Origin of the sequence: Paenibacillus nanchangensis (genome assembly GCF_046543445.1) — a bacterium.
Classification (GTDB): Bacteria; Bacillota; Bacilli; order Paenibacillales; family Paenibacillaceae; genus Paenibacillus_AQ; species Paenibacillus_AQ nanchangensis.
The window spans coordinates 56,911-114,581 of sequence record NZ_JBHOFD010000005.1 but is presented as its reverse complement, the minus strand read 5'-3'; the positions used below and the strand labels follow the sequence as shown (position 1 = coordinate 114,581).

Below are 57,671 nucleotides of genomic sequence, written 5' to 3'. Positions count from 1 at the left end.
GGCCGGAAATCGGTCTGATTCTCGGCTCCGGTCTCGGCGTGCTGGCCGATCTTATTACCGAAGAAGTAAGAATCGCCTATCATGACATCCCCCATTTTCCGGTATCCACGGTGGAGGGACACGAAGGCGAACTCCTGCTTGGCGTAATTGAAGGGCGCCGGGTTGTGATGATGAAGGGCCGCTTCCATATGTACGAAGGCTATGGACCCGAAACAACGGCATTTCCGGTACGGGTGATGAAGGAGCTGGGTGTAACCAGCCTGCTTGTTACCAACGCGGCGGGCGGCGTTAACACGGACTTTTCGGCCGGCGATTTGATGCTGATTACCGATCATTTGAATCTGACCGGACGAAATCCGCTGATTGGACCCAACGATCCGGAGCTTGGCGTACGGTTCCCCGATATGTCGTCCGCTTACAGCCGCAGACTGCTCGACGCGGCGCGCGAAACCGCTGCTTCCCAAGACTATACGTTCAGAGAAGGCGTGTATGCGGGTCTGCTGGGGCCAAACTATGAGACGCCGGCCGAAATCGTTATGCTGCGCCGCCTTGGCGCGGATGCCGTAGGCATGTCCACCGTCTCCGAGACGATTGTAGCTCGCCATGCGGGCATTGAAGTGCTGGGCATTTCCTGCATTACGAACATGGGCGCAGGCATTTTGGACCAGCCGCTGTCCCATGACGAAGTGATGGAGACGGCCGAGCTGGTGCGTGAACGGTTCCTGCGTCTCGTGCTGGCGCTGATTCCGAAGATGTAACTGCAATACATTCGTAGACTACTCACAGTTCAGGAGGATTCCATTATGACCCAACCGACTGCAGCCGCCGCATACGGCGCCCAAGTCAAAGAAGCGGCAGAATACATCAAAGGCAAGCTGGGGGCATATTCACCCGTCATCGGGCTGATCCTTGGCTCCGGCCTCGGCGATCTGGGCGACCAGATTGAAGACGCCGTTTACCTTCCTTACGAGGAAATTCCGCATTTTCCGCGTTCCACCGTGGAAGGCCATGCGGGCCGTTTTGTCATCGGCAAGCTGGAAGGCAAAGACGTGATGATTATGCAGGGCCGCTTCCATTATTACGAAGGTTATTCGATGCGCAAAGTGGTTCTTCCCGTCTACGTGATGGCCAAACTGGGCATCCGGACGCTGGTAATTACTAACGCCGGCGGCGGTATGAACCGCGGGTTCAAGGCAGGAGATCTGATGCTGATCACCGATCACCTCAACATGACCGGCGACAACCCGCTGATCGGGCCTAACGATCCGGAGCTGGGCGTCCGCTTCCCGGACATGTCCCAGGCTTACGACAAGGAATACATCGCGCTGGCCAAGCGGCTTGCGGAAGGAATTACCGGCGTTACCGGCGAGAAGCTGTCGCTGCAGGAAGGCGTGTATGCAGGCATTACAGGCCCAACGTACGAGACTCCGGCGGAGCTGAAGATGTTGGCCGCGCTTGGCGGAGACGCTGTAGGCATGTCCACGGTTCCCGAAGTGATCGTCGCCAGCCACAGCCGCCTGCGTGTATTGGGCATCACCTGTATTACGGACATGGCGATCGGCGACGAGCTGGAGCCGCTGACTCATGAGCAGGTCGTTAAGGTCGCTAACGAAACCAAACCGAAATTTATCGGTCTGGTCCGGGCGTTTGTCCGCGAAGTCCAGGCGTAATAAAGCATAATCTCACGTAAAACAGCCGGATGACCGCGCCCTTGTACCGTATTTTTGCGGTCAAGCGCGCGGTCGTTCGTGATTACAGCAGGAATAGAGGAGGCGAAAACGCATGAGAATGGTTGATATCATCCACAAAAAACGCGAAGGCGAAGCTCTGTCGAAGGCCGAAATCGATTTTATGATCTCGGGTTATGTGCAGGGAGAGATCCCGGATTATCAGATGTCCGCGTTCACGATGGCGGTGTGCTTTAACGGGATGGAGGACGAAGAAGTGTCCCATCTGACGCATGCGATGGCTTATTCGGGCGACACGGTGGATTTGTCGGCGATTAAGGGCCGGAAGGTAGACAAACACTCCTCAGGCGGCGTAGGCGACAAAACCAGTCTGATCGTGCTCCCGCTGGTCGCCTCTATCGGCATTCCCGTAGCAAAAATGTCCGGCCGCGGTCTCGGGCACACAGGCGGAACGGTCGACAAGCTCGAGTCTATCCCCGGCTTCCGGGTTGAGCTGCCAAACGAAACGTTCATCGACAATGTCAACCGGATCGGGATGGCGCTGGTCGGACAGACCGCCAACCTTGTTCCGGCGGACAAAAAGCTGTATGCGCTTCGGGATGCATCGGGAACGGTTGAATCCATACCGCTGATCGCCAGCTCGATTATGAGCAAAAAAATCGCTTCCGGTGCGGATGCGATTGTATTGGACGTAAAGGTGGGCTCGGGCGCGTTTATGAAAAACCTCGCCGATGCCAAACGGCTGGCTCAAATTATGGTCAGCATTGGAAACAACTTGGACCGCCGGACGGTGGCGGTGCTCAGCAACATGAACGAGCCGCTTGGCTACGAGGTCGGCAACGCCAACGAGATCATGGAAGTGGTCGAGGTGCTGAAGGGCAGAGGGGAAGCGAAGTTGACCGAGCTGTGTGTTGAGCTTGCCACCCAAATGGCAGTGCTGGGCGGAGAGTTCGGCAGCAGAGAGGAAGCGGCGGCCCGTCTGAAGGAAGCCATCGCATCCGGTGAAGGGCTGCGGAAATTCGCTGAATTTGTGGCTGCGCAGGGCGGCGCAACGGAGTTCATCGACGACTATGCACACCTGCCCCAAGCGGCGGAGCATATTGAAGTGCGCAGCACGGCGACAGGTTACGTGGCCGGCATTGACGCGGAAGAAATCGGTGTGGCGGCGATGCTGCTTGGCGCCGGGCGCAAGACCAAAGCCGATCCGATTGATTACGCCGTCGGCGTGACGCTGAAGAAAAAATGCGGGGATGCCGTGGCCGAAGGCGAAGTGATTGCTATCGTGCACAGCAACGGCGGCCATGAGGCGTCCGTGGGCAAGATTGTGGATGCGTTCCAAATCGCACCGGTTCGGGCTGCGGCCGCACCAATCGTGTACGAGGTTGTGGAATAATCGGTTAACCCGGCGAAATCCCGCACAGGCAGCGATGCCCGAGCGGGATTTTTTTTGTTGGGGTTTAAGCAATGTACCGGGAGAGCGGATCCCAAGCGAGCGCTTAGGCTGCGTGCTCCAAACATCATGCTCCAAACATCATGCTCCTGGCACGCTTGCCCTGACAGCAGATTGCAGACAGCGGGCTGAGAACCTTTAGCTAATATATAACTTCTTGCTGACGTTATCCCAGGTAACCTTGTGGCCGAGCTGCCGCAGCACATCAATCGGCACATAATTCTGATTGTCTTTCAGCAGACCTTCGTACACACTGTTATCTTTAGTCAGCACATTTTTTACGGTTTCCACGTTTTTTTCCTCCTTCGATTGATCCGCAGGGACCGCTGGGGGTTTTGCACCCGGTGCTTTCAATCTTTCCAGCTCCGCTTGAACGGCTGGCAGGAAACCTTTTTTTGCTGCCGCAACCGTATTTCCGTCTCCCCAAAACCGGGTTCCCGGGCAGGTCTTGGACGATTTACCCGGCGTATAGTCGGCCAGTCTCGAACCATCCGGCGTAAACCAGGCATGATACACAATATGGTCGGTATCTACCGGCAGTTTAAGCTTCAAGGCAAGACAAGCGTATAGGTGCGCCGTGGCTGCACGCTGGGCTTCCGTCATCCGGTCGCCGCCTTCGTCGAAGTTGCCAATAATTTCGATGGTAACCGCGCCGGTATTGGCGCCTTTGATCCCTGCGGGGGTCTTATTCAAATCCCGGTCCAGACTGATGCCGTATTGGCCGGTCTCCAGCACCGAAATATGCTGCCCCGTAGCGGACCAGCCGTTCCCCAAATGGGCGGTGCGCATGCCTTCCAGACAGCGGAAGCCGTCCTGGTTTTTACGTGTCGTATAGTTTGGGCTCCAGGTGTGATGCACCTGCAGCATCGTTATGCGGCGGGTGATGGTTTGCCGGTCAAGCCAATCCATAAATTCGCTTGGTTCAAGCAGAAGAAAATTTCCTTTTTGCTGCAAAGCGTATCTCTCCTTGTCCTATAAATCCGGGTATGCACCCGTCTGATTCGTGGCACGCCCGCTTTGAGAACGGACGCCGTCTGTTTTGAATGCTTAATGAACGGGCAGTTTCCTTTTCCTTCCTTCTCCCGCCGTAACTATATCAAATTTTTCTAAATGCGGAGAAGGATGAAATTTTTTAATCGTCACTGCTACTTAAGAGGGGGAGGGATTTCCTATTCACGAAAAAAAATTGTCGAATAGCGCGGACAGTCTGCCTACAAATGAAGTCTTTTTATAGGTGTGATTCATTATCTTGATGCCAAACGTGCACAAATCTGCGTTTTTGCCTTGTAATGCTTATCCGCCTTCTCTACACTGAACGTAACCAAAAAGCATAGAAAATAGGAGGAGGATGGGAAAAATGTCGGAAAAACAGCGCGAGCTGTGGATCGATGTCGCCAAAGGCTTCAGCATTTTGTTTGTGGTGATGGGGCATTCGGGCGATGTGACAGCGAACCACTACTTGTCCTGGTTCCGGATGCCGCTGTTCTTTCTGTTAAGCGGGCTTGTGTTCAAGCCCGTTGATCCTGTCCGCTTCGGCGGATGGGCGATTCGCAGAACAAAAGGACTGATGACGCCTTATTTTGCGTATGGGCTGCTGATTGCCGTGATTCTTGCGGGAGCTACGCTTGATGTGCGAGGTTTGGCCGAGTCGGTTGCGAGGCTGCTGTATGGAGGTTTGGCGCTGACCGGACCGTTTGGGGTGTTCTGGTTCATCACCTGCCTGCTTGTCACGCAGCTGGTCTTCGGTTACTTGACCCGTTTTGCCCTGCGGACGCAGCTTATCGTTGTAGCCGCCTGCTACATAGTGGCCCAAGTCATCGCGATGAGCCCGCTTCAGTCGGTAAACATGCCCTGGAATGCGGACGTCGCGCTGCTGGCAATGGCCTATTACGCGATGGGCTATTACGGCAAACGCTGGATTCCTCTGATTATCCGGCGCCTGGATGTGCTGCCGCTGCTGATCCTGATTAGCGCCGCGGTGTTTTATGCCGATTATTCGGGCGTCTATAGTTACACCCTAAACATGAAATATAAGGATTACAGCGGTCTGCTGCCGGATTTGGCGATTCCTGCCGTTCTGTCGCTGACCGTGTGCGCACTCGTCTACTGGGCTGTAAAAATCCTTCCCCTGCGGCTTATGGCCGACCTCGGACGCAACACAATCGCAATTATGTATCTGCATCTTCCGGTGAACTACGGCCTAAAGGCGGTGCTCGGGACAGACTACGGCATCTTTTGGTTTACGCTGGCGGGCGTACTGCTGCCGCTGTTCGCAGCTGCGGGGCTCAGACGCAGTCCGCTATTGGCCAAACTGTATTTGGGGCACAGCAGCGGCGGACCCAAACCTGCGTTATATCGTGATCAGGCGAGCGGCGCGGCATCTGCGGGCAAATAACGCTGTTTTTGCTTCTTTCTGAAAAATGGAATATTTTACTCCCTTTCTGACGAAACTGGAACACAGCACCTGGAATTCCAAGGTTAACGTTCAGGAGGGGAAAATAGTGAAAAAGAAGCGCACAGCACTGAAGCTGCTGCTAGGACTTGGATTGGTTTTGCCATTATGCGTTCCTGCGCCAGCTGCGTATGCCGAGGAGCCGGCAGGCCAGGCGAAAGCCGCCGAGCCGGTACTGGCGCCCGGAGCCCGCTCGGCCATCCTGCTGGATGCCGGCACCGGCACCGTCATTTACGAGAAAAACAGCCATGACAAGCTTCCGCCTGCAAGCATCACAAAAATCATGACGATGCTGCTAACTGTGGAAGCGCTGGATGCGGGTACGCTTAAGCTGACGGACAAAGTCCGGGCGAGTGAATACGCGGCTTCGATGGGCGGATCGCAGATTTTTCTGGAGCCCGGCGAGGAAATGACCGTTGATGAAATGCTGAAGGGAATTGCAATGGCTTCCGGCAATGATGCTTCGGTGGCGATGGCTGAGCGGATTGCGGGCTCGGAGAGCGCATTCGTTGATTTGATGAACAAACGTGCGCAGGAGCTCGGCATGAAGGACACGCATTTTGCCAACTGTAACGGTCTTCCCGCTGAAAATCATTATTCTTCCGCACACGACATCGCCGTGATGAGCCGGGAGCTGCTGAAGCACAGCCAGATCGTCAAGTATACCGGAGCTTACCAGGATTACCTGCGCAAAGATTCGCAGAAGCCGTTTTGGCTGGTCAACACGAATAAGCTGGTCCGCTTTTACACCGGCGCGGACGGACTGAAGACCGGCTACACCGCGGAAGCGAAGTTCTGCTTGTCCGCCACGGCGTCCCGTGACGGCCTGCGGGCGGTTGCCGTCGTGCTCGGCGAGCCGAATACCAAAACCCGCAACAGTGAAGTCGCGGGGATGTTCGATTATTTGTTCTCCCACTACAAGGTGCACACGATTCACAAAGCGGGCGAGCAGATGGGCACCCTGAAGATTGAAAAAGGCGTCAAAGCCGAGCTGCCTCTGACCGCAAAGGAAAACTACAGCGTGCTGCTGAAAAAGGGCGTGGCCCAGGAAGGCATCCGGCATGAGCTGGTCCTGCCGAAAAACGTTAAAGCGCCAATTGCGAAGGACCAGACGGTCGGAAAACTTGTTGTATATCAAGGCGAAGCCGTGCTGAAGGAATATGAAATCAAGGCAGGCGAAGCGGTCGGCAAAGCGGGCTGGTGGCAGCTGTTCAAGCGGACGGCGGGCTCGATGTTCTCCAGAGACTAAGCGGCAATAACGCTTAGGCTGCGTCCTTTGTTGAAAGTTGCATGTTTTCTTCTAGTTTTGTCGGCAGGCAGGATTCCCCTTTTCCGCTGTAGAAAACCTTGTCCTTGGAGATTGCGGGCGATTCCCGCTCTCCATGCGGGTATGGACCGGAGGGTTTTCGAACTACGAAGAGGAGAGTGGCAAGCATGAATTCCAATGTGCAGATGGAACACCGCCGGGGGGTGCTGATCGTCCGGCTGACGGGGGAACTCGATCATCACGCGGCGGATGAAGTCCGGATGGCGCTTGACGAAGCGATCCTGCGCCGGCAGGTGGAGCATTTGGTGCTCAGCCTGGCCGATCTGCAGTTTATGGACAGCTCCGGCCTTGGCGTCATTTTGGGCCGTTACAAGCTGATTCGGGCCAAAGGCGGCAAAATGGCGGTCTGCGGCGTAACGCCGCCGGTTCACCGGCTGTTTGAAATGTCGGGTTTATTCAAAATTATGCCCGTTTACGACGACGAGGGAGCGGCGCTCTCGGATTTGGAGGTAGCGTTATGACAAACGAACAAGCCCGAAATTTCATGCACGTCCAGTTTGCGGCCCTGTCCGAAAACGAGTCGTTTGCCCGGGTCGTTGTGGCGGCGTTTGTCTCCCGGCTTGATCCGACGCTCGACGAGCTAAACGATCTGAAGACCGTCGTGTCCGAAGCGGTCACGAACAGCATCATTCACGGATATGACAGCAACCCGGAGGGGGTTGTGCGCATTTCGGCTGCGATCGAAAACGAGACCGTCTTCCTGACGATCGAAGATGAGGGACAGGGAATTGACGATCTGGAACTGGCGAAGCAGCCGCTGTATACTTCCAAACCGGAGCTGGAGCGCTCAGGGATGGGCTTTACGATTATGGAGAATTTTATGGACGAGTTCGAAGTGACCAGCGAGCCGGGACGGGGAACCGTCATCCGGATGAAGAAGACGATCGTGTCGAAAAAAGCCTTATACAATTAGGGGTTGGAGCCATGGAAGCAGGATCGAAACAAGCTCCGCCGACCTATCTGGACGATGCGGAGGTCAAACGTCTTATCGCGCTGAGCCAGGCGGGCGACTCGGTAGCCCGCGACACGCTCGTCAGTTGCAATATCCGGCTTGTATGGTCGGTTGTGCAGCGGTTTATGAACCGGGGGTACGAACCGGACGATTTGTTCCAGATCGGGTGCATCGGACTGCTCAAGTCCGTTGACAAGTTCGATCTGAGCTACGACGTCAAGTTCTCCACCTATGCCGTGCCGATGATCATCGGCGAAATCCAGCGTTTTTTGCGCGACGACGGCACGCTGAAAGTCAGCCGTTCCCTGAAGGAGATGGCGAACAAGGTCCGCAAAACAAAAGACGAGCTGTCCAAAACGATCGGACGGCTGCCGACGATCGGCGAGGTCGCGGAGGAGCTGGGCGTAAGCCCGGAGGAAATTGTGTTTGCACAAGAGGCAAACAAACCGCCGACCTCCATTCACGAAACTGTGTTCGAGAACGACGGCGACCCGATTACCTTAATCGATCAGATTGCCGACGACTCCCAGGAGCGCTGGTTCGACAAGCTGGCGCTAAACGAAGCGATCGGGACGCTGAGCGAACGCGAGCGCCTGATCGTCTATCTCCGGTACTACCGTGACCAGACCCAATCGGAGGTGGCCAGCCGTCTTGGAATTTCACAGGTTCAGGTATCACGGCTGGAGAAAAAAATCCTCCAGAGCATACGGGAGCAGATCGCTCAGTAACTCGGCAGCCGTAAGTGAAAATGCCTATAACAACGAATAACTGTTGATTATTGACGAAAGCCGTCCGAAAGGGCGGTTTTTGGCGTTTCGGTATGAAACGTGGCGAAAGGCGCATAGAAATTTATTGTTTTTTAAAGAGGGTAGAGAGATTGGCGGGAATGTGGTATTTTGGATCACGAATGGAAAAATCAACCTTATGGCTTCATACGAAGCGGAAGGGGAGGAAACGATGAACTACGGACCCGACAAAACGAAGCTGTACCCCAACGATCAAATCCGCACCGTCTGTTATATCCGCAATTTGCCGGCCCGGCCGAATGTGGAAATCGGCGATTATACGTATTACAGCGATAATACGCATTCACCCGAGCTATTTTACGATCATATCCAGCATCATTACGAGTTTTTGGGCGACCGCCTGATTATCGGCAAGTTCTGCGCCATCGCTGAAGGCATTACCTTTATCATGAACGGCGCCAATCACCGGATGGACGGGCTCAGCACGTATCCGTTTAATATTTTTGGCGGGGGCTGGGAAAAAGTGCAGCCAACGCTCGATCAGCTGCCGTTCAGAGGCGACACAGTAATCGGCAATGATGTATGGCTCGGCCAAAACGTCACCATTATGCCCGGCGTCCATATCGGCAACGGTGCGATTGTCGCAACGAATTCCACAGTCGTCAAGGATGTGGAGCCTTATACCATTGTGGGCGGCAATCCGGCCCGGCCCATCCGTAAACGGTTCAGCGATGAAATGATTGCCCTGTTACAGGAACTGAAATGGTGGGATTGGGAGGAACAGCATTTATTCGAGCATCTGGAGCAGATTGTATCGGCCAATACGCCGGAAGCAGTGCGGACCTTGATGAACAAAGCATGAGCCGGTTTTCCGCGCATCAGCTCATGCCGTACATCAAGGTCCGCATACGGCGGTTCCAACAGGTTAACTAAGCTACAGATAATGTAAAATCAGACTTCATACCCGGCAGGTGGTTCGGAGGATCGTTTTGTGTGGAATTGGCTCATTCGCATCTTCAAGAACATCACCACCACGATCGCAATCGCGACTCCAACCATCGCAGCCCATGTAACCGATGACAGGGACACCCGGTCGACCATGATTCCTCCGATCCCTGCGCCCGCTGCCATTGACAACTGCATCATGGATTGATTTAGACTCAGCATAATTCCAGAATAATTCGGCTCAATCTGTACCAGATTGTATTGCTGCGTTGGACCGGAGGACCAGGCTGCAAACGACCACAAGATCAGGAAGGCAACAATCGGCAGCCATGAGTGCGTATAGGTAACGGTAAGAGAGAGGAGAAGCAGCGCTGCGACGTGCAAGAGCATTCCCCCGGACAAGGTCGGGAATACCCCCCATTTATCCGCGCTGAAACCGCCGAATTTGGATCCGGCCAGGCTAGCGATGCCAAACGCCAACAGTACTCCGCTCAGCATACTGTCTTGCAAGCCTGCAACATCAAGCAGATAGGGTGAAATGTAGGTGTAGGCAATCGAATACCCGGTCATCCAAAAAAAGGTGATGGCAAGACCAAGCGCTACTTTTCCATTTTTCAGGAAGGCAAGTTGCTTGGACAACGGAACCGGTTTATCTCCTGGAACCCGAGGGATGACGGTATAAAGAACGAACATAGCCGCCAGACCTGCCAAAGCCAAAATACCGAAAATGGACTTCCACCCAAAGTGTGCTGTAACGATACGTCCAAGCGGCACGCCGATAATCAAGGAAGCCGTAAAGCCCATAACCACGGTTGCAATTGCGCTTGCTTGTTTACCTGTGGCAGCGATTTTTGCGGCAATGTCCAAGGCGGTTACCACGACCATTCCCGCGCCTAAGGCCATAATGACGCGGGCTGCGACAAACAGTGAATAGCCAGGCAAAGCGAATGACAATACATTCCCAATTACGAAGATACCTAGCGCCCAAACCAGCAATTTTTGTCTTTCCGCCTTTGCTGTCAATGCCATGAGAACCGGGGTGCTGATGGCGTACACGAAGGAAAAAATCGTGACCAGCTGCCCCGCAGAGGTAACGGAGATGCCCATCGTATTCGAGATCTTATCCAAGATGCCGGAAATAACGTATTCAGATGTGCCCACTAAAAAAGTAACCAAAGCCAAGAAATAGACTTTCCACGAATTAGACAATGCATTCACTTCCCTTTCTTTGTTGTTTAATAGTTATCTATAAAATATACATATCGCGATATGTCGATTTAAAGGGCAAATAAAAACTGAATACTGGTGAGGTATTCAGTTCCGGTTAAAGCTTCTGTTTCAAATAGGCAGCCAGCTCGCTTATCTTCTCTTCATCTCGTTTGTAGTAGGTGTATTTGCCGATCCGCTCGGTTCGAATCAGTCCGGCCCGCTGCAGAATGGACAAATACTGCGAAGCCGTTGACTGCGTCATATTCAACTTATCCGTCACTTGACTGACGCATACCCCGATTGCCCTCATATCCACTCCTTCATGGGGCACAAAATGTTTTTCGGGCTCCTTGAGCCACTGTAGAATCTGCAGCCTCGACTCATTAGACAATGCCTTGAACACTTCAATTGGATCCATAGCTCATATTATATCTACATTTTCCGATATGTCAATAATTCGTCGCGGTCAAAAAGCCATTTTCTTACCGTCTTAACACTTATAGGGCGGCTCATTCTCACAGCATCCTGTTTTTTTCATCGCCAACCCGGGCTGTCCGTCCTGAGTCAAAATGAAACCGGCCGCGGCTCTATCTTGAGGAGAAAACGTTAGACCTGTGTGATTTTGATCAGGTTGGTCGTGCCCGCCTGCCAAATCGGAATGCCCGCACAGAACACCACGGTATCGCCGGACTTCACGACACCTGTTTTCAGCGCATGGCTGGCCGCCGACGCAAATAATTCATCCGTGCTTTCAGCACGTTCGCCGAGCACAGGAATAACCCCGGACAGCAAACAAATTTTTGAAAGCACCTCTTTGTGCGGCGTCACGGCGATGATGGGAGCGGCCGGCCGGTGCTTGGAGATCATCCGGGCGGTAAAGCCGCTCTCCGTCGCGGCAATAATCGCTTGGGCGCCAAGAACAAGGGAGGAATTTACGGCGCTTTGGCTGACGACCTCGGTGACGCTGTCCCGTTTCCAGCCCATTTTGCGGTTGAATTCGGCCGCATAGTCGATCATTTGCTCCGCTTTGCGCGCCACGGCAGCCATGGTTTCCACGGACTGGACCGGGTATTTGCCTGCAGCGGATTCGCCGGACAGCATGACCACATCGGCACCCTGCAGCACCGCGTTCGCAACGTCGCTGACCTCGGAACGTGTCGGCCGGGGATTGACCTGCATCGACTCCAGCATGTGGGTGGCGACGATGACAGGTTTGCCGGCGCGGTTGCATTTTTCAATCATTTCCCGCTGCAGCATCGGCACGTCCCCGATCGGCACCTCTACGCCTAAATCACCCCGCGCGACCATTATGCCGTCGGACGCTTCGATAATATCGTCGAGGTTATCCATGCCTTCACCGTTTTCGATTTTGGAGTAAATCTGCACATGCCCCGCTCCGTTACTCTCCAAAATGCCGCGGATTTCCCGGATGTCATCGCCCCGCCGGACAAAGGAGGCGGCAATCATCTCGATATTTTCCGAAAGGCCGAAATGAATGTGTTTGATATCCCGCTCGGTCACGCCCGGGAGTGTCGTATGGATGCCTGGGAGGTTAACGCCTTTTCGCGGCTTAAGCGTTCCGCCGCTAATAATCGTACAGCGAATGTCGGGACCGCTGACCTCTTGGACCGTCAAGTCGATCAGTCCGTCGTCGATCAGAATCCGGTGCCCCGGCTTCACCACCGTGTTCATTTCCGGATAGTTGACGGAAATCCGCGAGGCGTCGCCCAAGATCTCCTCCGTTGTGAGCACAAGCTCCTCGCCCGTTTTCAGCTGCACGGATTCTTCCTTCAGCTTGCCAATCCGCACTTCTGGACCCTTTATGTCCAGCATGACCGGAACCTGGGTTCCAAGCTCGGACGCGGCTTGCCTGATTTTCCGGATACGCGCCGAATGCTCTTCGAGTTCTCCATGCGCCATGTTCAGACGGGCAACGGTCATCCCGGCCTGAATCATTTGTTTCAGGATGTCTAGGTGTTCCGAAGCGGGTCCGATCGTACAGATCATTTTTGTTCTAAGCATTCCCCAGTCCTCCTCGATTGTGGTCCTGTCGGTCTTACAAGCGTACACCCTAATAGTATACCCAACCTGCTCTTCCATAAAAAGGAGGGGCTGGCCTGAACGCTCTGAATGTCTGAACGCCAAAACGTTCTGAATGCCGAAAAGCCTCAACGCTCAGCCTGCTTCGCGCCGGATAACAGGAAATCACCTTTCCTTTCAGGTTACGGCTTGCGGTCTGCCTGTCCATCCGGTATAAACTATAGGGAAGAAGAGACAGGAGGGGCTGCAAGTGACAACCTGGAATTTGCAAGGTACCCGGCATCATGTGCTGGTCTGCGGCGGCAGCAGCTGCAATAAACGCGGAGGCGACGCGATCGAAGCGGCTGTTGAATCGGAAATTGAAGCGCTTGGCGCGGAGGCGCTCATTCATGTTACCCGGACAAAATGCAACGGCAGATGCGGCGATGCCTGCGTTGTGATCGCATATCCGGACGGAATCTGGTACCGCGGGCTGACGCCCCAAGGAGGCCGGGAACTGGTAGGCGCGCTGCTGCGCGGGGAACCGCCGCTGGAGCAGGCGTCTTATGTTTTTGGAGAAGACGGGATGCAGCCTGTGCACGGAAAATCAAAAGGCAAAATGAAACGGGGCAAAGTCGGCGAATTTGAGGCCCGTGTTAAAAAAGAGAAACAGCTAAATAAGGAAGCGGACAAGAAGGAGAAGAAAGAGAAGAGGGAAAAGAGAGGCAAGAAAGAGAAGTCAGCAGCAAAAAAAGAGGGCAAAAAAGAGAAGAAGCAGGGGGAAAAAAGAAGTGAGGACAAGGAAGTAAGGATAAGGAAGTAAGGATAAGGAACAAAGGACAAGGAACTAAGAATAAGGAACTAAGGATCAGGAACTAAGGGTCTATGCGGCCGGGTTCCAATTTATGTTAGGATAAAATAAACAGACAGGAAGGCGGGATAACGATGGGATCATGGGGAGTAACCTCGCTGGAAAGCGATGAAGGATTGGATGTTCTACATGCCTTAACTGAATATGTGAAGGACCGCAAGACCGTTCAGGTAAGGGAGCTTTTAACACACTTCAGAGAGCTGGGATTTCTTTCGGAGGATCCTGAGGAGGAAGATTTTCTATACGATAATACAGCCATTGCGCTTGCCGAAATTGTGTGCGCGTATATTCAATCCGGCAAGACGCAATATGAAGGATTGGAAGGGCTGACGGAGATTGTCTGGGATTCGGAAGACCTGTCTGATCTCAGGCAATTGGTACAGCAGATACGTGACAATAAAGGCGGAGAACGTGAGCTTTATGAACTGCGAGGCGACAGCCCTGATTGGATTGCACATCTGGAACAAATCATCCGTGTGCTGTCGGAACGGCTTTAACTTGCCGAATTCACTGCTTAGTGCGTCCTTATTATATTCTATGTTAAATGCATTGCATTGCGATGAAAGAACCTTGTTGTCGAGGTTCTTTTTTTCTTGTGATGCGGAAAGGGCATTGCCAAACGGAAGGTTTTTCTATAGAATCATTAATTGAGAATGATTATTAATATCACATAAAGGTGAGCACAGCTTCCCTATACAGTCACCAGTACAATCACCAGAAACGCACTTTACGGCTTCAGTCATCTCACAAACTGCTGTTATAGTCAGTCATCGACGGATACGACCGGCACCTCATTAGCCGGCTTGCGGTTACATACAAATCTAGAAGCGGAGGCGAACACACATGGAAACGCTTGAGCTGTACGACATTACGATTATCGGCGGAGGACCGGCGGGAATGTACGCCGCTTTTTACAGCGGCATGCGCGATATGAAAACCAAGGTCATTGAAGCCAAGGAGGAGCTTGGCGGCAAGATGCTGCTGTACCCCGAAAAAATGATCTGGGATGTGGGCGGCGTCGGGCCAATTCCGTGCCGGAAGCTGATCGACCAGCTGAAGGAGCAGGCGGCGACCTTTGATCCGACCTTTGTCTTCGGGCAGCACATTACCGGCTGTGAACGGCTGGCGGATGGAACCTACCTGCTGATCTCCTCGGAAGGCCACCGTCATTGGACACGGACGATCCTTGTGGCGGCGGGATACGGGATTCTGAAGATGGCCAAGCTGGAGATCGAAGGGGCAGACCGGTATGAGGTTACGAATTTGCACTATACCGTGCAGGAGCTGGAGCCGTTCCGGAATAAACGGGTTCTTATCTCGGGGGGAGGCAATTCCGCGGTGGATTGGGCGAACGAGCTGGCGCCCTTGACGGCTGAACTGACCGTGGTCCACCGGCGTGACAAGTTTGGCGGGCATGAAAAAAATGTGGCCCGGATGCACGAATGCGCGACACGGGTGCTTACGCCATACGCTGTAAATGCTCTGCACAGTGCAAACGGATGCGATATCCATAAGGTTACGCTGACCCATATGGAAGCGGGCGGCACAATGGAGATTGAAGTTGATGCCGTGATCGTGAATCACGGACTGACCAGCGATTTTGGCCCGCTACGCAAATGGGGGCTGGATTTTGGCGAATGGAATCTGAATGTAAGCGAGCGGCTGGCCACGAACCTGCCGGGCATCTTCTCCGCTGGAGATTCCGCGAACTACGGCAGCAAAATCCGGCTGATCGCCGGAGCGTTCACCGACGCGGCGCTTGCGGTTAACAGCGCAAAGCTGTACCTCGACCCGGAAGCGCCGGCTGCGGCGTACGTGTCGTCCCACAACGACCGGTTTAAAGAAAAAAACCGGCAGCTGGGCGTAGCAGAGTCCGTGTAGAGTTACGGCTTCCATGTAGAATTACGGTAAAGTTAAATAAATAAACGCAAGCCGCACAGTCAGCCGTTACCCGGCCCTGTGCGGCTGTTTTATGTGCGCCGGTTTGGGCAACATGTCAAATTAAGCGTCAAGATGATCAAAATACCGTCAAAGGGCTGGCGGTGTTTTTTTTATAATGAGAACAGCTGCAAACGATTACATTGAAACCAAAACGAGGTGTTACTTATGGCGCAATCTGTTCAACCGGTGACGGCCCGGCAGGCCAAGCCCGAAGGAGGCCGGCGGTACGGCACGCTCCAGCGCGGCGAGACGATGTGGGGGCTGCTGTTTGTCAGTCCGATGCTGATCGGCGTGTCGATTCTTGTTCTGCTGCCGATTATCGCAACGCTAGTCCTCGGCTTCGCGGACTGGAATTTCGTCCAGGGCTGGGACGGCATCCGCTGGGTAGGGCTGGATAATTTCCGCAACCTGCTGCAGGACGAAATGTTTCTCCGTTCGGTGCGCAACAACCTGATTTTTTTGCTGACGGTACCGGTGTATATGTTGATCTCGATGGTATTAGCAATCGTCATTGACCGTCACGTCTACGCCAAGGGGTACTTCAAGGTCGCTTACTTCATGCCTTATATCTCCAGTGTCGTCGCGGTGGCGGTGGTATGGCAGGTGCTGTTTCAGCCTTCCTACGGTCCGATTAATGAAGTGCTGCGTACCATCGGTATCGGCAACCCGCCGAAATGGATCGCCGATCCGAATTTCGCATTGATTTCCATCATGATGATCTCTGTCTGGATTTCGATTGGATTCAACCTGATCATTTACATTGCCGGCCTGCAGTCGATTCCGAAGGACCTGTATGAAGCGGCCGAAATTGACGGCGCCAACGGTTGGACCCAATTTGCACGGATTACGTTTCCGCTGCTGTCGCCAACCTCCTTTTTTCTCCTGGTAACAGGGATTATCTCTACCTTCAAAGTATTCGATATAATCGCTGTCATGACGCAAGGCGGGCCGATCGGTTCCACTACTATGATGGTTTGGTATCTGTATGACACGGCATTCGTCAATCTGAAGGTGGGTTATGCGTCGTCCATCGCTTCCGTGCTGTTTGGTTTTGTCATGCTGATTACGTTCGGCCAATGGATCGCGCAGAAAAAATGGGTCAACTACTAGGGAAAGGAGAGATCCCCATGCCTGCAAAAACCGCCATCGACTGGCGCAAAGCCGTCATAACGGCGATTATGTTCGCCATCAGTATCCTGTTTCTGCTGCCTTTTGTCTGGATGCTGGTCACTTCGTTTAAAGTGGAAAGCGACGTGTTTGTTTATCCGATCCAGTGGATTCCGCGCACCTGGAACGCGATTGAGAACTACAAGGACGTCTGGTTTGGCGAATACCCGTTTTACATTTATTATTGGAACTCCATCAAGGTCAGCGTCATCACAACGCTTACATCCTGCACGGTGTCGGCATTGGCCGCGTACGGGTTTTCAAAAATTCATTTTAAGGGCAGCTCGGCTTTGTTCCTGATCGTACTGATCACCTATATGATCCCGGGACAGGCGATCCTGATTCCGCAGTTCATTTTGTACCGCAACATCGGGCTGTTCGACAGCCATCTCGGCCTCATCGTGCTCGGCAGCTTCAGCGTATTGGGAACGTTTATGCTGCGGCAGTTCTTTATGGGCATTCATCAGGAGTTTATCGAGTCAGCCAAAATTGACGGCGCCAGCCATCCGCGGATTTTTTGGTCGGTGGCGCTTCCGCTGGTCAAACCGGCGGTGGCGACTTACGCCATCCTGCGTTTTATCTGGACCTGGAACGATTATCAGAACCCGCTGATTTTCCTGCGGAGCGACCGGTTGTTTACGATCCAACTCGGCATGCAGAAGTTTACCTCCATGAGCGGCGAGTTTTATTCGCTGATTATGGCGGCCGCGGTTTCGGCCATTTTTCCGCTGCTCGTCGTGTTTATCATCGGCCAAAAGAACGTAATCGAAGGCATCGCGCTTGGCGGAGTAAAAGGATAATTCAATCAATAAAGTAAAAATAATTAAAAAGAAGTAAATATAGTATTATAATTTAACTGTAAGCGCTTTATATAATGAGGATGTCTCCGGCGGCGGGCCGTTTCAAGCGTACCTGCCTGTCCGGGATCCATTACAATAAGTAACAGCTGTGCAAACGATAAGGGAGGGTTACACAATGGCGAAAAAGAAATGGTGGAGCGGCGTGCTGGCCGGCACGATGCTTGTCGCGCTGCTGGCGGGCTGCGGCGGCAACGGCAATGGCAACGGAAGCGGCAATGCGGCTGCCGGGAACAGCGGATCAAACGCAGGGGGCAAAACCGAAAGCGCGGCGGCCGGGGACAGCGGCAGCGGAGACAAGGTTAATCTGCGCCTATACACCTACGGTACCGAAGAAGCATACAACTGGAAAGCCACGCTGAAGGCTTACGAGGATTCGCATCCCGGCGTCACAATCGAGCTGGTGCAGCTGAGCGAAAAAGGCGATACCCAGGAAGCGTTTAAGAAACTTGACCTCGAGGCGGCTTCCGACGCCCAGATGGACATCCTGATGTTCAGCGATCCTGCCGGTTATGCGCAGCGTGTGGCGCTGGGCATGGCGGAGCCGCTGGATGAATTTATCACTAAAGAAGGTTTTGACGTCAAAAGCGAATACAAGGTCGACACCTCCCTGAACGGCAAAGTGTATGCGCTGCCGGGCAAGTTCAACTCCTGGTATGTCCTGCTGAACAAAAACCATCTGGATGAAGCGGGTCTGCCGGTGCCAACCGACTGGACCTGGGACGATTTTGCCGACTATGCAAAAAAACTGACCCAAGGCGAAGGCGCAAACAAACGGTATGGAACGTATTTCCACGGACCCAATGCGGGCGGCTGGATGGAGTTCCTGAAGCTGAAAATGATGAATCAGCCGCAGGATACGGACTATTTAAAAGCCGACGGTTCGTCCAACCTGGATAACCTGAACTTTAAGTCAACGCTTGAGCTTAGAGTGCGGATGGAGAAGGAAGACCAGTCCTCTGTTCCTTATACCGATATGATTTCGCAAAAGCTGGCGTACCGCACGCAGTTCTTTAATGAATCGGCAAGCATGCTGGTGATCGGCAGCTGGATGAACACCGAGCTGGGCGGAACCGACAAAGTGCCGCTGAACTTTAATGTCGCTGTTGCTCCCTTCCCGAAAAACAACCCGGCTGACGAGATTGGTCTGACGCCGGTGACAACAGACTATGTATCGGTGGCGGCAAAGTCGAAGCATAAGCAGGAAGCGTATGATTTTGTCCGGTGGTATACGACGGAAGGCCAGCTGGTGCAGGGCAAAAACATTCCGGCCTGGAGCAAGGTTGAATCGTCGCAGGTGGAGAGCATCATCGACAAAATTTTATCCGCCACTAAAAATCCTGAAAAGGTGGACAAAAAATCGCTGGTTGACACGCTGATGGTGTCCAAAGCGTCCGCGATTGTCCCGCCGTCCTCCTATCAGGCGGAAGTGTACAAAGCGATCAACGAGGAATACGAAAAGCTGATTCTCGGCAATCAGGACATTGACACCACCATCAAAAACTCGCAGGAACGTGTGAACAAGATTATCGAAACCAATAAAAAATAGTCTGCTATAATAACCCGTGTGGGGGCGACAACCTCGCCCCTTTTGCTTATCCATTCTATGCATAACGGGAGGCGCTGGCAGAACGTGATCCGCCCATTTACAGCCTGGAGTCCGGCATCCATCCGGCATAAATTGACATTGGCCGCTATCGCCTGCATTTTGGTGCCGGCAGTGTTCACTCTGATCCTCTACAATTTCATGACCCAGGAGGCGGTCAAACGGCAGGCAATTACAAATGCGGAAAGCTCGCTGCACCTGGTAGGCGAATCCGTCACGAATCTGCTGACCGGCATGCTGGATGTAACCAACTACATTCAAGTGAACTCCGGACTCGGCACCTATTTGAAGCTGGTCGCTTCCGGCAAGGAAAGCGCCGACCCGTATACGGCTTTTACGGAGAAAAACCGGGTGCTGGAGCAGCTGGACAGCTTAACTTATCTCGGGAGCAAAAAATACGTGACCGTCATTTTAACAAACGATGAGTATTATATGAACTATTCGGTAAGCGATTTCAATCCGCTCGAATACAAACGCGAATCCTGGTTTGGCCGGCTGGAGCGGTTCACCGGCATGCAGTCGCTTTGGGCAGGACCGCAGCCGACCGTGTTTCAATATGACAAATTTGATCACCCTTATCAGATTTCAGTCGCCAGAACACTCCGGCTGGAAAGCTCCAAAATCTACGGGTATGCCGTTGTCACCATTATGGAAAGCCAGATCCGCGGCGTATTCGGCAGTTTGTCCGAGGAAAACGGCATTATGCTGCTGGATGCTGAAGGACGGATTGTTTCGGCCCGCGATCCCGAGATCATCGGAACAGTGTTTCCGCAGCGGTCCCTGATCGAAGGGATGAAGGAAACCTCGGTGGTTGGCATCGGCGGTGAACGGTATTTGGTTGCCCAGCAGCGGATGGCGTTTAATGGCTGGCGGCTTGTGCTAATGGAGCCGTATAAAGAAGCGACGGTTAATATCAGCTCGATTTTCAGCCGTGTCTTTGTCTTTCAGCTTATCTCGTTTGCCGTTTTCCTGATTTTACTGCTGGTGCTTGTGCGGCGCTTTACCCGGCCGCTGGTGCGGCTCGGCAAGGTTACCTCCGCCGTGCAGCGGGGCAACCTGGAGGTCCGCTCAGGCGTGCGGGGCAACGACGAGATTGGCCGGCTGGGTCTGCTGTTTGACCAGATGCTTGACCGGGTAGGGGAGATGATCCGGGAGGTCTCCGACAACCAGACGCGCAAACGCAAGGCCGAGCTGAAGATGCTGCAGGCCCAAATTAATCCGCATTTTTTGTTTAATGTGCTGAACTCCATCCGGATGAAGGTGATGAAGCGGGGCGATCCCGACAGCGCCAAAATGATCGGCTCCTTGTCCATGCTGCTGCGGATGACGATCAGCAGGGAAGAGGATGCGATCACGCTGCACGAGGAAATCGATTTGCTGCGCCATTACGTCTCCTTAATGAATCTGCGGCAAAAAGAGGAGGTTACGCTGCTGACGCGCGTCGATCCGGAGGCGTTTCTGGTGCGTGTGCCGCGCTTCATCCTTCAGCCGCTGGTTGAGAACGCGCTGATTCACGGGCTCGGCCAACTGGCCGGGACGATTACGGTTGGCGCCGGGTTCCAGGGCAGCCAGCTGATTTTGACGGTCGAGGACAGCGGCAGAGGGATGGAGGAAGCCGAACGGCTGCGGATTCTCGGCAGGATTCAGGGCGGTGCAGCCGGAGCGGGAGAGCCGGACGGCAGGGCTATGGGCCATGATGAAGGGCCGGAAAACCTGTCCGGCGGGAGCCGGGAGCGTGCAGTGGATCAAGGAGAATCATCCGCCGGGAATCAGGCACGCGCTGCAGCTCAAGTGGAAGTGTCCGGCCGGAGCGGCGGCTTCTCCGGCATCGGCCTGGTGAATGTCGCGGAACGCATGCAGATGCTGTACGGCGGCGGTTTCCGCATCGATGTAATCAGCGAGCCGGGTAAAGGGACGGCGATCCGCATGGAAATCCCGGTGGAAAGAGGGGACGCAGATGTATAAAGTGATGCTGGTGGACGACGACTATCCCGTCATTGAACTGCTGTCGGAGACCATCGAGTGGGAACGGCTTGGCCTGTGTCTCATCGGAAGCCATGAGAACGGGCAAACCGCCTGGGAGCATGCGAGCCGGGAAATGCCCGATATTCTCATTACCGATATCGGGATGCCAAAGATGAATGGACTGGAGTTGTCCGCACGGATCAAAGAGCGTAAACCCGGTGTGCGGATTGCTATTTTGTCCTGCCACAATGAATTTCAATATGCGCAGCAGGCGATGCGGCTGAATGTCCAGGACTACCTCCTGAAAGACGCACTGGACCCGGCGGATCTGGCGGTGCTGCTGCGGAAGTTCAAGGAGGCGCTGGACCAGGAGGCGCAGGCCGGCTGGGAACGGTCCCGCATGCGGCATCTGCAGCAGGAGACACAGGAAATCCGCAAGGAACGCCTGGTCAAAAACCTGATTCATCATCCGCTCGTGTCGCCTGAGGACTGGCGGAGGGAAGCGTCCGAATTCGGATTGTTCCGGGACGGACTGCATTGTCTGCCTGTTGCCGGATTTATCGACGATTACCGGGCGGTGCAGTACCGTTTTTTCTCCGGTCAAACGCTGCAGTTCGCCTTAGGCAACGTCCTGAACGAGGTGCTGCCGGGCCTGTTTGCGGAAGCGCTTCATTTCGGGTACGGCGAGCGGTCTTCTCTGGTGCTGTTCGGGTATAAGCCGGGACTCAAGCGCAATATTTACGACGAGGCGGAACACGCGCTGCGGCAGGTGCAGGAGACGCTGCGCAGTGTGCTGAAGATCCGGATGTCTTTTGCAATGGGCGAGCCGTCGGGAGGGCCTGAAGCGCTGAAGATCAGCCTGAAACGGCTGCTGGAGGATGAAGAACGGAGATTTTATTTGGAGCCGGGGACGATCTCCAGAAAACGGGTGGAGACGGATTTTTCGCCAGGAAGCAGGGGGTTATTTGCTTATTACGATGAAGCCAGCACGGAGCTGCGTGAGATTCTGATCGGCAAACGTCCGGAGGATGCGAAGGACTGCGCGGACCGCTGGGTGGGCCGGATTCGGCGGGAGCGGTATCCTCTTGAAACGGTCAAAGACTGGACACTGAAGCTGCTGCTGGATCTCAAGCTAAAGCTGCATGCGGTGGAATCGGTCCGGCCGGCCTATTCGGCGGATTCGCTGCATAAAGAGATTGTGGAGATCGACTCGCTGGCGGAGCTGCGTGACTGGCTGGCGGAACATCTGGAGCGGATCTCCGGTGTAAGACAGGCGGGGGGCGGCGCGGGAACGCGGGCAGAGGTGCTGGAAGCGTGCAAATACGTCTCGCTCCGGCTGAACTCCCGGATTAGTCTGGACGAGGTTGCGGCCCATCTTCATTTGAACGCAAGTTATTTTAGCAGGCTGTTCAAGAAGGAGACCGGGGTGACCTTTATCGAATATGTTACCCGGAAGAAAATGGAACGCGCAAAGGAGCTGCTGGACCAGACGGGACTGACTGTAGGCGAAATCTGCGAACAGCTTGGTTACGACAACCAGAGCTACTTTATCAAGACGTTCAAACATCACGCCGGGATGACGCCGGCGGAGTACCGGGGATAAGTCCGGACAAATCGGAGGGGAAAGCGGAAATGGAGCAGGCAATCATACGCAGACTGGTGGAGGAAATGCGGCCCGCGGACCGGTCGCTGTATTATCCGGAAGGCGATCAAAAGGGCTTTTGGGCCCGTGTCCAGGCTTCGGGCGGCTGGAAGGCGGAACTGGAGGACATCCGCCGGGAGGGCGGCCGGCTGCTGGAGCAGGCGATTCCCGAACTGACGTATTCCCTGTTCGTGCTGTATGCCAAGCAGGGCACGAGGCTGGAGTATGAACGGGTTTATTTTGAGCGCAGACGGCGGCTGAATACGTTTGCGGTACTGTCGATGCTGGAACCGGAGCAGGAAGAATGGAAGCAGGGGCTGTTTGATGTGCTGTGGGCGGTTTGCGGCGAATATACGTGGTGTCTGCCAGCCCATCTGCCGGATGGGGGCCGGCCGGAGACGATTGACCTGTTTGCTGCGGAAACCGGATTTACACTAAACGAAATTGCCCTGCTGCTGGAAAATATGCTTCCCGGCATGCTGAAGGACCGGATCGCCCGGGAGGTAGAGCAGCGGATCATCCGGCCATTCCTTGAAGCGGGCCCCTGGCATTGGGAGACGGTGGAGACGAACTGGTCGGCTGTCTGCGCGGGTTCGGTCGGTGCCGCAGCGCTGCTGCAGCCCTCTATTTCACCGGAGGACCTGGCGGCCGTGCTAACACGGGCCGAGCGCAGTATGGAATTTTATTTCCGCGGCTTCGGGGATGACGGCGTATGTCTTGAAGGTCCGGGGTATTGGAATTACGGATTCGGGTATTTCGTTTATTACGCCGATCTGCTGCGCAGCCGGACAGAAGGACGGATTGACCATTTTAATGAGGAAAAGGTGCGCAACATCGCTTTGTTTCAACAGCGCTGTTTCCTGAGCCAAGACCGGCCTGCAAACTTTTCGGACGCCGTGCGGCAGGTCCGCATTCACCCCGGATTGTCCCATTATTTGTCACGCTGCTATCCGGAGGTTCAGCTGCCGCCGGCGGGCTTTAACGCCATGTTTTCGCATGATCCGTGCAGCCGGTGGGCACATGCCTTCCGGGACTTGATCTGGCGTGAACCGGAGAAGGAACGGGCCGGAGACTGGCAAAGCGCCGCTTACTTGATGCGGGGCGCGCAGTGGCTCGTTGCAAGATGGCCGGAAGGCGGCGTAATGCGCGCGTTTGCCGCTAAAGGCGGCACAAATGGCGAACCGCACAATCATAACGATGTGGGACATTTTATTTTGGTGCGGGGCGGGGAGGCGTTCCTGACGGATCTTGGCAGCGGCGAATATACGTCCAGCTATTTCGGGGAAAAGCGTTATACCTTCGACTGCAATGGAGCCCAAGGACATTCGCTGCCGATTATAGACGGTATGCTGCAGGCTGAAGGGGCGGAGTCGGCTGCGGTCCTGCTTGCGGCGGAGGTGGACACGGCAGTAAATCCGCACATGTCAGAAGTAGATACGGCAGTGAATCCGCGCATGGCGGATGTAGATCAGGCAGTGAATCCGCATATGGTAGAGGTGGACTCGGCAGCAGATCCACGTGTGGAAGGGGAAGACCTGGAAGCTTCATATGAAGATACAGAGGCGGCCGGAGCGCCGGATGCGGTGATTGCGGGCAGCGGGAGATCCGCGCGAATGAGTCTGGAGCTGGCGGCAGCTTACCGGGTTCCTTCGCTTCGTTCGTTGGTGCGGACGTTTGATTGGAATGCGGTAACGGAGGCGGGGCCGGAGCTGCGTGTAACGGATAGGTTCCGTTTTGACTCGCCCCCAAGGGAACTGGTGGAGCGGTTCGTGACGCAGATTCTTCCGCTGGCGGAAGAAGCGGGCGGAATCCGCCTTGAAGGCGCGGGCGGCACACTCCGGATCGGATATGACGCTGCGCGGCTTGAGCCGCGGGTCAACGAGCGTTTTTACCGAAATCACGCGGGTGTGGATGAGAAGTGGTATACACTTGATTTTGCGGTGAAAAAACCTGAATCGGAGAGTTCGTTTACGTTCGAATTCAGTTTTGATTAAAGTTCAGGCTGCAAAGTCCTTTACATGGATTGCACTGCCACAATACAGGACAGCCGGGAGGAAAAATAATGACGGACATTGCGCAGCGGCCTGATTGGGTCGAGGAGGCATGGGAAAACGCGCTGCAGAAGACAAAACGGAATACGGCGCGGATCGGCGCGAATTTCCCCCATGCGAGTATAGACGGAAAGTATGTGCTGGAAGAGCCGTTTTGGTGGACGGCGGGATTTTGGCCAGGCATGCTGTGGCTTTTGTACAATGATTGCGGCGATGCGGAGCTGCGGGAGATCGCAGAGCGGTGCGAAAGCCGGCTGGATGCAGTGATTGATGGCTATGTGCGGCTGGACCATGACTTGGGCTTTATGTGGACGCTGACCAGTGTGGCAAACCATACGCTGCATGGCGGCGAACGTTCAAAAGTACGCGCCCTGAAGGCCGCCAGTTTCCTGGCCTCCAGGTTCAATATCAAAGGCGGATACATCCGGGCGTGGAATCCCTGGACTCCCGGGGAGGACAATTCCGGTGTGGCTATTATCGACTGTGCAATGAATGTGCCGCTCCTGTTCTGGGCAAGCCGGGTAACCGGCGATCCGCGTTTCGGCCATATTGCGGAAGCTCACATGGACACCGTCCTTAACCGTTTCGTCCGGCCTGACGGGTCTGTGTATCATATTTTGCGGTTTGATGCCGCCACCGGCGAGTTCATCGAGGGCCAAGGCGGCCAGGGCTATGCGCCCGAATCGGCGTGGTCGCGCGGAACGGCTTGGGCGATTTACGGGCTGACGCTTGCCTATCACCACACCGGGCGTACCGATTATCTACAGGCGGCCAAGCGGGTGGCCCAGTTCTTTTTAACCCGGCTGCCGGACGATCTTGTGCCGCACTGGGATTTCCGGGCGCCGCTTGCAGAAAGGCAGCTCCGGGATTCGTCGGCGGGGGCCTGCGCCGCAAGCGGGCTGCTGCTGCTGGCAGACAAATGCGGCGAACTGGAAGGCGACGTTTACCGCGAGCCGGCGGTCCGGATGCTGGAATCGCTGTACCGCAATTACGGAGCCTGGGAGGATCCGAATGAGGAAGGACTGATCCTCCACGGCACCAGCAATTATCCGAACCGGACCAACCTGGATGTGCCGCTGATTTACGGTGATTATTATTTTGTGGAGGGATTGGCGCGGCTGCGCGGCGAAGGCCCGTTTTTCTGGGAGTAGGGAGCTGGAAAGCTGGAGGGACTGGCGCGGCTGCACGGCACAGGCCCTTTTTTCTGGGAGTAGGAGAGCAGGGAAGCAGGAGGGAGTATAGGGGATGAACGAAATGACGGTTGCCGGTCAGCTTGCCGAAAATCCGCTGAAGACCCGGGCCGATTTGGGGCAGACGCTGGACTTGCTTATGAAGCCGCTTGCAAACCGGTATAGTCCGGGCCGGGCACGTCTTGAACTGGGAGCGTCCGGCGCAAGCTATTCGTCTTTGCTGGCGGGAATGGAAGGGTTCTCGCGGGTGCTGTGGGGGTTGGTTCCTCTGCTTGCGGGCGGGGGAGAAGCGGACTGCTGGGACACCATGCTGGAAGGGATCCGCCATGGAACAGATCCTGCTCATGAGGAGTATTGGGGGACCGCAGCGGATTACGATCAGCGGCTGGTGGAAATGGCCGTGTTCGGCTGGGCGCTGGCGGTGATTCCCGAACGGATCTGGGAGCCGCTGACGGAGCGGGAACGCTCGAATTTTTATGCCTGGCTGAATCAGATCAACAGCCGTCCCTGCTACGACTGCAACTGGCTGTTTTTCCATGTCCTTGTAAATGCGGGATTCCGCCTGGCCGGGCTGCCTTACGATGCAGAGCAGACGGAACGGAATTTGCAGCGGATTGAATCGTTTTACCTGGATGAAGGCTGGTACAGCGACGGACCCGGCGGGCACAGCGATTATTACGTGCCTTTTGCCATTCATTACTATGGGCTGATATATGCCAGATTGTCGGAGAGGGACGATCCGGAACGGGCCCGGCGGTTTAAGGAACGGGCAGACCGGTTCGCCCAGCAATTTGTGTATTGGTTCGAGCCTTCGGGAGCGGCCCTTCCTTACGGCCGGAGCCTTTCTTATCGTTTTGCGCAGTCTGCCTTCTGGAGCGCACTTGCTTATGCGGGTTCGGAGGTGCTGTCGCCCGGCGAAATCAAAGGACTTCTGCTCCGGAATCTCCGCTGGTGGTTCCGGCAGCCGATTGTTGACGCAAGCGGGGTGCTGACCGTTGGTTATACGTACCCCAATCTGGTTATGGCCGAAAATTACAACTCGCCGGGTTCGCCGTATTGGTCGTTTAAGACGTTTTTGCCGCTGGCGCTGCCGGAGGACCATCCGTTTTGGCAGGCGGAGGAGCTGCCGCTGCCGGAAGGCGGGCCTTGGTCGGTGCAGAAACCGGCGCATCTAGTGATCAGCCGGAGCCGCACCTACGGACATGTTGCTGCCTTTAACAGCGGGCACCCTGCAAGCAATGAACATACCCACACTTCCGCGAAGTACGAAAAGTTCGTCTACTCCACCGCGTTCGGGTTCAGCGTGCCGCGGGCCGAATGGGGGCTGGCGCAGGGCGCTTTTGATTCGATGCTGGCGCTCAGCGAACGGGACAATCTGTTCCGGGTCCGCAGACGGAATACAAAGACGGAAATCCACGGAAACGTGGTGTATGCAAAATGGCTGCCTTGGCACGACGTTGAAGCCGACACCTGGATCGTCGCCGGCCTGCCCTGGCATCTTCGGGTTCATCGCATTGCCTCGGCCCGCCCCCTGGATGCTGCTGAAGGCGGCTTCGCTCTGGGTTTGGAGCCGGACACCGGAACACATACCGCTTCGGCACATGCACAGGCTGCTGCTGCGTATCATCCGCTGAAGGGTGTTTCGGCGGTTACCGGACTCCTCGGCTACCGTGCGGCCGAGCTGGTCTATCCGAATTCCAACACCAATGTGCTGAATTCGAGAACAGTTCTTCCGACGCTGCGGGCCGAGCTGGAGCCGGGAGTCCATTGGCTTGTCTCGCTGGTGTATGGAGAACCCGCTTCGGCAATGGCGGTTTCGGCGAATCAGAAAAATCAGGGGCATCAAGCGGATCGGGCAGATCGGGCAGATCAGGCAGATCGGGCAGATCAGGCAGACCAGGCAGACCAGGCAGATCAGGCGGAGCCGCTGGGGCTGGAACAGGTCATGGCGCCTGAAGCGGGGGCGGAGGCTTTGGAGCGGCTGCAGGTTGTGTTTAACGGGAAAACCATTGTTGTTCAGACAATTGAAGGCAAAGAGCTAAGGATTGACATGACGGAACGAGCGTAAGCCAAGCTTAATGCTAGGCTCAAAATTTGAGGAGACAGTCAGCAGACTCTGCGTGGTTGTGAAAGAAAGCCTTGCGGGAAAACGAAAAGAGCGCGGGAGGGAAGTTCTTGTATTTTCAAAAAGGCAGGAGTTCGGCCCGGCTCGTAAAATAGGCTGGAGGTTATCTTGTAGAGTAATTTTGCCGCATGGTAGAATACCCGAGAAATGTAATCCCTTAACTTCATTCACAATCCTTCAGGAGGAAATTATGAAGAACGTACGCACTACACGCAACCTGCTGTCCGCGATCCTGGCAGCCTCAGTGGCCCTGACTGTTCCCGCGGGGGTCATGAATGCGGCCAAGCCCGCAGCCCAGGCTAAAAATCAAGCAGCCAAAACCCAATACGTCACCTCCCCTTCCAGCAGCTCGGTGCTGAAGCTGAAAAAGGGCTTCAAAAATGATGTCGTCCTTAAAGAGATGAAGCCGATTATGGTGCAGGTAATGAGAATTTGCGGAGGATATTATACCGCCACAGACGAAACGGCATCCGAACGGAATGCCGCGCAGTTTAACGCTTTTATCGATAAAGCGATTCCGGACCTCACGGGCTTTGACATTGAGGGCAGCAAGCGCGAATATGTGATGCGGCGGGCGGGAGCTCTGGACGAAACGAGTAAAAAAGATCTGGTGAAGCTGGGGAAAGAGCTTCAGCTCATCAATGCCGACACCAAAATCAACCAGAAGATCACCCACTTTAAAGACGACGATACGGTCGTTATCAACTACGTGTATCATACGAAGGTAGCCGGCCGCCCGCATCAGGTTGGTTTGAATTTTCAGTTCAAGCCGCTGAATAAGACGCATTATGCATTGGAGCTTGTTACGACGCACTAAGTAGGGTCTTCTTGTTTTTCGAAAGGGAGTAGAAGCCTACGCTTAGGAATTTTGAGAGCATTGATGATAAAATCAATGTTCTTTTTTTATGGTTCAAAGTGAAAACATCAAGGCTGGGAAAAAACGGGTTTCCATTCCCCCCGCCCTGATTTAAGATAGGTTTAATGTGCTGGCAGTCTCTGGGAATGAGGCGCGACTGGCCAGTGAAAATGGAGGTGAACGGGTAGGATGGTCCACTTTGATCCGTCCGACGGAACGCTGCTGCAGGAAACGTTTATTCGCGACGAGGTTCGGTATAATCTGCTGCATCTCATTCTTTCGGGGGAGGATTCGCTGCGGATCCGGTCCGATGACGGGCAGCTGATTTTTGGAAAAACCCCCGGACAATACAACGCGTGGTTGTGGGTGTCCGGGGATGCCGGAGAAGAGCGGCGGAGGGCGCTGATCGACGAGCTGGCCGAACAAGTGTCAGGGCTGGAGATTCCGGGCGTAACCGGCGATATCGGCATCGCGGAGGAATTCGCCAAGCGGTACGGAGAACCCCGGAATCTGGCTGCGCAGCCGTTTGTGAAGTTAATCTCTTATGCCTGTACGGAGCTTAAACGTCCGCAAGGTGTTGCCGGGCAGCCGGTGCCGGTTGGTATGGAAGATAGGGAGCGGGTGGCGCGGTATCTCGCCGATTTTGACTTCGATGCTTTCGGCTGGCACAATCCGCCAGAGCTGCATCTGGGAGCAGCGGAAAGTTATATCCGCCAGGGCGATTTGCTGTTTTGGAAGGTCGATGGCGAACCGGTATCCATGGCCAGAATCGTGCACCGGAGCGACCGGTATGCCCGGATCGCTTATGTTTATACGCCTACCGAGTACCGGGGCCGGGGATACGCCGGTGCACTGACCGCGGAGCTGAGTGAAATCGTGCTGCGAGAAGGCCGGATTCCCATGCTGTATGCGGATGCGGCCAATCCCGTATCCAACCGGCTGTACCGGAATCTCGGGTACAAGGAGAGCGGTTCCGTAACTGATCTGGCTTTTGTTCATCGTCCAGTTTAAATTGGGGTGTAGAGTGCAGGGTATAGATTCGCCGTATGAATTTGACTTTGGCCGCCCGCCTTCACTATGCTAGAAGGAAACCTGCCAGTCAGGGAAGAATGGGTGCAGTCAAGGGGGACGGTAAGAAACACATGGAGAAGCTTCAAATTTGGCCTGAACGGTTCAGAAAATTTTTTCTGAACAATAAATTCGTTGTTTTTTTGCTGGTGCTGCTGCTGATCGGACTGAATGTGCTGGTGTTTGCCAAACTTCCATTTATCTTTAGGCCGCTGTCCATCCTGTTTCACACGGTTGCGCTGCCGCTCCTTCTGTCCGGGGTAGCTTATTATTTGCTCAACCCGCTGGTCGACCGGATGGAAAAACGCAGTTATATGAAGCGGACTTATGCCATCGTCATTTTGTTTTTGCTGATCGCTGGCATCATTACGCTGATTCTGCTGATCGCAATCCCGATGCTGCGAACCCAGCTGCAGGGACTGATCGGCAACTTTCCGCGTTACAGCGCGCAGATTCAGGAGCAGGTGCAGGGCTGGCTTGGGAGCAGTGTATTCGAGCAGATTCAGGAAACGGTTGGTTCCGATCTGACGGAGATTACGGGACGTGTGACGGCATGGGCAAGCGATCTGCTCAATAATGCCGTAAGCGGTGTCGGGAATTTTGTGGGCGCTTTGACCGAGGTGGTGCTGGCGCTTGTGACAACGCCGTTTATTCTGTTTTATCTGCTGCGGGACGGCAAACGTCTGCCGGATTATATCATCCGGTTCATTCCGGACGGAATGAAGCCGCAGACCCGGCTGGTTATGTCGGAGATGAATGGCAAAATTGCTTCCTATATCAGAGGGCAAATCATCGTAAGCTGCTGTATCGGGGTACTGCTCTATATCGGTTATATTATTATCGGTCTGGAATATTCGCTTGTCCTCGCCATTGTAGCGGCCTGTACGGCTGTGGTGCCTTATCTGGGACCGGCGATCGCCATCACCCCGGCACTGATTGTCGCTGCGGTCACGTCCCCGTTTATGCTGCTCAAAATGGTTGCCGTCTGGACGGCGGTTCAGCTGATCGAAGGCAAATTTATTTCGCCGCAAATTATGGGCAAATCGCTTAAAATTCACCCGATCACGATCATTTTTGTGATTTTGTTTGCGGGAAAAATGTTCGGCGTGGTCGGCATTATTTTGGCGGTGCCGGGATATGCTGTGCTGAAAGTGGTGTTCACCCACCTGTTCCAGTGGTTTCAGTTCCGGTCGGGATTATACAGCGTCCGTGAAGAACAAAAGGATTCCCGCTAAAAAACGTTCCTGCCGGGAAGAAAAGGAGTACGAAGAACTATGGATAACCTGGTGATACAAACGGCAAACGGCCTTCTCCGCGGCATGGAGGAAAAAGGAGTTCATGTCTGGAAGGGAGTTCCTTACGCGCAGCCGCCTGTAGGCCCGCGCAGATTCCGGGCTCCCGGGCCGCCCGCTGACTGGAGCGGCATCCGCGATGCCTTCAGCTTCGGCCCAATTTCGCTGCAGACGGGGGTGTCGACGAGCGGACGGTTTGGCGGGGAGGGACCGGAGGAAAGCGAAGACTGCCTTTACCTGAATGTCTGGTCGCCAGCCGGGGAGCCCCGGGACGGACAGGATGCGGCCAAAGGGCGTCCGGTCATGGTCTGGATCCATGGGGGTGTCTTTGAACGGGGAGCCGGAAGCGAAGCAATGTATGACGGAGCGAACTTGGCCGCTTTCGGAGACGTTGTGGTGGTTACACTCAATTACCGGCTGGGTCCGTTCGGATTCCTGCATTTGGCCCCGCTTGGAGGCGGGTTGACCTCGAATCAGGGCCTGCTCGATCAAGTGGCGGCGCTGCAGTGGGTGCGCCGCAATATTGCCGCATTTGGCGGGGACCCTGAGCGCGTAACGGTGTTCGGCGAGTCTGCGGGCGGAATGAGCATCGCTGCACTGCTGGCGATGCCGGCGGCACGGGGGCTGTTCGCCCGGGCGATTCTGCAGAGCGGTGCGTCGCAGGCGCTCAGCGCGGAGCAGTCCAGCGCGATTGCGGGCGCTCTGCTCGGCGAGCTCGGCATTGCCCCCGGCGATACGGTGGCGCTGGAGACGCTGCCGGCTTCGGAGATTATAGAGGCCGCCCAGCGGATGAATGTCCGGCTGTCCGGCGGCTCGCTGAGCATGTTTTTTCAGCCGGTCGTTGAGCCGGGGACTCTTCCGGTTGAACCGGAAACGGCGGTGGCCCAAGGGGTTGCGGCAGGGATACCGCTGCTGATCGGAACAAACCATGACGAAGGCAATTTGTTTTTCCGTGAAGGATCGGCAGTTCCGCAGTTTGAGCAGTCGCTTGCGGCGCTGCGGATGCTGACAGGTCTGCAAAATGTCGGCGAGCTCGCTTCCGGGTACGATAAGTCCTGGGAGGGGCAGGCCGAAATTATGACCGATCTGTTCTTTTGGCGCAGTGCGGTCGCTTTGGCCGAAAGCCAGGTTCCGCACGGTCCGGTATGGATGTACCGCTTCGACTGGAATATGCCGGGCCATCCGCTGCTGTATAAGGCGGTGCATGGGGCGGAGATTGTGTTCGCTTTCGGCAACCTGGCTGAACTGCAGCGGCTCGGGGTGACACCGGATGCCGCGGCGCAGCGGTTGTCGTCGCAAATGATGGCGGCTTGGACGGCTTTTGCGCGCAGCGGGGAACCCCGGGCGGATGAGCTGGACTGGCCGAATTATGATACGGAAAGCCGGATCACGATGCTGTTCGACCGGGATACGCATCCGGTATCCGACCCGGATCCCGAGAAACGGCGGAAGCTGTTTCAGTACAGCTAATGCGCAGAGAGGAAACGGCGGGGCTATGAAGGTAACGGGTTTTAATCACTTAACGCTCCGGATCGGCGATCTGGAACGGTCGATTGATTTTTACACCGGCGTATTGGGACTGAAGCTGGTGCACCGGGGCAGGACAGACGCTTATCTGGAATGGGGGACGGCTTGGATCTGCCTGCTCCAGGCGGACCGGGTGACTGCCGCTCAAACAGCGGACGGGACGGAGCCTAAGACCGGGTTCGATCACATCGCGTTCTCCATTGATGAAGCGGAGTTTGAAGGTGCCGCTGACGCGCTGAGAGAAGCGGGGATCACGATCGTCCGGGGACCGGTCAAGCGCGGGCAGGGGTGGTCGGTCAATTTTCTCGATCCCGACGGCATTCAATTGGAGCTGCACACGTCAAATCTGGCTGAACGGATGCGTGTGTGGAGCTAGCGGGACAATACGCCAAGCGAAGCAGGCAAATGTGTACCGCAAACGGGGTTACCTCAATGAGGTAAACCCCGTTTTTTCTACCAGCTGCTGCCCTTCATCCGACTGCATCCACTGAATAAACGCTTCAATATGGGGGTTGCCGCTGCCGGCGGTAACAGCGTAAAACTCGGCCGCAAACGGGTATTCGCCGCTGCGGATGCTTGCCTTGTCGGGATGAATGCCGTCAATATCAAGCAGTTTGATTTCACCGCTGCGGTTCATCTCGGAGGCGTAAAACAGGAAAGAGTAGCCGATGGCGTTTTTGTAATTTTTGTAGTTGGCGGTGCGTGAAATAATGCCGGACATGGCATCGGCGATATCCTCCGTGGGCGGTTTCATCAGCTCCGTCCCCTTCATAACTTTCTGAAGCATGGTCTGGCTGCCGCTGCCCTCGGGCCGCTGGAAAGCGCGGATCGTCTCGTCTTTGCCGCCGACTTCCTCCCAATTGGTCACCGCGCCGGAGTAAATGTCTTTAATTTGGCTGGAAGTGAGGCTGCTGACCGGGTTCCGCTTGTTCACAAAAAATACGAAGGCTTCCCGTCCGATCGGTGTCAGCTTTAGCTCAAGCCCCTTGCTTTTGAACTGATTGATCTGCTGTTCTGAAGGACCGGCAGCAAAAATGATATCCGCTTTGCCATACAGCAGATTGTTGTAAGCATCCGGCGTAGTGGTGCAGATAACCGGGCTCTCCGCCATCTCAAAATCGTAAGGATTATACGTTCCTTCCGGATAGACGGCCTGCACAAACGCGGAATAAAGCGGGTACAGCGCGGTGGCGCCGTCAAGCTTGGGCAGATGATCGCGGATCCGGTAGGAGGCGGGAGCGTCAAGACGCACAGCCAGGGTATTTTCTGCAAAAGGGGCGTATCCTCCTAAATCGATCTCGGGTTCGTCCACTTCCGCAAAGCTGTTATGGTAAGCCTGCCGGATCTCATACCCGGCCGTTGTCAGCGCGCACAACACCAGAAATCCGAGCAACAGACGGTTGCGGATGCGGCGCTGGGGCAGACCGATAATGCTCATCGCCGTATACAAGGCAAGGCCAATGAATAAGGCGGCAATCAGCGGCGTATAAAACAACAGCCCGCCGAGTAAGGAGCTAAAGATAACCGCAATATAGCCGATGAATAGAATGCCCGCGACAGCCGGCAAGGTCCATAAAATCCGGAAACCGATATTTTCTTTCATCCTTTCCTCCAATATCTTCAGTTTGTTCAACTATGCTCCACCCATTATAACAAGCGTTCAGCACCAAAAAACAACAAAACTGGAACCGGCAGCGGTTACCTGGACGGAATGGAAGGGCTTACCCGGATTTCTTTGCCAAAGTACTGGACGCGGGGAGCAAAAAGGAGTATTCTGTCCTTGTGAAAAATATAACGATACAAGATTCTCGGGGCAGGGTGAAATTCCCTACCGGCGGTGAAGCTCCCTCATGGAGTCAAGCCCGCGACTCCGGCCGAAGCAGAGGTACGGCTGGACTGATCTGGTGCAAATCCAGAGCCGACGGTATAGTCCGGATGAGAGAGAATCCATTCATACAGGCGCCGCGCCGTGCGGACGCTTCTATTGTGGATGCCCCCGACAGCTGGTTTACCAGCAGGTTCGGGGGTTTTTGGTCTCTTTTCAAGAGGGTTTTTGTAGGATAAGGAGCCACTGACAATGAGCAATGTTACTGTATCTTCCTCGATTCCGTCACCGTCCGCCCGGCGGGGCGGGTTCTGGTTTGTCGTTTTGGGGGCGGCGCTATGGGGCGTCGACCCGCTGTTCCGCATTCTGCTGCTTGATCACCTGACGTCGTCCCAGATCGTTTTGCTGGAGCATGCCGTTTTGTTTCTGGCGGCGGCTCCGGTGCTCTGGAAACGGCGTGCGGAGTTAAAAAAACTGCGGCTTCGCCACGTTGGCGCCCTGATTGCCATCTCGTGGGGCGGGTCGGCTCTGGCGACGATTCTGTTCACCAAAGGTCTGCAGTACGGCGATCTGAACGCAGTGCTGCTGCTGCAGAAGCTGCAGCCGCTGTTCGCCGTTGGCCTTGCCGCCCTGCTGCTGAAGGAACGGCTGCCGCGCCGGTTCGGTCTGTTGTTCCTGGTTGCTCTCGCGGGGACGTATCTGCTGACCTTCGGCTGGGCGGTGCCGTTTGGCCATGCGGGCGCTTTTATTTCCGCCGGCAGCTTGATGGCGATGGGTGCCGCCGCGCTGTGGGGCGCATCCACGGTGATGGGACGTTACCTGCTCGGCACGATGCAGTACGAGACCGTTACCTCGCTGCGTTTTGTCCTGGCGCTGCCCCTGCTGTTCGTGATTACGGCGTCGGAAGGCGCGCCGTGGCAATTTGGCGACAGCGCAGGGGATAGCGCGCTGATTGGACTGAACCTTTTGCTGCAGGCGCTGCTGCCCGGGCTGCTGAGTATGCTGGTTTATTACAAGGGACTCAGCACCACCAAAGCATCGGTGGCGACGCTGGCCGAACTTAGTTTTCCAATGACGGGTGTCGTGATCAACTGGCTGGTGTTTCAGGAAGTAGTGACTGTAGCCCAGCTTGCGGGTTTTGCGCTAATCTGGTTTGCGCTGTTCCGCATTTCAACCGGGCAGAGCAAAACGCTGCCAGAGGAGTCAAATATAGCGGCCTGAAGCCGCTTGTAAAAATGCAAGTGAACCGCCTGGACTGGGTAAATTGCCGGTCCGGGCTTTTTGTTATGCCTGCAGGAGGTAAATAGTCAATAGAAGTATGGGAAAGTGCTGAATTGCGCACGCTTTGGTACAGACCACCGTACAGGTGTAAGGAGGAATAGGGATGGACGAACAAAAAATATTGGAGGAAATCCGCAGGCTGTCCAGGCCTTTTGCGCAGGAACCAGCCGGGATGCTGCTGGCAGCCAAAACGGAACAAGCAAAAGTTGTGCTGTTGGGAGAAGCCTCGCATGGAACATCCGAGTTCTACACTGTCCGTGCGGAGCTCACCAAAAGGCTGATTCAGGAAGGAAACATCCGTTTTATCGCCGTGGAAGGCGACTGGCCGGCCTGCTATACTCTGAACCAATATGTGATGGGCCAGTCTGACGCTGGTGCAGCGGAAGAGGCGCTGCGTTCTTTTCGCCGATGGCCGACATGGATGTGGGCTAACCGGGAAATCGAAGCGATGGCGGAGTGGCTGCGGGAGTATAATGCGGACAAAGCGGAGCGTGAAAAAGTCGGATTTTACGGGATTGATCTGTACAGCCTCTGGGAGTCGATGGATGAAATTATCGGTTACCTTGAGGAACGAGGCGGGGCGGATCTTGAGGCGGCTAAGGCGGCGTTCGAGTGTTTTGAACCCTATAACCGGGATGAGCAGACGTACGGGATTGCGGCTTCTTTTCTTGGCGAGGGCTGTGTGGCGGAAACGGATGAGCTGCTGCAGCGGCTGACCGAACGCAGACGGAACGCATCCGATGAGGAAAAAGAAGGCACGCTGAACGCGGAGATGAACGCCGAAGCATTGGCCGGAGCGGAAGCCTACTACCGCACGATGGTGCGGCATGATACGGAGTCATGGAATGTGCGCGACCGCCATATGGTAAAAGCCCTGCAAAAGCTGCTTGACCACTACGGACCGGCTGCAAGAGCGGTCGTCTGGGAGCATAACACGCATATTGGCGACGCCCGGGCGACCGATATGGCTTTGGAAGGGATGGTCAACGTCGGGCAGCTTCTTAGGGAACAGTACGGCAGCCAAGTGTATGCGGTGGGATTCGGAACCTATGAGGGTACTGTTATCGCAGGCTCCGCATGGGGCGCTCCTGCCGAAGTGATGCCTGTGCCGCCTGCAATAAAAGGCAGCTGGGAGGAACTGGTTCACCGTACAGGCGCGGAGGACAAACTGATCCTATTCGAGAATTGGGGGCCCGCGCTCAGCGGAAGTTTGGGCCACCGGGCCATCGGGGTGGTGTACCATCCGGGGCGGGAACGCGGCAATTATGTGCCTACGGTGCTTCCTGAACGGTATGACGCTTTTATCTATCTGGACCGGACTCATGCTTTGACGCCCCTTGGTGTGCGTCCATCGGTTTACGATGAAGGCGGCCAGTGGTAGGTAGGGAAGCGTTAGGGTGATCCTGTGGCAGAAGGGAAGTGGTATTAGAAAAGGGAAGTTAAAAGCCGGACGCGAAGGCGTCCGGCTTTTGCATATTTTAGCTGCGAAAAAGGAAGTATGAGGGTTTTTCGCCTCCTAGAGAGAGTGAACTCCTGGCGAGAGTATACAATTGCGAGAGTAATCTCCTGGCAAGAGTAAACTCCTGGTGTAGGTAAACTCCCCCGGGCTTCCAGGCTGCTCACACAGCTGTTTAGCTCGTAGGAGACAGAGGGATGGAGAAGGTGACCGGGAGGACGCCATCAACGGGCACACCCTCCATAAAGCGGGTCGGGAACATGAGCCACGACAGCAGCAGTGCATGGTCGCCTTCCGGAGGGTTTTGCCAGACCAGCTCCAGCCAGTCTCCGGCCTCACCGTTCAGTCCGTACGCTGAACCATACAGCGGATAATCGCCCGAATCGAGCAGGACGGCTGTTCCGTCTTGAGTTTTCCCGGAGGCCAGCGGGGTAGAACTACCGTCCGGTGATTTTCGCACCAGCTCAAAGGATTGCTCTGCTTCGTTTCCTGGGGCAGAGACGGAGAGTCCTAACAAATAATCAGCAAACACAGAGCTGCCTTCGAGGGTCAGCGGGATATGGAGCTTGGTACCATCCACATACATGGCTCCGAGCAGGCCTGTGTTCAAGGAGGCAGGGTCGGTTACGGTAAAATCTTGACTCGCGGTTCCAAGGGAGACCCAGGGACCATCCGGATCAGGTTGTACCCAAAGTTCTGCCTGCATATTATAGTCTCCCATCGACAGCCATTCGATCGAAAATGTAACCGGAGCGCCATCGGTCAGCGCCCCCAGCCGCATCGGGTGCTCAATTGGCGCATAGCCGTCTTCAAGCACGCCAAGGCCGTATTCCTGTCCAATCCGGTACGTGTAGGCGATGTTGTCAAGCTCTCCTGCTGTTGAGGCGAAGCGCAGGCTGAACTTGGCGGGCAAGTCCGACCAGGTGTCCGGCCACCGGGTGCGGATGGACTGCAGCGACTCCGAATCCAAGCCCAGACCAAAACGATGCATAAGGTTCAGGGGAATACTCTCCATAAAACTGCCGTTAAAGTCCAAAGCAAACTCTGCCGGCGACGGGCTCGGCGAAGGAGCCGGTGATGGACTCGGCGACGGAGTCGGTGACGGGCTCGGCGACGGAGTCGGTGACGGGATCGTCGATGGAGTCGGTGACGGGCTCGGCGATGGAGCCGGTGATGGACTCGGCGATGGAGTCGGTGACGGACTCGGCGACGGAGTCGATGACGGGCTCGGCGACGGAGTCAGTGACGGATTCGGCGATGGAGTCGGTGACGGAGCCGGTGACGGACTCGGCGATGGAGCCGGTGAAGGACTCAGCGACGGAGTCGGTGACGGACTCGGCGATGGAGTCGGTGAAGGGCTCGGCGACGGAGTCGGTGACGGACTCGGCGATGGAGTCGGTGACGGACTCGGCGATGGAGTCGGTGACGGGCTCGGTGAAGGACTCGGCGATGGAGCCGTTGATGGAGTCGGTGACGGGCTCGGTGACGGACTCGGCGACGCACTTGGTGACGAAGTCGGCGCCGGATCAAACGGACTGAAAGGTGCCTGCTGTCTAGGCGGGGAGGTGGATGGTCCGCCCGCAGAATTCCGGATCATCTGTTCAGCCAGCCGATTCATCATCTCCATAACATTCCGCATCATCTGGTCTATTTTTTCGGGATGCATATACGCTTGTTCCTGGTACGTCTGCATCAAAGCAATGATGGCGGCAACTTGCTGCTCCATGATTCTGCGCAGGGCTTGATCCGGAACCGCAGATTCAAGCAATAGTTGTTGTTCCCGTTTATACAGTTCTAACTGCCGCTGGATTTCCTGCTTTTGCTTTTTTAGTTCTTCAATTTCCTTGTCCGATTTGCGTTTTTCGGCAGTCAAGTCCAGTTTATATTGGGAAACACCGGACGGCAGGCCCTGATTGATTTCTTCAAGCGTTTTTTCGGTTATTTTTTGCTGCTGTACAGCTTCCCTGGCCAGTTCCTGCATGGACTGCTTCACACGTTCTGCATATTCATCAAACGTTTCTTTCGGCGATAATTCCGAATGGACGGAGGAAGGGGCTGTTTCGTTAACCCGGTCCCGCATTTCTTTGAGCACCCGTTCGTTTTCTTCGTCGATCACTTGTTTGTTCTTTAAAATGGCTTCCATCACCCCTGGAGACAGGTTGGCGATCATATCCTCCAGATTGTCGATCACGCCCGGTTTCGGGGAAAAGGCTTCCGGGGGAATGGCCAATTGCTGCGAAGGGTAAATGACGGTTGGCAGAGCAGGCTCGTTTTGTCCTACACCCGGACGGGGGGAACGCTGAACAACACCCGCCTCCACGGTAACATAGGTTCCTGACGGGCCGGCAACAACCACAAAATGCGTGCCGCGCACATCAAGCGTGCTTTCGCCTGTACGCAGCTGAAAACGGTCGGGCGAAGCGCTGAGATCCGCCACGGCAAAATAGGCGTCTCCATACAGCAGGTCGAGCTGTGTGATGTGCCCGCCTGCGGATAAACTTAGCGTACTAAGCTTGAGGGCCCCTTCGTCGCCCAGCGTTATGCGGTCTCCCGTACTCTGCAGCAGCAGTTCGACGCTTCCTTTTCCGGTTTCCACCGTATCTCCTTGGGTCAATTTTATTCCGGAAAAAGCTTTGATTCGGTTGTACTCGCCTTTACGCACAAAAACTTCGCCGTTAACGTTCTCAAGCACACCGTATACAGCAGTTTTCATACCCCGGTCCGGCACGGCGGTTGGCTGCCCGGCGGCTGCCGAAGCGGAAGGCGCCAGTGGCAGCTGCAGCGAACCCGCCAGCATGGAAAAAATAGCCGTATACAAACCCCATTTGGCCTTCTTGTTCAAGAATAGTCCTCCTTGCATATTTGGGCTGAAAAAAGGCAAGCCGTTACTTGCTGCGGATTACAGCGGTTTTTGCTTCCTGAAGCCATTCGACATCGGCGCCAACCAGACTGCCGAATGTCCGGACAGGGACATAGAGGCGGCCGCCAAGCAGAACGGGGACGTCTTCGGCGGACAGGGTTTTCATCTCCTGCCCTTCCTGAATGCGGTAAGATGAACTGCCCGGCTTCATGGAAATGGAACGGTCCCCGCGGCTCACGCTGATTTCGCCGTTTACCCCGGCGGCGATGCGGTATCCTAGCTCATCCGCTGCCTGACGGAGCAGGACCATAAGCTTGCCGTTCACCAGAACGGGGGCGCTGCTTCCCGATAGCGCGCGCCCGTCAATGACGAGCGACAACCCTCCGGCAGAAGGGACGCCCGCGGGAAGGGCAAACGGGCGGAGTGAACGGACTAGACGGCTGCCTGCGTCCGCGATCCAGATTTTGTCGTTTGCGGCGGAGTAGGCAACATCTGCGGGCGCGTTGAACAGCGCGCTTTTTTCGGTGCCATCCGCGCTTCCTGACAGCCCTTCGGAAGAACCGGCAACCGTTGTCACCAGCTTTCCGGCCAGCCGCCGGATAACATGGTTGCCGCTGTCCGCGATCAGCAGCCCTTCGGCTTCCGACCACGTTAAGCCAGCCGGCCGGTTGAACCGTGCGGATAACGTGAGACCGTCCGCGTAGGCTCCTTTGGCGTATAATCCGGTCTCCTCATAAGCGCCGGAGGAGAAGGCGCCCGCAACCGTGCTCACTGTGCCGGAGCCGAAATCAATATACCGGATGAGTCCGTTGCCGGAATCGCTGACATACAAATTGCCTTTGCTGTCGAGCGCAAGCCCTGCCGGTTCGTTGAACAACGCCCCGGCAAGCGGGCCGTCGCGGTAGTCGCCGGCAGGCAGGGTATCACCGCCTACCGTCACGGTACGTGAAGGGGCTGCGTTCAGCGTCGTCACATTTCCGTCCGGCGCAATCCGGCGAATGAGATGATTGCGCGTATCGGCCACATAGATGCTGCCGTCGGCAGCGGCCGCCACATCCTGCGGAGCGTTAAACGAAGCGAGCGGTCCCTTTGCATCCTTGCTGCCGGGAAGGCCGTGACCGGCCGTGGTTGTCACCGTGCCGTCAGGTGAGATACGCCGGATGGCGTGGTTGCCGGAGTCCGCTACATACACCGTTCCGTCTGCGGCTGCCGTCAGCCCGGCGGGAGAATGAAATAAAGCCAGGCGGCCCGCTCCATCCAGAAACGCTCCTTCAGGACGCCCGCCCGCACCTTTGGTCCAAGGGTAGGCCAGTCCCGCCAAGGTTGTTACCTCGCCGTTTTTTAGCAGCCGGATGCTGTGGTTGTCCAGATCGGAGAACAGCAGCCCCCCGTCACTAAGAATAAGCACACTGCCAACCCGGCCCAAATCTGCCAGATCTGCAGCCCCGTCTTTCCATCCTTGTGCGCCTGTGCCGGCTTCCGTCTCTACCGTCAGCAGCTCGCGGCCGTCTTGGCCGGTGAAAGCAGCTCCCGCAGCGGCCGGCATGCAGACCGCCAGACTTACAGCTAGCACACAAGGAGTCAGAACGGTATAAACCCTCCGTCTGGCTTGTTTTTTCCCCTTCACGCATGCATTCCCCCAGCTTTGTATTGTTGTGTGACGCATATCACACCTGATTCAAATTCATCTTACTAGATGCAAGCGGAACGTGACTATCCCTTTCGGAAAAAAATGTAACTCGCCGGGGAGCAGCAGCCCGGAAAATGCCGGTTTCGCCCGCCCGTCAGATGCCCGCATTGACCAGGCCTCAAGCTTGCGGGTAAAACCTCCATTTTTCTCCCATACTATTCACAATCCTGGGAGAGCAGCCGAACAGCCGGCACGCGAGCTGCGGGGCTTGGCTTCTGGCTGCTGGGGCATGCAAGGAGGTTTGCGTATGGGATCGCATTTGGCACCCCCGATTTATGTCCAGCTTAAAACCCGTGCGTCCGTGAGCAAGGGCAGAGCCATCACTTTAAACGATGTCGCATTTGTTATCGCCGACCGGGAGCGCGATCCGGTATTAAAACAAATGGTGCTGTACGAGCCGAAAGAGCGGGACGGCAACCTGATTTTGATCGATATGATGACGGTGATTCCCTGCATCCGGTCGGTTTATCCTGACGCGGAGATCGAGCCGATTGGCGAAGGACGTACCATTGTGCAGATTATGGGGGCAAGCGAGCGGAAAGCGCCGCGCCAGTCCCTATTTGTGGTTGTGTGGCTGCTGCTGTTTTTTGGCTCGGCGCTGACCATTATGAATTTCCATGCGGATGTTGGCATGCAGGAGGTGCAAATCCGCCTGATTGAGCTGTTGACCGGCAGGAGGGATGAGCATCCTTATTTGTTTCAGACCGCGTATTCGCTAGGGATCGGGTTCGGGATGGTGGTGTTTTTTAACCACTTGTTCAAGAAAAAATGGAACGAGGAGCCGACCCCGCTTGAGGTAGAAATGTTCCTGTACCAGAAAAGCATCGATCACTACGTGATCAGCGAGGAATACCGCAAAAAAGAGCAGGCCGAATCACTTTGCAGCCAGGATGGTGAAGCCACATGACGCCTGCGCTGTCTGTCGGAATCCAGCTGTTTCTTGGGATGGCCTGCGGGATCGCCGTCGGCAGCGGCGTGATTGCGCTTTTTATTGTGCTGGATATGATTCCGCGGCTGGCTCAGCTAACCCGTTCTTATTCCAAGGTTCACTGGTACGAGGGTGCGATGGTTTCCGGTTCGGTTGCGGGTACGGTGTGCGACTTCTGGCAGCTGCAAATGATTTCGGGACCGGCGGTAGAGCTGGTGGTAGGACTGCTGGACGGGGTGTTTGTCGGCCTGCTCGCCGCGGCGCTGACGGAGGTGCTGAATGTGCTGCCGATTTTGGCCAAAAGACTGAATATGACCTCTTATATGTTTGGCCTGGTGATGGCCATGGTGCTGGGAAAGGTCGCAGGTTCCTTGTTTGACTGGTTTGTATACCGAAGGTGAAAGGGGAGTTACGAAAGTGAGCAGATACTATCACAGCGGGGACACGCTGCCTGAAGAGAACCCGAAGGACAAAGGGGCCGGAGAACAAGCCGGAGCTGAAGCGGCCGATTCAGCGCTGAATGCGGAAACGGCGGAACCGGATCAAGCCCAGCCGGGTCAAGCCCATCTGGCCCAAGAAACAGCAGGTCATGCTCAGGCGGAGCATTTAAAAGCGGATCAGACGGATGGGGGAACCCCGCCTGGAGCGGCGCGGCCCGCGGACGGCACGGGTCCCGCCGCTTCCGGATGCAGGGACACCGAGGGATTCGGGGAACCGGCTGTGTTTGATCTGCCGGAGGAGAATGAGGAGCCGGAGAAGAATAAGCCGGAAGCTTCGGAGAAGGCCTCCAGCAGCGGCTCTGACTCGGAAGAGGATGGGCAGTCCGGCGAAAGTGCAGCTTCAGAATCGGAGAAGGATGAGGAGCCCGGCGACAGTGGCATGTCAGGCTCGGAGGACGATGAGGAGTCCGGTGCCAGCGGCGCTGCAAGCTCCGAAGAGGATGTGCAGTCCAGCGGCAGCGGTGCTTCAGGCTCGAAGGAAGAGGAGGAGTCCGGTGCCAGCGATGCCTCAGACGCGGAAGACGAAACGGAGTACAGCAGCAGCGCCGCTGCAAGCTCAGCGGATGATGCGCAATCCAGTGCGGACGACGCTTCCGACTCCGGCGGCGAGACGGATATGTCTCCAAACCGGTCCCGCGTCGATATGGAAGCGGCCGGCGAACTGGGACAGGAGGAAGGCGGGGAAGCAGCTCAGCCCCCTCCGGCAGGAACGGACAATACGGATGATTCCTCCGGGACAGAGGAGGATGGGGACGCCGGCGGGAAAGAGGGCCGGAACGAAAACCGGCAGGCGGAGGATTCCGAAGAAGAGCCGAAGAAATCGCGCCGCGAACGCCGGCGGAAGTCCAAAAAGCGCAAAGCAGCCGATCCGCTGCAGGAAAAGAGGGATACTGAGCGTTCGGACTCCATCAAAGAATCGGTCGTATACTGGCAGGGGGACGACCGCATCCCCGAAAAGCTGGAGGATTTGAAGGGAACCCTGACAGAAGTGGTGGGCCTCGGCAGCTCCTTTGATCTGGTGTACCGGGCCATGCGGTTTGGCGAGCGGGATGCCGCTCTTGTGTTTATCAGCGGTTTTGCAAAGGACGTCATTCTCGACGAGATTCTGAAAAGACTAACCTATTTATCACCTGATAACGTGTCTACGGATGCAATAGATGCCTTTGTGCTGGAGTATATTCCGCACATCCAGGTAGAGCGGGGGACGGAGCTCAGCGTGGCGCTGGCCAAAATGCTGAGCGGATACAGCCTGCTGTTTATTGATGGAGAGTCCGTTGTTGTCATGATGGATACGCGGAACTATCCGGTCCGCAGCCCCGATGAACCTACGATAGAGCGGGTGGTCCGCGGATCACGGGACGGTTTTACGGAAACGCTCATGACTAACGTTGCGCTGGTCCGCCGCCGCATACGCGATCCCGGACTGCGATTCGAGACCTCTCCGGTCGGCCGCCGTTCCCGGACGGACGTCTCAGTTGCGTATATTGACGATATTGCCGACAAAACCCAGGTCAAAGCGGTGAAAGACAAACTTAAGGAAATCGACGTCGACGGCATTCCGCTTGCGGACAAACAGCTGGAGGAAGCTATTATCGGGAGAGGCTGGCATCCGTACCCGATGGTGCGTTATTCCGAGCGGCCCGATGTTGTGGCCTCCCATCTGCTGGAGGGACGCGTAGTCCTGTTTGTTGATACGTCGCCGAGCGTGATCATTACGCCGACAACGTTTTTTGATTTGTGCCAGCATGCGGAGGAGAACCGGCAGACCCCGTTTATGGGCAGCTATCTCCGTTGGGTGCGGTTTGCCGGGATTTTTGCTTCGATGTTTCTGCTGCCGCTGTGGCTGCTGCTTGTCATACATCCTGAGCTGAAACCGCCGATGCTGGATTTTATCGGTCCGCACGAAAATGCCAAAATCCCGCTGCTGGCCCAGTTCCTGATGATCGAGTTCGGGGTGGATCTGCTGCGGATGGCCGCGGTGCATACGCCAACCCCGCTTGGCTCCGCGATGGGTCTGATCGCCGCCATTCTGATCGGCGACATCGCTGTCCAGACCGGGTTGTTCGTAAACGAGGTTGTGCTGTATATGGCTGTCGCCGCTATCGGCATGTTCGCTACGCCCAGCTATGAGCTTGGTTTGGCCAACCGTGTCGTCAGGCTGGCGCTGCTGATTCTTGCCGCGGCATTTCAGGTGCCGGGTTTTATGATCGGAACCACGGCGCTTATCCTGCTGCTCACGGTACACCGGTCCTACAACTCCTCGTACCTGTGGCCTTTTATACCATTTAATGCAAAAGCGATCGGTGCGATCCTGCTGCGTCAGCCGCTTTTGAGTTCGGGAAGAAGGCCGTCCTTCAATAAAACCCGGGACAACACACGTATTGGACGCAAACAGGGCGGCAAGCAATAAACGCAGGATAATACAAATGAACTGCACAATTGTCCATTAACGGCGTGCCCTCCGTTTGCTATACTGATAGCATCAAACCGGGGACATAGGCGTTCCCCATGAAATCGGAGGACTGCAAATTATGTATTTACACGGTACAAGCCGGATTAATGACGAAGGACATTTGGAGATTGGCGGTTGTGACGTAACGGCGCTCAAAGCCGAATACGGTACGCCGCTCTATATAGTGGACGAGCAGCTTGTACGGCAGCGCTGCCGCGAATATATGGACGCTTTCCGGGCTTCCGGACTCGGGTTTCAGGTTGCTTATGCAAGCAAGGCGTTTTCGACTATGGCCATGTGCCGGATTGCTGACGAAGAAGGCATGTCGCTGGATGTGGTGTCCGACGGCGAGCTGTACACCGCACTGAAGGCGGGTTTCCCGGTGGAGCGGATCCATTTTCACGGCAACAACAAGACGCCGGATGAGATCGAAATGGCGATCGACGCCGGGATCGGTTGCTTTGTAGCCGATAACTTTACGGAGCTTGCACTGCTTCAGGCTATCGCCGCCGGCAAGGAACGCAACGTCAAGATTTTGCTCCGCGTTACGCCGGGCGTAGAAGCTCACACGCATGAATACATGACCACGGGTCAGACGGATTCGAAATTCGGATTCGATATCGGCAACGGTACGGCTTATGAAGCGGTGAAGCAGGCCTCGGCCCTGTCCAACCTTACTTTGCTCGGCGTACATTCGCATATCGGCTCCCAGATTTTTGAGACCGAAGGATTTGAGCTTGCCGTGGAGAGAGTTGCCTCTTTTGCACGCAGCGTTAAGGAAGGCCTTGGCATCGAGTTTACGGTCGTTAACCTTGGGGGAGGCTTTGGCATCCGTTACACCGAAGGCGATACGCCGCTTCAGGTGGGAGAATACGTGCGGGCGATCACCGGCGCGGTGAAGACGCATTTTGCCGGAATTTCCGCCAGTCTGCCCGAGATCTGGGTTGAGCCGGGCCGCAGCATTGTCGGCGATGCAGGCACAACCTTGTACACGGTTGGCACAACCAAGGAAATTCCGGGCGTGCGCAAGTATGTGGCAGTAGACGGCGGCATGACCGATAATCCCCGCCCTGCGCTTTACGAGTCGAGATATGAAGCGCTGCTCGCCAACCGGGCGTCGCAGCCGGCGGAAGAGACCGTGTCGATCGCGGGCAAATGCTGCGAGAGCGGCGACATGCTAATCTGGGATGTGGAGCTGCCGCGGCCTGAAAGCGGCGACCTGCTGGCGGTAGCCTGCACCGGCGCGTACAACTATTCGATGGCGAGCAACTATAACCGTATCCGCCGTCCGGCTGTTGTCTTTGTACAAAATGGACAAAGCGACCTGGTCGTACGACGGGAGAGCCATGACGACATCGTGGCGAATGACCTGGTGCCTGAACGGATCGCCAAGCAGCCGGTAACGAAGTAATACAGCCTTAAGAAGGCAGAGAAGAGCGGACAACGGATCAAGGGCTCGATACCCGCCGGATAGTCCGCTCTTTTGACTGCCTGTACGGTTCATTTTGCTTTGCATCCCGTTTCATAGTACACTGGAAAAGTGTCACACATTGCCCCTACTGAAAGGAGTCATTTACATATGGCAAAGAAAGCTAAGATTACGCTTGAGAACGGCGGCGAGGTGCTGCTGGACCTGTTTGAGAACGACGCTCCCAACACGGTAGCCAACTTCGAGAAGCTGGCTAATTCCGGTTTTTATAACGGCCTCGTGTTCCACCGCGTTATCCCGGGATTCGTCGCCCAAGGCGGCTGCCCGAACGGCACAGGAGCAGGCGGCCCTGGCTACACCATCAACTGCGAGATCAACCCGAACAAACACGAGCGCGGAACATTGGCTATGGCCCATGCCGGCCGCAACACCGGCGGCAGCCAGTTCTATATCTGCTACGCGCCGCAGCCGCATCTTGACGGCCAGCACACCGTGTTCGGCAAAGTGGAAAAAGGCATGGAGTTAGTCGACGCTTTCCAAGGCCGCGACAAGATGACTTCCGTGGAAGTGTACGAAGCGTAATTACCGATTGGCCGGACAAGTACCGGTCCTTTTGGACATCAAGAGCCGGCGCATAGATTGCGCCGGTTTTTTGTCTGTTATCCGTCTTGAATGCAATTTTATTTAGCAATACGAACTGTTCAGACGAGAGGAGATGAACTAATGGAAGCTGGTACCGCCCAAGCCGGACGCAGCGGTCCTGCCGAGAATAAAGGACCTGCGGAGAATAAAGGTCCGCGGATCACAAGAGAGAAGCGGATCGTGGCTGTCATGATTGCAAAATACTGCAAGGGGCATGCTCACCGCTCCGGTGCGGACGGCGAGCTGTGTGAGCGCTGCGGAGAGCTGCTTGCGTACGCGCAGCTCCGCCTAACACGCTGCCGTTTTGGTGAGGAGAAAAGCACATGCGCCCGCTGCCCCGTTCACTGCTACAAGCCGGTCTACCGCGAGGAAATCCGCGCCGTTATGCGGTATGCCGGACCGCGGATGCTATGGTCCCATCCCCGCGAGGCGCTGCGGCATGCGTTGGATCAGTTCGCCGGAGCGAAACGGCGGACGAAACGCTAGTTGGTGGACACGAGCCGGGTAGCGTCAGCTTTTTAATAGTGACCGATACCGTCAACCTTTTACCGTTACAGGATAGCGCCAGGTTCTTTACAGCGCCCGAATATCAGCGGCTCCTTACAGCAGCGCCAGGATATCAGCTGCCCCTTACCACAGTGGCCGGGCCCTTACCGCAGTGCCCAGATACCCGCTGCCCTTACCGGCGCCGGCTGGCGCGGATCCGTTCCGGGAGAAGGAAAAACGCGGCGTACATGAAACTGAACAGCCCAAGCGCCAGCACTTCTTCGGCCAGCAGATAGTTTGGATACGGACCAAAATGGTCGAGCACCGAGTACGTGTCCGGCTTGCGGTTCAGGAACATATAGTTGGAGCCAAGTTCCCGGTTAATCATCCAGACCACAGCGGCCAGTCCATTCAGGCACAGCATCGTGAAGCCTACCGATTTCCAGGTTGGTCGGTAGCCCTCCACCCAGGTCATATAAAGCGGGGTTAATATGATTGCCGTGTGGGCGATAAAAAACTGCAGGAAGCGAAAATGCGGAAACGGATAAACGAGATTAGGTGTAGCAAAGGCAACGAGCGCACCGCCGATTCCGGCAAAAAACAGAAATCTGTACAGCAGCCGGCTGCGGGTAAGCAGCAGCACGGCGGATAAAAGCAGGGTGATCCCGCACAACTCCAGCGGAAGCGAATGCCGCGGCTTCCATATGTCCTGGCTGACGTACCACAGCTGAAGGCACAGCTCCGAACCGAGCAGAACGGCGGCAAGCAGCAGCCGGAAGGCCCGGGCGGCGGCAGGACTTGAACGGAGCCGGTGTCTGCAGGCGAACAGCGCCAGGCAGCAGACAATCAGCGCAAGCACCGCCGCCCCGTGGGAAGCGGAGAACATGACGAAATCCGCTGACCGGTTCCGTCCGAAAAATGAAATCATAGGACTCCTTTCCGGGATGATTCAGGCCATCCGCCTTGACAATTTCAGGCACGATTAGAATAGCCTTATTCAGGAAATTTGTCACCTTCAAACCCATTTAAACTTACTAAATTATAGTTTATATAATAAATGCACTTGATTTTTGCCGGCTGTAGTGATAATTTAGGGTTAATTCATTTGATTGAACTATAGCTTAAGCAGCAGCGATCCTTCAGGGCAGGGTGAAATTCCCTACCGGCGGTGATCAGCAGGTTCGGCGTTGCCCGGATCTGTGTCAGTCCGCGACCCTCGCGTCCAAGCGGCGGGAGGCTGACCCGGTGCAATTCCGGGACCGACAGTATAGTCTGGATGGAAGAAGGAGAGGTAAAGCGGCTTGCCTTGATCGGGCAGTCTTCTGTGCGGCTTTCAGACAGCTATGTGCGTGATTTCACAATGAACGGTTTATTCGGGTTTTTCTGTGAATATAAACCGGCCGTTGTGTTCTTTAATGTACAGCGCTGTGCTGATTTCATGCGACTCTCACGCCACCCATCCATTCCCTAAGGCAGGGATCTGGATGGGTGGCTTTATTATTTTCCCGTGTGCGAAACAACCGGCCGCCGGCCGGGGAAGCGGAGGATCGAGATGGATACAATGAATGATGAGTTTTATATGTCCCTTGCACTGGATATGGCTGAACGTGCGCAGGGGCAAACCGGAATCAATCCGGTTGTCGGCTGTGTGGTGGTAAAAGACGGGGCGATGATCGGCCTCGGCACACATCTGGCGCGCGGCGGCGGGCATGCGGAGGTGCATGCGCTGAACATGGCGGCGGGACAGGCCGCCGGCAGCACCGCTTATGTGACGCTGGAGCCGTGCAGCCACTACGGCAAGACGCCGCCCTGCAGCCTGCGGCTGATTACCGAAGGCGTAACCCGCGTTGTGGTGGCCTGCGAGGATCCGAATCCCGCGGTGGCCGGCAGGGGAGTGGCCATGCTGCGCGAGCACGGCATCGAAGTCGAGGTGGGGCTGCTGCGTGAACGCGCCCTGCGGCTGAATGAGAAGTTTATCAAATACATTTTGACGAAACGCCCGTTTGTTACGCTGAAGAGCGCCACCACCTTAGACGGGAAGGTTGCTTCCCGGACGGGAGACAGTAAATGGATATCCAATGCGGAAGCCCGGGGGATCGTTCAAACGCTGCGCCACCGGCATCAGGGGATCATGGTCGGGGTTGGCACGGTGCTCGCCGACAATCCCTCGCTGACGACCCGTACCGAGGTTCCGGGTATTCATCCAACCCGTATTATCGTTGATTCGTCGCTGCGGACACCTCTGGATGCGGCTGTCGTGAAGGACGGAGCGGCGCCGACGCTGATCTTGACGGTGGAATCGGCGGACCTGGCCAAAGAAGCCGAACTCGTGAAAGCAGGCGTCCAGGTGATCCGATGCGGCGCCGGGCCGCGTGTGGATCTTGAGGCAGCCATGGACAAGCTGGGGGAAATGGAAATCAGTTCGATTTTGCTCGAAGGCGGGGGCGCGCTGAACGGCGCCATGCTGGAACGCCGTCTCGTTGACCGGATCACCCTGTTTATCGCACCCAAAATCGTAGGAGGAGGCGCTTTGGCCCCCTCCGTGTTCGATTGGCCCGGCTTTGAAAAGATGGGGGATGCGGTTAACCTGCGGGGAGTGGAAGTAGAGACCGTCGGAGATAATGTATGTATTAACGGAATCCCCGACTATCCTTCCGGCGAAGAGCCGGCGGACGGGGCTTAAGACAGGAGGGCGCCCATGTTTACAGGACTCATTGAGGAGGTCGGGGTGCTGCGGAATGTAACGCCGGGCAGCGAAATGATGGTGCTCAGCATCGCCGCCTCCGTTATCATGGATGATTTGAAGATAGGGGACAGCGTCGCCGTCAACGGCGTTTGCCTGACGGCGACATCGGTCGGCGACGGATTTTTTACGGCGGATGTGATGCCGCAGACGTACCGGAACACCAATCTGCGCGAGCTCCGGCCGGGCAGCCGCTTAAACCTGGAACGCGCGATGAGCGCGGGCGGACGGTTTGGCGGCCATATCGTGCAGGGGCATGTTGACGGAACCGGCGTCATCCGCGGGGTAAGACGGGATCAAAACGCCGTGGTGTTCGAGATTGCTCCGGCGCGCAGCTCGCTGTTCCGTTACATTATCCCTAAAGGTTCCATTACGATTGACGGGATCAGCCTGACCGTAGTTTCGGCTGGCGATACGTCGTTTACCGTCTCGATTATCCCGCATACGCTTGGGGAAACCGTACTCCAGCATAAACGCAGCGGGGACAGCGTCAACCTCGAATGCGATGTGCTCGGCAAATACGTGGAGCATCTGCTGCGTTTCGGGCCGCGGGACCAGGACGTCGAAGAAGAAGACAACCGCGGTTCGGGCATCAGCCGGGATTTTTTGGCGGCTAACGGATTTATGTAATCTTTGAAAGCGGCTGTGCCGGTACGGCAGGCCGTTACGATAAGGAGGAGTAACGATGAGCACACCGGAAGAAGGATCGGTATTGGATACCATTGAAGCGGCGATTTACGATTTAATGCGCGGCAAAGTGGTCATTGTGGTAGACGACGAAGACCGGGAGAATGAAGGCGACTTTATCGCGCTTGCCGAACGGGCGACGCCGGAAGTAATCAACTTCATGATTACGGAAGGACGCGGTCTTGTCTGCCTGCCGATTACGGCGGAGCGCGCGGAGGAGCTGGACCTGAAGCCGATGGTCGCACAAAATACGGACTATCACGGCACGGCGTTTACCGTCTCCATTGACCATAAGGACACCTCAACAGGTATTTCCGCCTATGAGCGGTCGATTACAGCCAAAGCGATTATGGACCCCAATGCCAAGCCGGGCGATTTTCGCCGGCCGGGTCATATGTTCCCGCTGATTGCAAAAAAAGGCGGCGTGCTGCGCCGCTCCGGACACACGGAGGCCGCAATCGACCTGGCCCGCATGTGCGGCGCGTATCCGGCTGCGGTGATCTGCGAGGTTGTGAAGGAAGACGGCACGATGGCCCGTCTGCCCGATCTGCAGGAAATTGCCCGCAAGCATGATCTTAAACTGATCAGCATCCGCGATCTGATTCATTACCGCAATGAAAAAGAACGTCTGGTCAACCGGGAAGTGGCCGTCCGGATGCCAACTGACTTCGGGGTGTTCCAGGCGATCGCTTACACAAACGAGGTGGACGACAAGGAGCATATCGCTTTGGTTAAAGGCGATATTTCCGGCGAAGAGCCGGTGCTGGTCCGCGTGCATTCCGAGTGCCTGACCGGCGACGTGTTCCACTCGCACCGGTGCGACTGCGGTCCGCAGTTCGAGGCGGCTCTGCGCCAGATCGACGCCGCCGGGCGCGGCGTGCTGCTCTACATGCGCCAAGAGGGCCGGGGCATCGGGCTGATCAACAAGCTGCGGGCCTATAAGCTGCAGGAGGAGGGACTCGACACGGTCGACGCGAACCTGAAGCTGGGCTTCCCGGCTGACCTCCGCGACTACGGCATCGGGGCGCAGATCCTCAAGGATCTGGGCATCCGCCAGATCCGTCTCTTAACCAACAACCCGCGCAAGATTAGAGGGTTGGAGGGCTATGGCCTGGAGGTCGTGGAACGCGTGCCGATCCAGATGCCGGAGAACGAAGACAACACCAGTTACCTGCACACGAAGCAGGCGAAGCTGGGCCACATGCTGAAGTTCGACGATATCGAACAGAACGAAACGCTTTAATTTTGCACGTGTTTTGATTCGCCGAAGGTGAGGTTTCATCCAAGCATTGATTACACATATCCCACTAGGAAAGGTTGAGGTAATATGCCGCAATATTTTGAAGGACATTTAGTATCCGAGGGTCTGAAATACGGAGTGGTGGTAGGCCGGTTCAACGAGTTTATCACAAGCAAGCTGCTGACGGGAGCGCTGGACGCGTTCAAACGCCACGGTGTTAAAGACGAAGAAATCAGCGTTGCCTGGGTGCCGGGCGCATTCGAAATTCCGCTGGTTGCGCAAAAAATGGCCGAAAGCGGCAAATACGACGCTGTCATCACCCTTGGCACAGTTATCCGCGGATCGACTACGCACTATGATTACGTCTGCAACGAGGTAGCCAAAGGCGTTGCCGCGATCAACCTGAAGACAGGTGTGCCGACCATCTTCGGTCTCGTAACAACCGAGAACATTGAGCAGGCGATCGAGCGCGCAGGCACCAAAGCCGGCAACAAAGGCTGGGATTCGGCGATTGCCGCCATCGAAATGGCCAATCTCTCCAAGCTGCTGTAACATTCGGGTATTGACGAATCCCTGGGAATCGTGCAAATTTATTAATATAAGAAGAAAGAACATCGGCTTATCTGATTCAGCGTTTTGCATACGCCAAGCGCGGCTGCTTTCCGGCAGACGGATCACAGGGAATCCGCCAGGCGGTTTTCCCTGTTTGGGACCGTAAGGAATGCTCCCGCTTTTGATGATGCAGTATGCTCACTGGTGTAGCGTCTCTTCGGCGCTGCACTTTACTTTTTTTTCGGGAGGAAGCCTCGTGACTGTATTGTACAAGCTGGAGACGTTTGAAGGTCCGCTGGATCTGCTGCTTCATTTGATCGACAAGGCGGAAATCGACATCCAGGACATTCCGGTCAGCGAGATTACCGAACAGTACATGGATTATCTCCGGACGATGCAGGAGCTGGAGCTGGACGTCACCAGCGAGTTCCTGGTCATGGCGGCGACGCTGCTGTCTATCAAAAGCAAGCTGCTGCTGCCCAAACCGCCGGTTATCGAGATGGACGAGTTCGATTATTACGAAGAAGAGGACTACGATCCAAGAGCGGAGCTGGTACAGCGCCTGATTGAATACCGGAAGTTCAAAAGCATTGCCGTGCAGCTGCATAATCTGGAGAGCGAACGCAGCCTGATTTTTACCAAGGAGCCGGAGGATCTGGGACCGTTCGTGCCCCAACAGCTCGAGACGACACTCAAAGGCCTGCACACGTCCGACCTGATTGCCGCTTTCCGCAAGGCGCTGGGCAAAGCGGCGAAGCGGACTTCCTACGCCCGGATTGCAAGAGATGAAATTTCGGTGAAAGACCGGATCCGGGATTTGACGGAGGCGCTGAGCAGCGGGGGAAAAGGAAACCGGGTGCGCTTTTCTTCTTTTCTCGCGGAGGAGATGGAACGGTACGAGATCGTCGCCACCTTTCTGGCGATTCTGGAGCTGATGAAGATGAAAGCCATCTGGTGCTACCAGGAGAAGCTGTTTGACGATATCGTCATGGAGTGGAGAGGAGATGAACATTTCCGTGGATTACAAGAGCCTGAAATCGATTATTGAGGGACTGCTGTTCCTGTCGGGGGACGAAGGGCTGTCTGTAAAACAGCTCGCGGAGATCACGGAGCAGCGTGCCGAGTTGTGTGCGCGTGCGCTGGATGAGATGAAAGAGGATTTCCATGCCCAGGGGCGCGGACTGCAGGTCGTGCAGATTGCGGGGAATTACCGGCTGGCTACGCTGCCTGAGCATGCGTCTTATTTTGAACGGCTGGCGTATTCGCCTTCCCGCTCGACCTTGTCCCAGGCGGCGCTTGAGACGCTGGCGATCGTGGCGTACCGCCAGCCGATTACCCGTGTAGAGATTGAGGAAATCCGCGGGGTCAAATCGGAACGCGCCATTCAGACCTTGACGGGCAAGGATTTGATCGTTGAAGTCGGACGGGCGGAAGCGGTGGGCCGGCCGATTCTTTACGGGACCACCAAGACATTTCTGGACAGCTTCGGGCTGGCGGACCTGCAGGAGCTGCCGGAGCCGTCGGATTTTGATAATCCGGACAGTCTGGAAGAGGAGACGCAAATGCTGTTCGACAAGCTGGACGGACGGCAGATGACCATGGATGAAATTGAGCAGCCGTAAGGCCTGCTCACAGATACGAATATTCGCTAGATGACAATATGCGGACACCGGTTAGCCGGCAATCTGCGAAAGCGGCGGCCTCGAGGGACAACCTTGAGGCTGCTTTTTTTATGGACAAGTCAAGCCGGATGCACTACTTCTTAATCCAGCCGGTTAGGAACATACCCAGCAAAGGGGTTGCAGCCCCCACAAACCAGGCAATGGATATGGTTATTGTGGAAGAATTACCGGAGACGCGGAATTTTTTCCAGCCGGGAACGTCATACTAACTAGCAGGAATGGCGGACTCCCTGCGCGCGAAGCGTCTCCCTGACTTTTTGCTGCACACAGAGGGTGGGGTTCTTTACACTGCTGAAAACAGGTAGGCCATCTGTTTAATGCGTACCCGTACGATTTGGAGGTGATCGCTTGCGTCTGTGGACGATAATACTGCTGGTGGTAGTGCTCCTGCTGCTGGCGCTCCTTTTGCTGGTTCTGTGTTCGCGTATCCGGTTTGTCATCCGGCTGAAAAAAAACGGCGGCAACGACCGGGCAGAGGTGGAGGTGTCCATGCTTTACGGCCTGCTGAAGCTGCACTACCGGGTGCCCCAGGCGAAGCTGGAGAACTGGAACCGCGGCCTGCGGCTCAAGCTGCGGATGGATGCGGCGGGCCCGCTGGCCCCCGGACAAGCCGGCGGAAAGGGAAACGAGCAAATTGACAAAAGCCGGGCGAAGGATTGGTGGAAAAGTGCGAAACGCGCCTTTAAAGCGACAAAGGGACTGAAACGCTGGGCGTACTCTCTCCTGGCCCGGTGCCAAATTCACCAGCTTGACTGGTCCACTGATTTTTCACTTGGGGATGCAGCGTCGACGGCTACGGCGGCAGGTGCGGTGTGGGGCGCCAAATGGAGTGTGATTTCCTGGATGTCCCGCCGGATGCGGCTGATGAACAGACCCCGGGTTTTTGTCGCTCCGGTGTTCGAGGACCGTATGTCGGTGGCGATGGATTTGATTTGCAAAGGATCCCTGTCCGCCGCGTACGTGCTGTATTCGTTATTTGTACTCTTGTGGAGGGTGCTGCGGACCGAAGGAGGATGGACGCTCTGGAAAAGCCTGCTGCTTCACTATAAGCAATCCGGCCGGCAGACAGGCTAAAGCCTTCATCTTACATACTTACGCGCCAAAGACAACCGGACTTTAGCTGCAGCTGATCATAAAGGGCAGGGGCATGTCGCATATTTCCGGTAACTTGGGGGAAATTAAGTGTCAGAAATCAAAAAAATCCTTTGAAAATTGGAGGGGAATATCCAATGTCCGAGCACCCGATTCAAGGCCTCATGCAGACCGCCATGGAAAATATCAAGGCAATGGTTGACGTTAACACGATAGTGGGCGATCCTGTCAATACGCCGGACGGCAGCGTTATTTTGCCAATCAGCAGAGTGTCGTTTGGTTTTGCGGCAGGCGGCAGCGATTACCGTGTGGACGATGAACCGGTCGCCCAGACGCATGGAACGCGCACCGAAGCCAAGATGCTTCCATTTGGCGGCGGCAGCGGCGGCGGAGTGACCATCCGTCCGATCGCATTTTTAGTTGTCGGCAAAGATGGAGTGCATATCGTACCGCTTGATAACCAGACCCATCTGTTTGAGAAAATCATTGATGCCACACCGGGCCTGATCGACCAGATCCAGACCATGTTCCAGAGCGGAAATATGTCGGGATCGCAGGGGGCGGCAGCCGGCGGCCAGTCGGGAACATACAAGCCCGCACCTTTTAAGGAAGAAAGCGCACCGACGCACAGCTAAGAACCTAAACGCACAGCCGAGCATGCCGTCACCGGCCGCCCGGCCGGCAATTACGCCGGAAGTTCTCTCTGCCTGCAAGCCGGGCGGCGGATGCTTCCGGCGTTTTGTTTGCCGGGCACCTGTCCGGTGCCCTTTTGGCTGGACATACCCGGGACAAGGCGCGCATACACTTGTACCAGGATGAGAAGCGGAATTTTTGCCCACGGAGGATGAACATGAAACATATCATGCACAAAGCAGCGCTTGCGTTGGTTTGCGGGATTTTGATGCTGACCGGAATGCCGGCCTCCAAAGCGGAGGGAGTGGGAACCCACGCCCGGGCGTCGTCATTAATCGATGTTGCTTCCGGCCGGATTCTTTACAGCAGCCAGGGAGACCAGGAACTTCCAATAGCAAGCTTGACCAAGATCATGACCGCCATTGTTGCAATTGAGCATGGACGCCTGGGGGATACCGTCAAAGTCAGCAGCCGGGCATCCGGCAAGGAAGGTTCATCGCTGTATCTGAAACCCGGCGAGGAAATGAAGCTGCATGACATGCTGTAC

General features: G+C 55.8%; 50 protein-coding genes and 2 riboswitches (2 of these 52 only partly in view). Of the genes, 42 read left to right on the top strand and 8 right to left on the bottom strand.

Annotation, left to right across the window (positions count from 1 at the left end; all coding sequences use genetic code 11):
- The 3 genes from ACE6ED_RS05230 to ACE6ED_RS05220 all read left to right on the top strand — a co-directional run.
- On the top strand, nucleotides 1–758 hold the 3' portion of the coding sequence (locus ACE6ED_RS05230) for a purine-nucleoside phosphorylase (RefSeq protein WP_410826032.1). 67 nt of this gene lie to the left of the window's left edge; 758 of the gene's 825 nt are visible here — the last part of the coding sequence; its start codon lies off the left edge, out of view; the stop codon is at nucleotides 756–758.
- Between the two features lie 45 nt (nucleotides 759–803).
- Nucleotides 804–1,670 (top strand): purine-nucleoside phosphorylase, encoded by an 867-nt coding sequence (locus ACE6ED_RS05225; RefSeq protein WP_410826031.1) that lies wholly within the window; start codon nucleotides 804–806, stop codon nucleotides 1,668–1,670.
- Between the two features lie 112 nt (nucleotides 1,671–1,782).
- Nucleotides 1,783–3,081: a pyrimidine-nucleoside phosphorylase gene (locus ACE6ED_RS05220; protein ID WP_410826029.1), complete on the top strand. Its 1,299-nt coding sequence runs from the start codon at nucleotides 1,783–1,785 to the stop codon at nucleotides 3,079–3,081.
- Nucleotides 3,082–3,276: 195 nt separating this feature from the next.
- Here the strand turns inward: ACE6ED_RS05220 and ACE6ED_RS05215 are convergent, their stop codons facing one another.
- A complete protein-coding gene (locus ACE6ED_RS05215; protein WP_410826028.1) occupies nucleotides 3,277–4,092 on the bottom strand; it encodes a peptidoglycan recognition protein family protein in 816 nt (271 codons plus the stop codon).
- Between the two features lie 403 nt (nucleotides 4,093–4,495).
- Between ACE6ED_RS05215 and ACE6ED_RS05210 the strand changes: the two genes are divergently transcribed.
- The 6 genes from ACE6ED_RS05210 (at nucleotide 4,496) to ACE6ED_RS05185 (ending at nucleotide 9,477) form a co-directional block, all read left to right on the top strand.
- Complete coding sequence (locus ACE6ED_RS05210) at nucleotides 4,496–5,533, top strand: acyltransferase family protein (protein WP_410826027.1); 1,038 nt, start codon at nucleotides 4,496–4,498, stop codon at nucleotides 5,531–5,533.
- 106 nt (nucleotides 5,534–5,639) lie between these two features.
- Complete coding sequence (locus ACE6ED_RS05205) at nucleotides 5,640–6,839, top strand: D-alanyl-D-alanine carboxypeptidase family protein (RefSeq protein ID WP_410826025.1); 1,200 nt, start codon at nucleotides 5,640–5,642, stop codon at nucleotides 6,837–6,839.
- Nucleotides 6,840–7,024: 185 nt separating this feature from the next.
- On the top strand, nucleotides 7,025–7,378 hold the full coding sequence (gene spoIIAA / locus ACE6ED_RS05200; RefSeq protein ID WP_410826024.1) for an anti-sigma F factor antagonist: 354 nt from the start codon (nucleotides 7,025–7,027) through the stop codon (nucleotides 7,376–7,378).
- Nucleotides 7,375–7,830, top strand: a complete 456-nt coding sequence (gene spoIIAB / locus ACE6ED_RS05195) for an anti-sigma F factor (protein WP_410826022.1) — start codon at nucleotides 7,375–7,377, stop codon at nucleotides 7,828–7,830. Before spoIIAA ends, spoIIAB begins: the two co-directional genes overlap by 4 nt.
- Before the next feature lie 11 nt (nucleotides 7,831–7,841).
- On the top strand, nucleotides 7,842–8,597 hold the full coding sequence (sigF, locus tag ACE6ED_RS05190) for an RNA polymerase sporulation sigma factor SigF (RefSeq protein ID WP_410826020.1): 756 nt from the start codon (nucleotides 7,842–7,844) through the stop codon (nucleotides 8,595–8,597).
- Nucleotides 8,598–8,826: 229 nt separating this feature from the next.
- Entirely contained in the window at nucleotides 8,827–9,477 is a 651-nt protein-coding gene (locus ACE6ED_RS05185) for a Vat family streptogramin A O-acetyltransferase (protein WP_410826151.1), read from the top strand.
- Between the two features lie 89 nt (nucleotides 9,478–9,566).
- On the opposite strand, the gene ACE6ED_RS05180 is transcribed toward ACE6ED_RS05185, so the two are convergent.
- The 3 genes from ACE6ED_RS05180 to pyk form a co-directional block, all read right to left on the bottom strand.
- Nucleotides 9,567–10,769, bottom strand: a complete 1,203-nt coding sequence (locus ACE6ED_RS05180) for an MFS transporter (protein ID WP_410826018.1) — start codon at nucleotides 10,767–10,769, stop codon at nucleotides 9,567–9,569.
- 115 nt (nucleotides 10,770–10,884) lie between these two features.
- Nucleotides 10,885–11,187 carry an ArsR/SmtB family transcription factor gene (locus ACE6ED_RS05175; RefSeq protein WP_410826016.1) on the bottom strand — a complete coding sequence of 101 codons (303 nt, stop codon included), beginning with the start codon at nucleotides 11,185–11,187 and terminating at the stop codon, nucleotides 10,885–10,887.
- Between the two features lie 188 nt (nucleotides 11,188–11,375).
- A complete protein-coding gene (gene pyk / locus ACE6ED_RS05170; RefSeq protein ID WP_410826014.1) occupies nucleotides 11,376–12,791 on the bottom strand; it encodes a pyruvate kinase in 1,416 nt (471 codons plus the stop codon).
- Nucleotides 12,792–13,059: 268 nt separating this feature from the next.
- On the opposite strand from pyk, the gene ACE6ED_RS05165 reads away from it, so the two are divergent.
- From ACE6ED_RS05165 to ACE6ED_RS05090, 16 genes are all read left to right on the top strand, one after another.
- Nucleotides 13,060–13,611, top strand: coding sequence for a (2Fe-2S) ferredoxin domain-containing protein (locus ACE6ED_RS05165; protein ID WP_410826012.1), 552 nt, complete (start codon nucleotides 13,060–13,062; stop codon nucleotides 13,609–13,611).
- Between the two features lie 122 nt (nucleotides 13,612–13,733).
- Entirely contained in the window at nucleotides 13,734–14,156 is a 423-nt protein-coding gene (locus ACE6ED_RS05160; RefSeq protein ID WP_410826010.1) for a DUF4259 domain-containing protein, read from the top strand.
- 346 nt (nucleotides 14,157–14,502) lie between these two features.
- Entirely contained in the window at nucleotides 14,503–15,540 is a 1,038-nt protein-coding gene (locus ACE6ED_RS05155) for an NAD(P)/FAD-dependent oxidoreductase (protein WP_410826008.1), read from the top strand.
- A gap of 225 nt (nucleotides 15,541–15,765) precedes the next feature.
- Nucleotides 15,766–16,710, top strand: a complete 945-nt coding sequence (locus ACE6ED_RS05150) for a carbohydrate ABC transporter permease (RefSeq protein ID WP_410826007.1) — start codon at nucleotides 15,766–15,768, stop codon at nucleotides 16,708–16,710.
- Nucleotides 16,711–16,727: 17 nt separating this feature from the next.
- Nucleotides 16,728–17,567 (top strand): carbohydrate ABC transporter permease, encoded by an 840-nt coding sequence (locus ACE6ED_RS05145; RefSeq protein WP_410826006.1) that lies wholly within the window; start codon nucleotides 16,728–16,730, stop codon nucleotides 17,565–17,567.
- A gap of 175 nt (nucleotides 17,568–17,742) precedes the next feature.
- Nucleotides 17,743–19,173, top strand: coding sequence for an ABC transporter substrate-binding protein (locus ACE6ED_RS05140; RefSeq protein ID WP_410826004.1), 1,431 nt, complete (start codon nucleotides 17,743–17,745; stop codon nucleotides 19,171–19,173).
- Nucleotides 19,174–19,257: 84 nt separating this feature from the next.
- Complete coding sequence (locus ACE6ED_RS05135) at nucleotides 19,258–21,195, top strand: sensor histidine kinase (protein WP_410826002.1); 1,938 nt, start codon at nucleotides 19,258–19,260, stop codon at nucleotides 21,193–21,195.
- Complete coding sequence (locus ACE6ED_RS05130; RefSeq protein WP_410826000.1) at nucleotides 21,188–22,798, top strand: response regulator transcription factor; 1,611 nt, start codon at nucleotides 21,188–21,190, stop codon at nucleotides 22,796–22,798. Before ACE6ED_RS05135 ends, ACE6ED_RS05130 begins: the two co-directional genes overlap by 8 nt.
- A gap of 29 nt (nucleotides 22,799–22,827) precedes the next feature.
- Nucleotides 22,828–24,831 (top strand): hypothetical protein, encoded by a 2,004-nt coding sequence (locus tag ACE6ED_RS05125; protein WP_410825998.1) that lies wholly within the window; start codon nucleotides 22,828–22,830, stop codon nucleotides 24,829–24,831.
- A gap of 68 nt (nucleotides 24,832–24,899) precedes the next feature.
- A complete protein-coding gene (locus ACE6ED_RS05120) occupies nucleotides 24,900–26,039 on the top strand; it encodes a glycoside hydrolase family 88 protein (RefSeq protein WP_410825996.1) in 1,140 nt (379 codons plus the stop codon).
- 103 nt (nucleotides 26,040–26,142) lie between these two features.
- Complete coding sequence (locus ACE6ED_RS05115) at nucleotides 26,143–28,146, top strand: DUF2264 domain-containing protein (RefSeq protein WP_410826150.1); 2,004 nt, start codon at nucleotides 26,143–26,145, stop codon at nucleotides 28,144–28,146.
- 247 nt (nucleotides 28,147–28,393) lie between these two features.
- The gene (locus ACE6ED_RS05110) at nucleotides 28,394–29,020 is read left to right on the top strand and encodes a hypothetical protein (RefSeq protein ID WP_410825995.1); all 627 of its coding nucleotides are present in this window, start codon (nucleotides 28,394–28,396) and stop codon (nucleotides 29,018–29,020) included.
- 228 nt (nucleotides 29,021–29,248) lie between these two features.
- Complete coding sequence (locus ACE6ED_RS05105) at nucleotides 29,249–30,070, top strand: GNAT family N-acetyltransferase (RefSeq protein ID WP_410825993.1); 822 nt, start codon at nucleotides 29,249–29,251, stop codon at nucleotides 30,068–30,070.
- A 131-nt stretch (nucleotides 30,071–30,201) separates the two neighbouring features.
- Nucleotides 30,202–31,362, top strand: coding sequence for an AI-2E family transporter (locus ACE6ED_RS05100; RefSeq protein WP_410825991.1), 1,161 nt, complete (start codon nucleotides 30,202–30,204; stop codon nucleotides 31,360–31,362).
- Nucleotides 31,363–31,401: 39 nt separating this feature from the next.
- Nucleotides 31,402–32,889 (top strand): carboxylesterase/lipase family protein, encoded by a 1,488-nt coding sequence (locus ACE6ED_RS05095; protein ID WP_410825989.1) that lies wholly within the window; start codon nucleotides 31,402–31,404, stop codon nucleotides 32,887–32,889.
- A gap of 25 nt (nucleotides 32,890–32,914) precedes the next feature.
- Complete coding sequence (locus ACE6ED_RS05090; RefSeq protein WP_410825987.1) at nucleotides 32,915–33,322, top strand: VOC family protein; 408 nt, start codon at nucleotides 32,915–32,917, stop codon at nucleotides 33,320–33,322.
- Between the two features lie 48 nt (nucleotides 33,323–33,370).
- Here ACE6ED_RS05090 and ACE6ED_RS05085 read toward each other — a convergent pair whose 3' ends face one another.
- Nucleotides 33,371–34,579: a PstS family phosphate ABC transporter substrate-binding protein gene (locus ACE6ED_RS05085; protein ID WP_410825985.1), complete on the bottom strand. Its 1,209-nt coding sequence runs from the start codon at nucleotides 34,577–34,579 to the stop codon at nucleotides 33,371–33,373.
- Between the two features lie 167 nt (nucleotides 34,580–34,746).
- A riboswitch (FMN riboswitch) is annotated at nucleotides 34,747–34,897 on the top strand.
- Between the two features lie 126 nt (nucleotides 34,898–35,023).
- Between ACE6ED_RS05085 and ACE6ED_RS05080 the strand changes: the two genes are divergently transcribed.
- Together ACE6ED_RS05080 and ACE6ED_RS05075 are read left to right on the top strand one after the other, a co-directional pair.
- On the top strand, nucleotides 35,024–35,992 hold the full coding sequence (locus ACE6ED_RS05080) for a DMT family transporter (protein WP_410825984.1): 969 nt from the start codon (nucleotides 35,024–35,026) through the stop codon (nucleotides 35,990–35,992).
- A 163-nt stretch (nucleotides 35,993–36,155) separates the two neighbouring features.
- Nucleotides 36,156–37,433: an erythromycin esterase family protein gene (locus ACE6ED_RS05075; RefSeq protein ID WP_410825983.1), complete on the top strand. Its 1,278-nt coding sequence runs from the start codon at nucleotides 36,156–36,158 to the stop codon at nucleotides 37,431–37,433.
- 250 nt (nucleotides 37,434–37,683) lie between these two features.
- Here ACE6ED_RS05075 and ACE6ED_RS05070 read toward each other — a convergent pair whose 3' ends face one another.
- On the bottom strand, nucleotides 37,684–40,350 hold the full coding sequence (locus ACE6ED_RS05070; RefSeq protein WP_410825981.1) for a FecR domain-containing protein: 2,667 nt from the start codon (nucleotides 40,348–40,350) through the stop codon (nucleotides 37,684–37,686).
- 43 nt (nucleotides 40,351–40,393) lie between these two features.
- On the bottom strand, nucleotides 40,394–41,995 hold the full coding sequence (locus ACE6ED_RS05065; RefSeq protein ID WP_410825979.1) for a stalk domain-containing protein: 1,602 nt from the start codon (nucleotides 41,993–41,995) through the stop codon (nucleotides 40,394–40,396).
- A 310-nt stretch (nucleotides 41,996–42,305) separates the two neighbouring features.
- Here ACE6ED_RS05065 and ACE6ED_RS05060 point away from each other — a divergent pair, with 310 nt between their 5' ends.
- From ACE6ED_RS05060 to ACE6ED_RS05035, 6 genes are all read left to right on the top strand, one after another.
- Nucleotides 42,306–42,965 carry a stage V sporulation protein AA gene (locus tag ACE6ED_RS05060; protein ID WP_410825977.1) on the top strand — a complete coding sequence of 220 codons (660 nt, stop codon included), beginning with the start codon at nucleotides 42,306–42,308 and terminating at the stop codon, nucleotides 42,963–42,965.
- Complete coding sequence (locus ACE6ED_RS05055; protein WP_410825976.1) at nucleotides 42,962–43,387, top strand: stage V sporulation protein AB; 426 nt, start codon at nucleotides 42,962–42,964, stop codon at nucleotides 43,385–43,387. Before ACE6ED_RS05060 ends, ACE6ED_RS05055 begins: the two co-directional genes overlap by 4 nt.
- 760 nt (nucleotides 43,388–44,147) lie before the next feature.
- Entirely contained in the window at nucleotides 44,148–45,896 is a 1,749-nt protein-coding gene (locus tag ACE6ED_RS05050; RefSeq protein WP_410826149.1) for a spore germination protein, read from the top strand.
- Between the two features lie 121 nt (nucleotides 45,897–46,017).
- Nucleotides 46,018–47,349 (top strand): diaminopimelate decarboxylase, encoded by a 1,332-nt coding sequence (lysA, locus tag ACE6ED_RS05045; protein ID WP_410825974.1) that lies wholly within the window; start codon nucleotides 46,018–46,020, stop codon nucleotides 47,347–47,349.
- A 168-nt stretch (nucleotides 47,350–47,517) separates the two neighbouring features.
- On the top strand, nucleotides 47,518–47,949 hold the full coding sequence (locus ACE6ED_RS05040) for a peptidylprolyl isomerase (RefSeq protein ID WP_410825973.1): 432 nt from the start codon (nucleotides 47,518–47,520) through the stop codon (nucleotides 47,947–47,949).
- Nucleotides 47,950–48,090: 141 nt separating this feature from the next.
- A complete protein-coding gene (locus ACE6ED_RS05035) occupies nucleotides 48,091–48,495 on the top strand; it encodes a nitrous oxide-stimulated promoter family protein (protein ID WP_410825971.1) in 405 nt (134 codons plus the stop codon).
- A 193-nt stretch (nucleotides 48,496–48,688) separates the two neighbouring features.
- On the opposite strand, the gene ACE6ED_RS05030 is transcribed toward ACE6ED_RS05035, so the two are convergent.
- The gene (locus ACE6ED_RS05030) at nucleotides 48,689–49,423 is read right to left on the bottom strand and encodes a YwaF family protein (RefSeq protein ID WP_410825969.1); all 735 of its coding nucleotides are present in this window, start codon (nucleotides 49,421–49,423) and stop codon (nucleotides 48,689–48,691) included.
- Between the two features lie 203 nt (nucleotides 49,424–49,626).
- A riboswitch (FMN riboswitch) is annotated at nucleotides 49,627–49,787 on the top strand.
- Nucleotides 49,788–50,047: 260 nt separating this feature from the next.
- Between ACE6ED_RS05030 and ribD the strand changes: the two genes are divergently transcribed.
- The 9 genes from ribD to ACE6ED_RS04985 form a co-directional block, all read left to right on the top strand.
- The gene (gene ribD, locus ACE6ED_RS05025) at nucleotides 50,048–51,178 is read left to right on the top strand and encodes a bifunctional diaminohydroxyphosphoribosylaminopyrimidine deaminase/5-amino-6-(5-phosphoribosylamino)uracil reductase RibD (RefSeq protein WP_410825968.1); all 1,131 of its coding nucleotides are present in this window, start codon (nucleotides 50,048–50,050) and stop codon (nucleotides 51,176–51,178) included.
- Nucleotides 51,179–51,193: 15 nt separating this feature from the next.
- Complete coding sequence (locus tag ACE6ED_RS05020; RefSeq protein ID WP_410825966.1) at nucleotides 51,194–51,868, top strand: riboflavin synthase; 675 nt, start codon at nucleotides 51,194–51,196, stop codon at nucleotides 51,866–51,868.
- Nucleotides 51,869–51,923: 55 nt separating this feature from the next.
- Nucleotides 51,924–53,168, top strand: coding sequence for a bifunctional 3,4-dihydroxy-2-butanone-4-phosphate synthase/GTP cyclohydrolase II (locus ACE6ED_RS05015; protein WP_410825964.1), 1,245 nt, complete (start codon nucleotides 51,924–51,926; stop codon nucleotides 53,166–53,168).
- An 84-nt stretch (nucleotides 53,169–53,252) separates the two neighbouring features.
- On the top strand, nucleotides 53,253–53,717 hold the full coding sequence (gene ribH, locus ACE6ED_RS05010; RefSeq protein WP_410825963.1) for a 6,7-dimethyl-8-ribityllumazine synthase: 465 nt from the start codon (nucleotides 53,253–53,255) through the stop codon (nucleotides 53,715–53,717).
- Between the two features lie 256 nt (nucleotides 53,718–53,973).
- On the top strand, nucleotides 53,974–54,765 hold the full coding sequence (locus tag ACE6ED_RS05005; protein ID WP_410825962.1) for a segregation and condensation protein A: 792 nt from the start codon (nucleotides 53,974–53,976) through the stop codon (nucleotides 54,763–54,765).
- A complete protein-coding gene (scpB, locus tag ACE6ED_RS05000) occupies nucleotides 54,734–55,339 on the top strand; it encodes an SMC-Scp complex subunit ScpB (protein ID WP_410825961.1) in 606 nt (201 codons plus the stop codon). The genes ACE6ED_RS05005 and scpB overlap by 32 nt, the downstream gene beginning before the upstream one ends.
- A gap of 408 nt (nucleotides 55,340–55,747) precedes the next feature.
- Nucleotides 55,748–56,473 (top strand): DUF2953 domain-containing protein, encoded by a 726-nt coding sequence (locus ACE6ED_RS04995; protein ID WP_410825959.1) that lies wholly within the window; start codon nucleotides 55,748–55,750, stop codon nucleotides 56,471–56,473.
- Between the two features lie 155 nt (nucleotides 56,474–56,628).
- Nucleotides 56,629–57,126 carry a GerW family sporulation protein gene (gene ytfJ, locus ACE6ED_RS04990; RefSeq protein WP_410825957.1) on the top strand — a complete coding sequence of 166 codons (498 nt, stop codon included), beginning with the start codon at nucleotides 56,629–56,631 and terminating at the stop codon, nucleotides 57,124–57,126.
- 266 nt (nucleotides 57,127–57,392) lie between these two features.
- Nucleotides 57,393–57,671: the 5' portion of a D-alanyl-D-alanine carboxypeptidase family protein gene (locus tag ACE6ED_RS04985; RefSeq protein WP_410826148.1), read on the top strand. The gene runs 912 nt beyond the window's last position; 279 of the gene's 1,191 nt are visible here — the first part of the coding sequence; it begins with the start codon at nucleotides 57,393–57,395; its stop codon lies beyond the right edge, outside the window.

Bases quoted from the DNA above. Each gene is read 5' to 3' on its own strand.
- ACE6ED_RS05225 (WP_410826031.1), top strand. From the start codon at position 804: ATGACCCAACCGACTGCAGCCGCCGCATACGGCGCCCAAGTCAAAGAA.
- ACE6ED_RS05220 (WP_410826029.1), top strand. From the start codon at position 1,783: ATGAGAATGGTTGATATCATCCACAAAAAACGCGAAGGCGAAGCTCTG.
- ACE6ED_RS05210 (WP_410826027.1), top strand. From the start codon at position 4,496: ATGTCGGAAAAACAGCGCGAGCTGTGGATCGATGTCGCCAAAGGCTTC.
- spoIIAA (WP_410826024.1), top strand. From the start codon at position 7,025: ATGAATTCCAATGTGCAGATGGAACACCGCCGGGGGGTGCTGATCGTC.
- spoIIAB (WP_410826022.1), top strand. From the start codon at position 7,375: ATGACAAACGAACAAGCCCGAAATTTCATGCACGTCCAGTTTGCGGCC.
- sigF (WP_410826020.1), top strand. From the start codon at position 7,842: ATGGAAGCAGGATCGAAACAAGCTCCGCCGACCTATCTGGACGATGCG.
- ACE6ED_RS05185 (WP_410826151.1), top strand. From the start codon at position 8,827: ATGAACTACGGACCCGACAAAACGAAGCTGTACCCCAACGATCAAATC.
- ACE6ED_RS05175 (WP_410826016.1), bottom strand. From the start codon at position 11,187: ATGGATCCAATTGAAGTGTTCAAGGCATTGTCTAATGAGTCGAGGCTG.
- pyk (WP_410826014.1), bottom strand. From the start codon at position 12,791: ATGCTTAGAACAAAAATGATCTGTACGATCGGACCCGCTTCGGAACAC.
- ACE6ED_RS05160 (WP_410826010.1), top strand. From the start codon at position 13,734: ATGGGATCATGGGGAGTAACCTCGCTGGAAAGCGATGAAGGATTGGAT.
- ACE6ED_RS05155 (WP_410826008.1), top strand. From the start codon at position 14,503: ATGGAAACGCTTGAGCTGTACGACATTACGATTATCGGCGGAGGACCG.
- ACE6ED_RS05150 (WP_410826007.1), top strand. From the start codon at position 15,766: ATGGCGCAATCTGTTCAACCGGTGACGGCCCGGCAGGCCAAGCCCGAA.
- ACE6ED_RS05145 (WP_410826006.1), top strand. From the start codon at position 16,728: ATGCCTGCAAAAACCGCCATCGACTGGCGCAAAGCCGTCATAACGGCG.
- ACE6ED_RS05140 (WP_410826004.1), top strand. From the start codon at position 17,743: ATGGCGAAAAAGAAATGGTGGAGCGGCGTGCTGGCCGGCACGATGCTT.
- ACE6ED_RS05130 (WP_410826000.1), top strand. From the start codon at position 21,188: ATGTATAAAGTGATGCTGGTGGACGACGACTATCCCGTCATTGAACTG.
- ACE6ED_RS05125 (WP_410825998.1), top strand. From the start codon at position 22,828: ATGGAGCAGGCAATCATACGCAGACTGGTGGAGGAAATGCGGCCCGCG.
- ACE6ED_RS05120 (WP_410825996.1), top strand. From the start codon at position 24,900: ATGACGGACATTGCGCAGCGGCCTGATTGGGTCGAGGAGGCATGGGAA.
- ACE6ED_RS05115 (WP_410826150.1), top strand. From the start codon at position 26,143: ATGACGGTTGCCGGTCAGCTTGCCGAAAATCCGCTGAAGACCCGGGCC.
- ACE6ED_RS05110 (WP_410825995.1), top strand. From the start codon at position 28,394: ATGAAGAACGTACGCACTACACGCAACCTGCTGTCCGCGATCCTGGCA.
- ACE6ED_RS05105 (WP_410825993.1), top strand. From the start codon at position 29,249: ATGGTCCACTTTGATCCGTCCGACGGAACGCTGCTGCAGGAAACGTTT.
- ACE6ED_RS05100 (WP_410825991.1), top strand. From the start codon at position 30,202: ATGGAGAAGCTTCAAATTTGGCCTGAACGGTTCAGAAAATTTTTTCTG.
- ACE6ED_RS05095 (WP_410825989.1), top strand. From the start codon at position 31,402: ATGGATAACCTGGTGATACAAACGGCAAACGGCCTTCTCCGCGGCATG.
- ACE6ED_RS05090 (WP_410825987.1), top strand. From the start codon at position 32,915: ATGAAGGTAACGGGTTTTAATCACTTAACGCTCCGGATCGGCGATCTG.
- ACE6ED_RS05080 (WP_410825984.1), top strand. From the start codon at position 35,024: ATGAGCAATGTTACTGTATCTTCCTCGATTCCGTCACCGTCCGCCCGG.
- ACE6ED_RS05075 (WP_410825983.1), top strand. From the start codon at position 36,156: ATGGACGAACAAAAAATATTGGAGGAAATCCGCAGGCTGTCCAGGCCT.
- ACE6ED_RS05060 (WP_410825977.1), top strand. From the start codon at position 42,306: ATGGGATCGCATTTGGCACCCCCGATTTATGTCCAGCTTAAAACCCGT.
- ACE6ED_RS05055 (WP_410825976.1), top strand. From the start codon at position 42,962: ATGACGCCTGCGCTGTCTGTCGGAATCCAGCTGTTTCTTGGGATGGCC.
- lysA (WP_410825974.1), top strand. From the start codon at position 46,018: ATGTATTTACACGGTACAAGCCGGATTAATGACGAAGGACATTTGGAG.
- ACE6ED_RS05040 (WP_410825973.1), top strand. From the start codon at position 47,518: ATGGCAAAGAAAGCTAAGATTACGCTTGAGAACGGCGGCGAGGTGCTG.
- ACE6ED_RS05035 (WP_410825971.1), top strand. From the start codon at position 48,091: ATGGAAGCTGGTACCGCCCAAGCCGGACGCAGCGGTCCTGCCGAGAAT.
- ACE6ED_RS05030 (WP_410825969.1), bottom strand. From the start codon at position 49,423: ATGATTTCATTTTTCGGACGGAACCGGTCAGCGGATTTCGTCATGTTC.
- ribD (WP_410825968.1), top strand. From the start codon at position 50,048: ATGGATACAATGAATGATGAGTTTTATATGTCCCTTGCACTGGATATG.
- ACE6ED_RS05020 (WP_410825966.1), top strand. From the start codon at position 51,194: ATGTTTACAGGACTCATTGAGGAGGTCGGGGTGCTGCGGAATGTAACG.
- ACE6ED_RS05015 (WP_410825964.1), top strand. From the start codon at position 51,924: ATGAGCACACCGGAAGAAGGATCGGTATTGGATACCATTGAAGCGGCG.
- ribH (WP_410825963.1), top strand. From the start codon at position 53,253: ATGCCGCAATATTTTGAAGGACATTTAGTATCCGAGGGTCTGAAATAC.
- ytfJ (WP_410825957.1), top strand. From the start codon at position 56,629: ATGTCCGAGCACCCGATTCAAGGCCTCATGCAGACCGCCATGGAAAAT.